Below are 57,671 nucleotides of genomic sequence, written 5' to 3'. Positions count from 1 at the left end.
AGCTGTTGTCATGTGCAATCTTAGCTACAGCTTCAATATCTAAAACCTTTAAGCTTGGATTACCGTAAACTTCTGCGAAGACAGCTTTTGTTTTATCAGTAATGGCAGCCTTAAAATTCTCTGGGTTTGTTTCATCTACAAAAATCGTTTTAATACCATAGTTTGGTAATGTATTAGCGAATAAATTATACGTACCACCATATAAAGAACTGGCTGCTACAATTTCATCTCCTGCTCCAGCTAGATTTAATATAGAAAATGCAATAGCTGCTGCACCAGATGAAAGTGCTACTGCTGCCGTCCCACCTTCTAATAAAGCCACACGCTTTTCAAAAACATCCACTGTCGGATTCGTAATTCGCGTGTAAATGTTTCCCGCTTCCTCTAAGGCAAAAAGACGTTGCGCATGAGCAGTGTCTTTAAAAACGAAAGCAGTTGAACGGTAAACAGGAACTGTTCTAGAACCCGTCACTGGGTCTGGTTCTTGACCGCCATGTAACAGCAGTGTTTCTGGTTTAAAATTTGTCATTGTGTACCTCCATTTGGTTATTTTTTTACGATGGTACCGGAGATGAGGAGGATTTTTCTGTAGAAAACAAAAACCCTCTTCAGCTAAGAAGAGGGTTGCGGTTGCAAGTTTTCCTCCCCTTATCTGCCAGATCCAAGTAAGAATCTGTAGGAATTAGCACCTTAGTAAGTTCATCACCTACTGGTTGCCGGGCATCATAGGGCCTATCCCTCCGCCGCTCTTGATAAGAGTATGAGATTCAATTTCCATCGTTGTTACAAAGTATAAGCATAGAGTTTTTTTCTGTCAACATCTAAATTTTATTTTTTCCGAAACTTCTGTCTGCTCTTTTACGTAGTAAGAACGCATACACTATTTTAAAAAAAATTTGAAAGGAGTATTTTTATGGTAAAAGCCGTGATCTGTTTTCTAGTTGTTGGCTATTTGATTGGCTGTATTCACGGCTCTAAAGTGGCACAATTTTTATCCGGGGTTGATTTAAAAAAAGCTGGCCATGGCAATGCTGGTGCCTCTAATGCTACGCTTTCACTCGGCTGGAAATATGGCGTTTTAGTAGCTCTTATCGATATTGGCAAAGGCGTCGTAGCCATCGTCGGTGCACATTTTTATTTAACAGATGCAACACATTTAACAGCAGAACAAACATGGCTCCTCACCTATTTGATAGCTGCAGGGGTTATTTTGGGGCATAATTTCCCTTTTTATATGGGCTTCAATGGTGGAAAAGGGACTGCCTCTATCATTGGAATTTTACTTGCGGTTGATTGGAAGATTGGTTTATTTGCACTTATTCTATTTATTATTTTATCTTTTGCAACGAACTATTTAATTGTTGGGGTATTAGAGTTTTACCTCGTTTTTTGTACCGCTACTTATTTATGGATTCCTGGGCTTGGCCCGACCATTATTACCATTCTACTTTTTGCTATTGCTATTATTTTGCACATTGAAAATATTCAACGTTTAATCAATGGAACCGAGCCTAAAGTTACTTCTGCCTTCAAGAAAAAGAAATAATATTTTTTAGGAGATATTTGTATTTTTTACGACCATAAATTATCTCTTTAATTACTATTAAAGCTGTAAAACAGACATATTTTGCTTCTTTTCATTCTATACAACAAATGGACGAATTCTTATCTTAAAAAAACATTATACTGGCCGATGTTATGGATAATAACCGTCATTTTTACGTAGACGTAGAAGGGATGAGAAAATATGTCTTCACCTAAACAAACAACAACGAAGCGTAATTTAAAGCCTTTATGGATTGGGTTGGCTTTTGCTTTATTAATTATCATTATTTTTTTACCTAATAACGGTGAGCTACCTGTAGCTGGACAGCGCGCTTTAGCCATTTTAGCTTTCGCGGTTATCCTGTGGGTAACAGAGGCCGTTTCATATCCTGTTAGCTCTGCAATGATTATCGCACTCGTCACTGTTTTACTAGGACTTGCACCATCCATGGATGATCCAACAACACAACTAGGTACTGCTAGCGCCTTAAAACTATCATTAAGTGGTTTTAGTAACTCTGCCGTGGCCCTAGTAGCAGCGGCTCTTTTTCTAGCAGCAGCCATGCAAATTACCAATTTGCATAAACGACTTGCTCTTTGGATTCTTTCACTTGTAGGAACAAAAACAAAAGCCATTGTTTTCGGTGCAATATTAGTTTCAATTGCCCTTGCATTTTTTGTTCCTTCAGCTACTGCACGTGCTGGCGCAGTAGTCCCTATTCTTCTTGGAATGGTCGCAGCATTCGGTTTACCACGTGATAGTCGACTTGCTGCTTTACTCGTTATTACTTCTGTACAAGCCGTCTCCATTTGGAATATCGGTATTAAAACTGCGGCAGCGCAAAATATGGTTGCTTTGAATTTCATCCAAGAGCAATTTAATGTGAATATTTCATGGGGTGCTTGGTTACTTTATGCTGCCCCATTCTCGATTATTATGTCAGTAGCCTTATTTTTCATTATGATTACGCTTATTAAGCCTGAGACGAGCAATATTGATGGTGGTAAAGAAGTCATCAAGAAACAATTGGCAGAGCTTGGGCCGTTAAAAGCACCTGAGATTCGGTTGATCGTTACATCATTAGTTTTACTATTTTTCTGGGCAACGGAAGGCAAGCTCCATCCATTTGATACAACAACGGTTACAATTATCGCCATTGCTGTACTACTAATGCCTAAAATCGGCGTTTATTCATGGAAGGAAGTTGAACCTCATATCCCTTGGGGAACAATCATTGTCTTTGCAGTAGGTATTATGCTCGGAACTATTTTGCTGAATACAAAAGGTGCATCATGGTTATCAGATAAAGTTTTTGGTTCACTCGGTCTAGATACTATGCCAATTCTTGCTACGATTGCTATCGTAACATTATTTAATATTCTTATTCATTTAGGTTTTGCTAGTGCAACAAGCTTAGCCTCTGCACTTATACCAGTGTTTATCGTGTTAGCTTCCACATTAACAGCTAATGTTGATCAGGTTGGTTTTGTTATTGTACAACAATTTGTTATTAGCTTTGGTTTCCTATTACCAATTAGTGCACCACAAAATATGCTTGCCTATGGTACAGGAGCGTTTACAACAAAGGATTTCCTGAAATCAGGTATCCCACTAACGATTCTCGGCTTCCTCCTAATTTTGCTGTTCTCTGCAACTTATTGGAAATGGATTGGCCTACTTTAAACTCTAATCGTCTTAGATAAACTTATACAACAAAAGGCCTTGAGGGAGCAGCTGTCCTTCAAGGCCTTTTTATTAGAATTCTATTTTGATAAAGCTGGGTCTTTCATTGTCCCACTTTTTGCGTAATTGACATGCCATGACAGCGCTTTTTCAAGATCATGTGGCGTATGATGTCCACCAGTTGCCTCATTAGCGTCGTTAAAATATTGCCATAGCTGCTCACGATAGTCAGGGTGAGCACAATGATCAATAATTAGACCTACACGTTCTCTCGGAGCAAGCCCGCGTAAATCAGCCACTCCCTGCTCTGTTACGATAACATCAACATCATGCTCTGTATGATCCACATGCGATACCATTGGGACAATGCTCGAAATATTCCCACCCTTAGCATAGGATTTAGTCACAAAAATACCTAAACGCGCATTGCGGGCGAAGTCACCCGATCCCCCGATACCATTCATCATTTTAGTGCCAGAAACATGTGTAGAATTAACATTTCCGTAAATATCAACTTCTAATGCCGTATTTACTGAAATCAAACCGAGTCGACGAATAATTTCTGGTTGGTTAGAAATTTCTTGTGGACGCAGTACTAATTTATCCGCATACTTGTCAAAATTCCCATAAACACGGTTTCCTACTTGTTCAGAGAGGGTAATGGAAGTAGCAGAAGCAAAATTCACTTTTCCTGCATCGATTAATTCAAATACTGCATCTTGAAGTACTTCTGAGAATACTTCTAGGTTCTCAAACTCAGAATCTTTAAAACCAAGTAACACTGCGTTCGCCACTGATCCAACCCCAGATTGAATTGGACGCAAGCTTGTTGTTAAACGTCCAACTTTAATCTCTTCTCGTAGGAAGTTTAACAGATGATTAGCCATAATATCCGTTTCCTCATCAGCAGGAACGATCGTTGATGGCGCATCTAAAATATCAGAAACTACGATACCTTTTACTTTATCTAAATCTAACGGAATACCAATTGTACCGAGACGATCAGACACATTTTGCAAAGGGATTGGGTCCCGTTTCCCCTGTTGTGCAGGAACGAAAATATCATGAACACCTTCTAATGCATCAAGTTGTGCTATGTTTAATTCAATGATGATTTGATCTGCCTCTTGCACAAAAATCGGAGAGTTACCAACTGAAGTTGTAGGAATTAATAAGCCATCTTCTGTAATAGCAGCCGCTTCAATAATTGCAAAATCAATAGGTCCTATAATGCCTTGGCGAACCAACTCCGCATTATGAGATAAATGTGCATCTACAAATGTGATATCACCACTATTAATTTTATTGCGAATACCAGCATCTGCCTGGAAAGGTCCTCGCTTGCGAATAACGCCAGCCTCCGCTAGGTATTGGTCTACCTCAGGGCCTAGAGATGCTCCTGTATATATATCTACCTGGAAGCTCTCTTTTTTAGCTTTCTCTACAAGAGCAAGAGGTACAACTTTTACATCTCCAGCACGAGTGAAACCACTCATCCCTAATACCATGCGATCCTTAATCCAAGATGCTGCTTCTTCTGCTGTTACAACCTTGCCTCGTAATTGCTCATGACGAAGCTTTTTCGCTAACTTTTCTTCCATTCCTTATTCCTCCATCCCACTTTATTTTTGTTCAACTAGTATTTGGTTCCATTATCTCTGTCATCAAAATTACCTCTGCTTCAAACAAATAGGCAGGAGGCTTTATCCTTAATTAAAAGAGCTAACCCCACTCCTCTTCTGCATAAGAATAATCTAATTTTTGGTAGCACAACCAAATAAAAAGCCGATTATATAATTTTATACTATTTAGAATATTTAATCTATATCAAATGAAATATTTAACTTTCCGAGATAATTTCTACATTTCCAAACTATTTAAATATAATTATCTACCCCTCTTTAATCGATTTTGATTGGAAAGCGTGCTATGCTCTTGATATATAAGTGACAAAGGAGAGTAGACAAATGGTTAAAGAATTATTACGAAACCATTCTTCAGTAAGAATCTATGATGGAAACCCGATTTCAAAAGAAATTATTGAAGAATTAATCGCAACAGCCCAAATGGCTGCCACGTCACATTTTGTGCAAGCCTATAGTGTTATATGGGTAACAGATGCAGACAAAAAAGAGAAATTAGGATTACTCTCTGGGAATCCCCGTCAGTATGAAACTTCTGGTGGAGCCTTTGTTTTTTGCGTTGATTTCAAACGCCTACAAATGGCAGGTAAGTTAGAGGGAGTAGATATCGTGGCAGATTCAGCCGAAAATGTCCTTGTTGGAGTTGCTGATGTATCATTGTTTGCACAAAACTTTGTTATTGCAGCAGAATCAATGGGATATGGCATTTGCTATATTGGAGGAGTGCGCAATAACCCTTCAGAAATAAGCGATTTATTTAATTTACCTGATCACGTTTTCCCGTTGTTCGGTCTAACAATTGGTGTACCTGTTCGTCGTAATGAGGTAAAACCACGTTTGCCTGTGTCTGCCGTATTACATGAAAATGAATACAATGCCGAGAAGTATGATGAACTTTTACCAGCATATAATGAGACAATGGAAGCCTATTATAATAGTCGATCATCTAACAGAAAAATCGATAATTGGACAAAGCAAATGGCTGATTTTTTAATTGAGCAACGTCGTCCTCATATAAAAGATTTTTTAGCTACGAAAGGATTTAACTGGAAATAAACAACTTTTTTCTAAAATGGGGTTACTATCGAATGATAATAACCCCATTTTTTTCATAATATCGATACTAATTTGTATAAACTCTAGTCATTATGTCTCGATATATCTATTAAGTACAATAATAAATTAAACGAAAAGACTCTTCCATTTTCAAACAATTCCATTCATATTAATAAATGATTACTTATTTACGAAGGGAGTTATACAAGCAATGTCCTATATCAATAAACATCTTGCTCGTACCTTAGAACAACAACATAAGAGAAGTGTAAGAGGTTTATTTTTAAAAATTGAAGAACTAAATGCTGCTTGCACTCAACTAAGAAAACGACTTGAGCCTGAAACAGATATAGCCGTTTATAAATATGCGATAGATTATGTCAATCAATTTGTTGCCCATACCTCTATCCTCAATTTAAAATTTATTACTAATACTCAAAATTTAGAAGTGTTAGTATTACACGCTCTTCTACTATCCTTTATTTTAGAAAATGAGGACAACCAGTCTTTTGCCTACGAGGAAAAATTGCTAAAAGGATACTTACAAGACACTTTCACATTAAATGATCATGCAAAAACACTCTTTATAAACCATAGAGAAAAAATGCTCAGCTTTATTGAAAACGAAGGAACATAAAAAAGACGCTCTTGATATAACGAACAAGATCGTCTTTTACTTTTTTATTGTAAGCCTTTAATAATTAAAGAACGGACTGGCAGGAATTGCTCCCCTGTGTCACCATATTTGATAATAACCTCGTCACCTTCTTGTAAATAAATAGCTAAAGGTTCTGTTTCGGCACTTACTAAGTAATTTTCACCATTGCTTAATAAGAAAGAAATCGTCGTAAAATCACCAAGTCGTTCCTTGTAAACTCGGACAACTTTTCCGCTAGCCTGTTTCTCTTCTGCATTTGAACTACCATCTACCGTATTTCCTCCACGACTTAAAGCAGTTTTATACAGCTTCAGTGCTTCTCTTGGAGTGGTAGCGTAAACAGAAATTTCAGGATTGGCTGCTGAAACAATGAAATAGTTTTGTAAAAATCCATTTGAATCAAGCACCGCTGTCAGCCAGCTAGCTTCTCCATAAAAATTATATAATACAGGCATTTCACCAGCCCATTTTTTCTCAATAAATTTCTTTTCGATAATTTGCAAATTCCCCTGTGAGTCCATATAGCTTGAATCTAGATTACCTGTGTAATAGGTTGCTTCGCCTGTTCTTGCATTCGTTAAGGAATAACCTAACATGGAATCTACGCCTTCTTTAGGACTTGTAAAATCGGTAAAGTAATACATATCGCCTTTTTCATCAAAAATAGGACTGACATTCGATTCTGTACCTTCGTCCGAAGGAATTTTCACATCTTTCTTACCAAACATACTGTTCCAAAAACCATGAACATAATTACCGAAATAACTGTTCTGTAAGCTTACAGTCTCAGGTGAAACTGCACCATCAATAAATTCAGGTATAGCATCAAGCTTAACTACTTCTGACTTCCCTGTAAGTGCATCGACCAAGACAATACCTTTTACATCAAAGCCATTACGCCCAGAAATAAATTCACCATATGAGCGAATGTAATAAGGCTTCCCTTCATCATCTACTTCAAGTTGTACATCTCCGTAGAATATAAGGAATGGATGTTGTAAACGAATATGACGTTCTAAATTGGTATTTAAATAGGCTGAAGGAACATATTTCATTTCCTCTTTTACAAATTTAGGATTATCTGCTGAATCTGTAGCACTCATAATAAAGTAACCAGGTGTCGTATCACCATTCATCCATTTAAAGAATCCCGAAAATTCAACTGGTGCGATATAAACATATTCACCTTTTACTTTTTGAATTTGTAAACGACCTAATTCATAATAGCTTGTATTCGGTACTTGCCCGAATGCCTTTTTCATTTTATTACGAGCAAATTTTGGTGGAACACTTGCAGGTGTCTGTGTCTCATCAAACGGCTTTAGCTCCACTTCTTCCTTCATTTCTGAAGACTTAAATTTCTCATTCGCATTCCATAATGGTGCTGATAGAACATAGACTGCAACACCTAGGCTCGCTAAAAATAAAACACCTTTTATTTTTCGTTCAATGCCACTTGCAAGCATTGCACCAATTAACGTTAATAAAATAATAGCTGGCCAGAAAACAAGCCAATTGACGTCAATTTTTGTTACATACAAAGTGATTCCTGTTGCTAAAAACCCTAGCACAAAGACACCAATAAAAAAGTATCCAATCACCTTTCTAGATTTTCCATCTTCTCGCTTCTTAGTAATAAGCGGTGTTACTAACACACTCGCGATTAATGCAATGACTGCAGAAGCTATTAGTAGCTTAGTCATTTGGTTCATCCTCTCTTAAAGCTTTCTGTCTTCTTATTTACGGTTACATACTAAAAAAGTTTCATACATAAGGTATATTAAATTACATGTAGGCGTCTTTATGTCCAGGTATTTTTAAAGTCTATAACATCTGATGGTGATTTTCGCCATCAAAATGTTGGACCACCGGAATATCCAAAGGACGTATTGTTTTGCATATCCTTTATTTCAATATCGTTTAGATTCACTCTCCCTGTCGACTCGTTACTTAAAGAGGTGAGTACCCGCTCTTCACTATCAGATAAAAAATGTTGGCTGCATAGATAAATAAAGGAATTCTATCATAAAGAAAGAATTTCATAATAGAAAAGGAGCTGAAAATAGTGTTTAAAAAAATATTAATTGCTTTCATTATTTTATTTGGGTTGTATTACATTTTTCTTTTTTCTCATATTCCAGAAAGCTTACAACTAATCTTTAAGGTCATCCCGATGTTGTTGATGATTATTTTAGCGGCCATTCAGAAACCCGTACATAAAAAAAAATATCAACTATTGATTATTATAGGTCTAGTATTTTGTATGATTGGCGACTATACATTGCAATGGTTTTTAATTGGGCTAACTAGTTTTCTAATCGGCCATATCTTTTATATTTTTGCCTTCTCATCTGCAAACGAGGAACCAGTACCAATATGGGCAAAAATAATCTTATTACTGTACGGAGCAGGAATGGCCATTTGGATTGCAGGATCCGTTTTCAAAACTGGTGAAACGATTTTAGCTATTGCAGTGATCGCCTATATTGCAGTCATTTTAACGATGGGATGGACAGCAATTAAAACTGGCTCTAAATTCGCAACAATAGGTGCTTTGTTATTTATCGCCTCAGATTCCTATTTATCTATTAATAAATTTGTAATGCCATTAGCTTTTTCACATGAAGTCATTATGCTGACTTATTATAGTGCCCAATTACTCATAGCTTTAAGTATTCTTCAATATTCCGAAATCCGAAGTAAAGTGTTACAATAATTACACATACACATTAGGGGGCCATACTTATGAAAGAACAAGTAATTGAGCGATTAATACGTTATGCAAAAATTGATACACAATCAGATTTCACAAGCGAAACTACTCCTTCTACACCAAAACAATTTGATCTGTTACATGTTTTGAAAGATGAACTTGCTACTGTAGGCTTAACAGACATTACATTAGATGAAAATGGCTATTTATTTGCGACACTAGAAGCAAATACAGACAAAGATATTCCAACTATCGGCTTTTTAGCACATGTGGACACAACTACGGATTTTACGGGAACAAATGTTAACCCGCAGCGCTTAGATAATTATGAAGGTGGAGATATTCAGCTAAACAAAAACTTAGTGATGTCACCAACTGATTTCCCTGAGCTTCAAAATTACATTGGTCAAACACTTATTACGACAGATGGTACGACATTGTTAGGAGCAGATGATAAGGCTGGTATTGCTGAAATTATAACAGCTATGGAATACCTTATCCAAAACCCAAGTATTAAGCATGGTAAATTACGCGTGGCGTTTACACCTGATGAGGAAATCGGCCGTGGCCCACATAAATTTGATGTGGCTGCATTTGGAGCAGACTATGCCTATACAATGGATGGTGGACCATTAGGTGAGCTACAATACGAAAGCTTCAATGCTGCTGGCGTAAAGGTAGTCACAAAAGGAACAAGCGTCCATCCTGGATCTGCAAAAAATAAAATGGTCAATGCCATTACAATGGCTATTGCCTTCCAAAATGAAATGCCTACAGAAGCGGTTCCTGAAAAGACTGAAGGTTATGAAGGTTTCATTCATTTAATGGGCTTTAAAGGGGCTATCGAGCATGCAGAGCTATCGTATATCGTTCGTGACCATGATCGTCAAAAATTCGAAGAGAAAAAACAGTTAATGCAAGATGCTGCAGCCAAAATTCAAGCGCAATTTGGTGAGAATGCTTTAAGCATTACTATCGAGGATCAATACTATAATATGGGCGAAAAAATCGAACCTGTAAAAGAAATTGTGGACATCGCTCGTGAGGCTATGGAAAAATTAGATATTACACCAATTACCCTACCTATACGCGGTGGTACTGACGGCTCACAATTATCTTATATGGGCTTACCAACACCAAATATTTTTGCTGGCGGCGAAAATATGCATGGTAAATTTGAATATGTATCTGCTGAAACAATGGAAAAGGCAACACAAGTCATCATTGAAATCGTTCAGCTATTTGAACAACGTGCAGAATAGTTTATCTTGTGCCAAAGTAGTTCTTTAAGGGACTTGAAATATAACGGAGAAAGGTTAGTTCCTTTCTTCGTCATTTTTTCTATGATAATTACTGAATATTCTAATTACATAAAGAATTTGAGTGATGAACTCAAATCGAGGTGATCATAATGAAAGAAATTGCTATAGGCATAGTAGCTTCCCTTTTTTTTGCTGTAACATTTATTTTAAATCATGCCATGGAAATGCAAGGTGGTAGCTGGCTATGGAGCGCGTCATTACGCTATTTCTTCATGCTACCTTTTTTACTTATCATTGTGTTTTATCGCAGAGGCTTTTCACAATTATCTAATGAGATAAAAGTACAGCCTACAGCTTGGCTTCTTTGGAGCTTTGTAGGATTTGTCTTATTCTATGCACCGTTAACCTATGCCGCTGCATTTGGCCCAGGCTGGTTAGTTTCTGGCACTTGGCAATTTACCATTGTTGCTGGCGTATTATTAGCTCCACTCTTTATGACAGTTATTGCTGGCAAAAAAGTGCGTCAAAAAATACCATTCATTTCCCTTCTAATCTCATGTGTCATTTTAGTAGGTATTTTACTAATCCAAATACCTCAGGCACAATCGGTTTCATTTAAAAGTTTAATGCTAGGGATTTTGCCTGTCATCGTCGCTGCATTTGCTTACCCTCTCGGCAATCGTAAAATGATGGACGTCTGTGGAGGGCGTATCGATACCTTCCAACGTGTTCTTGGTATGACAATCGCTTCGATGCCAGCATGGATTATCATGGCTATTTATGCCCTGTTCACAGTTGGCCTACCTTCAACAGGCCAGTTATTCCAATCATTACTTGTGGGTATTAGCTCAGGCGTCATAGCAACTATTTTATTTTTCATTGCAACAGATCGTGTAAAAGATCATCAGGGCAAACTAGCAGCGGTTGAAGCGACACAGTCAACAGAAATTCTTTTTGTCATTATTGGTGAGGTAATATTATTAGGTATTCCATTCCCTAACTCGATTGCCCTGGCAGGTCTAGGTGTCATTATTGTCGGAATGCTACTGCACAGTTACTACACAATGATTCTTGGGAGAAAAAGTACTGCCCAACAAACGCCGTCTTCCTAACAGCTCATTTGGAGGGCTGTTTTTTTCTTGGCAGTATGAAAATTAAAACGTCTGCCCCACAGATAAATTCAAAAAAAGACGACTCCATTCTATAATAGAAAGAGTCGTCTGAGATTTTCACGTTCCCAAAAAATGAGGGGGGTTTTAGGAGCGTAATCATGAACTAGCAAACTTCTGGAGAAAAGTAGCTAAAGTTCATCCTCTCTACACTGTATTGTAGTGGAGGAATAATCTTTATACGATAATGATAATCATTATCAATTAAATTGTCAACAATAATCTAATAATTTTTTAAAAAGATTTTTTTAACGAACGGCGGTACTGCCATTGCTTCAATTGAAAATGTAAAAAGCAACCTATACAAAAACCTGCTATAGCAATGGAAGAAGCTATTGCTACCATTGCCGTAAAGATATGACCTACTACCTGCCAATTTAATAGATAACCTAACAAGCCACCCGTTAAACAAAAGCTAGCTATACTCGCATTAAATTTTTGTTGCTGTGCATCCTCTGGTATATAGGTAGATGGAGCTTTTTTGAGAAACAACCTCCCAAACCGAATAATGGGGTTATAGTTAAAGAAGACACCCAATAAATTCGCAACCAATGGAATGGCTAAAATCCATATAATTCCTGTAATCCATGTGGCGATCACACTTAATAGTATCGTCCATTGATTAAGTCGTACCAGTGGTCTAGGAATTGCATGAGGCAATGACACTTTAAAACCCACCTTTCATATATGTTTAATGTATTTTACTATATGGCATTCCATTTGTGAAGCAAAAATGATTACTTTATAATTGAATTACGAAAGCTCTTAAGAAAAGGGGATCATCATGCCAGCTTTAACGATGGATCAAGTTCAACAATTAAACTCCTATAGTATTTATACAACGGAACCAAAGCGAACGTTATTTACTTTAGCTGATATACATAAAGACTTTTACCATCCTGATTTTTTAAATCTCATGATGGGTATCACGGACGCCGCTACGGAAACTGCCGCGATTTCTCACTTCGCACGCCGCTATGGGATGTTTTTTGCTATGCAGCTTTATATGCTCGCCGCTTATGACGAGGTGTGGGATGGAAAGCCAATTGAATTACGCTTCGATGCTGCCAAGGAATTCAACAGCTTTACAGTCGCTATGTTTGTTAATCCTAATGATTGGCGCTATGTTGAGGAGAATGAACGTCAGGTGGTCATTGAAAAAATTCTATACGATGGTCATGTGATTGTTCAACAACTTCGAAAAGTAACTTCAATCTCCCCTCTTACTATATGGGAAAATTTCTTTGGCTATTTACTATGGCATTATCATATTTTACTATCGAACCCTGGCTTAGCCGATCAAGCTATGGACGATATAGAAATATTGGAGGACCCTAAAACATGGGCACGCTTCTCTAATAAATCTTGGTGGGCACAATATACAGGGGGTCTAAGTCCAACAAATTTAGTCAATGTCCCTGTCCGTAAATCGTGTTGTTTTTCGAAAGATATACCGGGATTAATGGCATGCGGATTTTGTCCAATGAAGAAATAATAGCAAGACAAAAAAAGCCTTAACTTCCACAAATACATGTGAAAGCTAAGGCTTTGTATGTTATTTTTCGTATACTACAAACCAATCATTATTTTCCGCATACATAGACGTACCAAGAAAGCCTTGCTTCAAAAGCTGCTGTTGTGCCGCTGTATCTTTCATGTTGATTACTTGTTTTTCTGTCAATAAAGGGAGCTCTTGACGTAAATCCTTAAAGAATATATAACGTAGTTTGTCTACATATTTAATTTTTAATCCTTTAATAACAAGGTCTTGAGCGAACTTATCCTTTAAGCTCGGAATATTTAATGGCTTGACTGTTGAACATACATAATCGTATTTTTCCACATCGATGTTACTCATCACTATTGTCGCTAATGTTTTTTGTAAGCCGTAGCCACGGTACTTTGGTGAAACATTAGAAATCTCCTGATATAAAACTCGATTAAATTCGCTCTCAGGAATTCCACAATCATACCCAAGATGTTCCTCATCAATAGGAGGATTTAATAGGGCACGGAAGGCAATCAATTTCTCACCTGCATAGGCGCCTATCATCATACCTTGTCCATTTAGAATAAATTCGAATTCCTCGGTGCTCAATGGCTGTAAGATGCTTTTATCAGCTAAAGCTTCATAAACCTCCACCTGCAAGTCTTCGATTTGTTGTAAATGTTGAATTGTTAACTCTGTGACAAAGTATGGAGTCTCTCCTAGCATACCTTCATATATTTTTTCCATGTTTCGCCTCCTTAGGCTGTGACAACAGTTGAAAACTTACACAATTCCTTCATAACAACTTCGTCTACATCAATACCGAGACCCGGTTGTTCATTTAAACAGATAAAAGGAACATCATAATGAAGATTACCCACATCTTTTGAGAACTTCAATGGCCCTGTCAATTCAACACTTGTCATAATTTTTTTAGAAAATGCTACATGGAAACCTGCCGCAGAGCCAACAGAGGACTCTACCATGGAACCAACTTGACATTCAATACCAGCCATTTCTGCCATAACTGCTAGCTTCATTGCAGGATAGATGCCTCCACATTTCATTAATTTTATATTTACTTTATCTGCAGCACGCTTGGCGATGATTTCACGCATTTCACGTACTCCTCGAATCCCTTCATCAATCATTAGAGGTACATCAGATTTTGACTTAATCTCAACCATTCCATCGATATCTTCACTATCAACGGGTTGCTCTAACCAATCAATATTTAAATCCTTCATTGCACGTAAGCCCTGTAATGTAGTTGCAGCATTCTCCCACCCTTGGTTGACATCTACTCGGATGGCGATATCTTCACCTACTTGCTGTCTTACTGCTTTAATACGAGCAACATCACGGGTTACCTCTGTACCTACCTTCATTTTAAATGAACGATACCCCATCTCTACACGCTTCGCAGCCTCTTCAGCCATTGCCTCGGGCGTTCCAATACTTAACACATGTGTAATAGGGAATTTTTCATGATAACGCCCACCTAAAAGCTGATATACTGGAACTCCCAATGCTTTCCCAGCAATATCAAAGCAAGCAATATCAATAGCTGCCTTTGCTGCCGGAACATCTTTTACAATCTTATTCATTTTATCGTGCAATTTTTCAAAGGCCATGGGATCTTCACCAATAACAGCAGGTGCAAGATGATGTTGAAGCACAGCATATGTACTTTCCCATGTTTCACCCGTTACATGTTCATCAGGAACCGCTTCACCATAACCTACAATACCAGTATCAGTTGTTACTTTTAAAATAATAGAAGGCATTGTATCATATGTAGCATAACTAATGATAAATGGATCAATTAGCGGTAAATGTATAGCATAAATTTCTACTTGTTGGATTTTCATAATAATCAGTCTCCTTCGTCGTTATATACGTCGCTAATACGTCGCTAAATATTTAAAAAAATAGAAAAGGAACGATGCCCATGTCTACGAAAATAGCGATTATTTGTTCTAAAGCATTTATGAAGCGTATTATTAGTATCGCACAAAATATAGACAATATTCAATTAGAATTTTATCTATACAACCACCCCTCTGAGGCGCCAATTTTAATGAAGCAAATTAAACCATGTGATGCTCTTTTATTCGGAGGTACATTACCCTTTTTACATGCTCAATCTCTCCTACCGAAAATACCAATACCTTGGAATTATATAAAACAAGATGAAACAACTATCTCTACAACTCTGTTATCACTAGTAGCTAAACATGCTATACCAATCAATAGAATTTCAATTGATGTAATGAATCCAGCATTTGTTGATAATGTTTTAACAGAAATTGACTATAAGGGTCCGAAGCCACATATTCAACATATTTCTATTACAGAACCCACAGAACATATTCTAAAGCGTCACATTGCGCTGTGGAATACCAAAAGCATAGATTTCGTGATTACAAGTATCCACAGTGTTTTTGATACATTACAAGCACATCAAATACCTGCCATGCGCATGATAGATGCCACGAATTCTATTATTCAATGTCTCGAAGAAACCAAATCAAAATCACTTTTAACAAAATCCGAATCATTTAAGGCCGTAGTTGGATTTTTAGAATTCCCTACTGATTCTTCCATTGATTCAGCTATTTTAAATCAAATTGCGAAGGCTACCTTTTCAACATATAAACAAATTTCATCACAAACCTTTGAGCTTTATACAACTGCTGGCCATTTACAAAATGCACTTGTAAAGGAAACTTTAAAAGAGCTTATTAAACAAATTGAAATACCAATTAAACTAGCCTTCGGGTATGGTCACTCCATGTTAGAAGCCACCCGAAATGCTCAGCATGCTTTAACATTTTCGAAACCATTTGAAATTTATATTCTGGATGAACATAAAAACCTTTTAGGTCCCTTTCCCAAATCAGAAGGTAAATTATCTTTAAAAACAGATGATCCTTATGTATTACAAATGGCCAAACTCACAAGCTTAAGTCCATTAAATATTTCTAAAATCATCAATTTTAGTCATGAAAGGCAATCCGCACAATTTACATCGCAGAATCTTTCAGAATACCTACAGGTTACTAGACGTACAACTGAGCGTATTATAAAAAAATTAGTAGATCAAGGTTACGCTAAGGTCGTTGGCGAAGAAATGACACATCAACAGGGTCGACCTCGCACCATTTATGAATTAAATTTCGCCACCTATTAACCAATTATATAAAAGGAATTCTCGTAAATGCTAAGCATCTACGAGAATTCATATGATTAATCAACCATTACCATATTATCAGTGTTTTCCATTTCTTGTTCCTTTTTACGTTTCTCTGCTTCCGCCATTTCTTCTGGCGTTAATTTAACAATAGCAAAACCAATATATCCATAGATGATGGAAATAATAGGTACCATGAAATTAAGAATGGCATATGGTGCATACTCCATAGCGCCTACACCCAATGTCGCTAAAATAAACACACCACAAGTATTCCATGGGAAGAAAACAGATGTTAATGTTCCCCCATCTTCTAAAGCACGAGATAGATTTTTAGAATGTAGGCCTCGTTGCTGATAGACACCTGCAAACATCCGTGAAGGGACTACAATTGAAATGTATTGCTCTGAACACGTTGCATTCGTTGTGACACACGCTGCAATTGTTGAAGCAATAAGGCTCCCCGTAGATTTAGCAAACTTCATGATTACATTCATAAGGGCTTTCAACATCCCTGAATATTCTAGAATACCACCAAATGTCATCGCCACAATGGTCATTGAAACCGTATTCATCATAGAATCTAAACCACCACGGTTAAATAAATCATCTACCATGTGATTGCCTGTCGAGATTTCAAATCCGGCTTGTAATGCTTGTACAGCACTTGCAGCCGAACCGCCTTGTACAAAAATTTGTAGTAAGAAACCTGATACAATCCCAATAATTAAAGCTGGAATTGCTGGTACTTTCTTAGCTACTAAAACAATAACACCCACTGGTACAAGTAATAGTAAAGGAGAAATAACAAAGCTTTCTTCCATCACTTTTAACGTTGTTAAAATTTCTTCTGATTTCATCGAAACATCTGCAAATTTTCTACCCAAAAATCCGAAAACAACAAGTGAAATAATTAACGCTGGAATCGTTGTATAAAGCATATGCTTAATATGTTCAAATAAATTTGTACCTGTTAAACCAGCTGCCAGATTCGTTGTATCTGATAATGGTGACATTTTATCTCCAAAGTAAGAACCTGAAATAACCGCACCGGCAATCATAGCTGCTGGAATACCCATACTTAAACCAATACCCATGCCTGCCACACCGATTGTCGCCATCGTCGACCACGAACTACCAATAGCTAATGACACGATGGAACATAAGAGCATAATTGTTACTAAAAACCACGCTGGAGATATTAGCTTTAAGCCATAGAAAATCATCGTTGCTACGACCCCGCCGCCAATCCATGCTCCAATTGTCAAACCTACTAAAATAATAATGACAATGGCAGGTAATGCCAAACGTATCCCCTTATACATCATTTCTTCAATTTCAGACCATTTGTATCCATGCATTTTGGCAACAATTGCTGCTACAGTTGTGCCGACAAGAAGAGGTACGTGAGGACTTTGCTCTAAAACAACTACTGTAATCAACATTGTAATAATCATAATTGCAAAAGTTAGTAGTGCCCAGCCCGCATTTATATCCTTTTTCATTTTTCCATCCCCTTTTTTTGCACCAAATTCCTTTTCGGTTTTTCAAAGACGCAAATAATTTTTTACGTTTTTTAGCTTAATATTCAAAAAATTAAAAGTCAACGCAAAAAAATTATGCTTCTCTAGCAAATCCCTTTGTTTTAGGGCAATAAAACGCTTTCAAGTAGCAATAAAAAGCTCCGCAAACCCTTGAATATCCATGCATTTAAAGAAATGTTCATGCAAAAAAAGCTATATGAAAAAATTATTGCATTTTTCATATAGCTAAAAAAATATTTTTTTATTCAGGTTTTTTTTCTAATACGCAGGCAAGTACTTTGGCAGCATCCATTAATGCGCTACGATCAAATGTCATTTTAGGATGGTGTAATCCTGGTGTTAAGTTTGCCCCAATTCCAATCATTGCCGCTTTTAATTCTGGCTTCTTCACGGTATAAAAATGGAAATCATCACTGCCTGGAGTCGTTATTTCATCTGCTAAATATTCCTCGCCCAATGCTTGAACAATTGCCTCTTTCGCCATTTTTGCAGCAATTGTTGACACCTCCGCGCCTGGTGTGAAATCAAGCCACTTCCAATTCATATCAATTTCAAATTGTTGCTGAATTGATTTTAAGCCAGACTCAATTTTGTTACGAAGTAATTCAAGTTGTTGATTATGCTGTGCTCGAATGTCCATCGAGAAACTAGCATTCCCTGGAATAATATTTGTACTACCGCCATCCGCTATAATTTTTGTTAACTTGGCAGAATGGGGCTCAAAAGGCGATAGATGAATACTGTTTAGCATTTGTTGAACAGCCATAATGACATCAATAGCATTTTTCCCTTGGTGCGGTCTCGCCCCATGAGCGTCAATTCCCTGAATAGTCCCATCTAGGAAATAGGCAGCACCATGATGAATAGCTGGTGAAACTTTACCAAGGGGTAGCTCTTCAATAGGTCTTAAATGTACACCAAATAAATGTGATACTCCCTCAACAGCTCCTCGATCAAAAGCAGCGACTGCACCATTCCCTAATTCCTCGGCAGGCTGGAAAATAAAACGGACGCGATGTTGCAATGGTTGATCTTTAAGTAGTAATAATGCGCCAAGCACCATAGTCATATTAGCATCATGTCCACAAGAATGATTTGCCTGCCACTTCCCATCTACTTCTTGCCATAAAGCATCAATATCAGCACGTACCGCAACAACTTCTTCACCTGCTCCAATTTCTGCAATTAATCCAGGTACATCCCCAAGCAAGCGATAAGAAACATTCAATTCGTCTAAGATTGACGCTAATTTTTTTGTCGTCTCGAACTCCTTCCAGCTCACTTCAGGGTATTTGTGAAAATGTTCAAACCATTGATGCATTGTTTCTTCTAATGTTATAGCTTTTGACATAACGACACCTCTATACGCATTTTTGTTTCTCATTATACATGAATCTATTTTATAAAAGTATATACGCAGTAAGACCCATTAATATGAAGTAGCTTAATAAATTTATATGCCACTTAAAATTGCAAGGACACAAAAAAATGGACTATGTTAAAAGTTATTATCTCTTTCAACATAGCCATCAAGTATTTATTATAAACTTGTAAAAAATCCTTCTGGATATTCCTCATATTGCACGATTGCTAATGACTCCTCATTTCTTTCTTCCTCTTCCTTACGGTCAAATTCTTGATCCATTAAATATGTCTCAAATTTAGAATTTAACAATTTACCCATTGTATCACCCCTCTTTTATTTAATTGAATTTTCTGATAAAAGAATTATACAATAGGACTTCGATAAAACGCAATAAATTATACTCATTATGCATTATTAATATAAAATCAATCTCATTTTTAGAACAATCGAGATACAAATTATTCCTTTTAATTCCAAATAATAAAAAAAGTCTGCCTATTAGCACCTGACTGAAACCGTGGGCCAGCTATTATTAGAGCAGACTACTATTGTATTACATCAAAAATTTACGATACAGTCACATCCGTTTTGTCATTTGTATGATCATTGTGACTACCCTTTTTATGGGATAATACTTGAATCACAAACATGACAATAAAGATGCCTAAACCTACCCAATCCGAGAACTTCTCTGGATAAATAAGTAATAAACCAGCAACTAAAACAATTATTCTTTCAAACCAGTACAGTTTACGGTACCAATACCCAATAACACCCGAACCGATGGCAACCATTCCTGTAATAGCAGTAAATACAACCCATATTATTTGTGGTACTGTCGTATCAATCATTAATAAAGACGGTGAAAAGACAATCATATACGGTATAATAAATGCCGCAATAGCAAGCTTTGCTGAATTCACACCTGTTTTAATAGGATCGCCACCTGAAATACCTGATGCTGCAAAGGCGGCTAACGCTACAGGTGGTGTAATGTCTGCAATAATACCAAAATAGAACACAAAGAAGTGAGCCGATAGTAATACAACTAATGGTACTAACTCTTGCGGTGTATTCGGCGATAATAATGCTACAATCGCTGGAGCTGCGATTGTCGATGTAATCACATAATTTGCGGTAGTTGGTGCACCCATACCAAGTATAAGTGAAGCAATCATCACAAATATTAATGTCAAGATAATACTACCACCAGCCAAAGCTACTAAACTATTGGCTAGACTTAAACCAAGTCCTGTTTTTACAACAACCCCTACAATAATCCCTGCACAAGCTGTTGCTGCCACTACACCTAACGCAGTACGAGCACCTTCGACCAATGCCTCTATCACGTCCATCGGTTTAAGCCGTGTATCCTTATTAAACATAGCAACCCCTATGGAAATAATGATTCCATACAATGCAGCATGCATAACAGGTGTCCCCGTTAACATTAGTACGATAATCGCAACAATCGGTAATAAAAGATAGATTTTCTTAAATACTTCCTTTCGATTAGGCATTTGATCGTCTCTAAGACCTTTTAAACCAACTCGTTTTGCTTCAAAGTGCGTCATAATCCAAATACCTGTAAAGTATAGAAGGGCTGGAATAGCTGCCGCCTTTGCTATATCCCAATACGTAATGCCACGACCAATAAACTCTACCATTAGGAAAGCCGCCGCCCCCATAATTGGTGGCATTAGCTGACCACCAGTTGACGCTGCCGCTTCAACTGCACCTGCAAATTCTTTACGATAGCCTAGTTTTTTCATCATCGGAATCGTATAGGAGCCTGATGTTACGACATTGGCTACAGAGCTACCCGAAATGGTACCTTGTAGAGCACTAGAAAAGACTGCTACTTTTGCTGGGCCGCCTATTAATTTACCTGCCAACGAAACGGCTAGATCATTAAAATACTGACCGACCCCTGTTTTCACTAGAAAGGCTCCAAAGAGTAAAAATACGAATATAAAAGTGGCTGACACACTAATTGGGGTACCGAATATCCCGTCTGTTGTAAAATACATAAGGTTTACAAGACTCTCTAAATCCTGTCCTCTATGTGCCATAAATGCCGGAAAATACGGACCATAATAAGCATAGATTAAAAAACATGCTGCAATAATCGTAATTGGAAGCCCGACTGCGCGACGAGCGGCCTCAAGCACTAATAAAACAGCAATAAGACCTACAATAAAATCCATTTGTGTTATAGAGCCATTGCGATTCACAAGCTCAGTATAGTTCATAGACCAGTACGACCCTACCCCTATTGAAAGCAAAGCCAATAAATAATCAAACCATGCAATTTTGTGCTTTGGTGCTTTTTTACGAGCAGGGAATAGTAGAAAAATAAGTGTCAAACCAAAGCCTAAATGGATAGTACGTTGGATTTGTGCTGGGAATTGCCCGAAAATGGCTGTATAAAGTTGAAACAAAGAGAATGCTAAAAGACCATAGAAAATGACATGCCTCATAATACCTGTTACAGTTCTTACGTTGGATTCAATATCATATTTTTCAAGTATAGCTTGTTGCTCTTCAGCAGAAATTTGCTCGAATTCTTCTACTCTTTCTTTCTTTGCTTTTTCCTGTGTTGTCATTTCATCCTTACTCCTTTCCACTGTTCATAAAGAGATAATTGCCTTATTTCAAATAAATAGGATTTTCCCCTTTGTAAATCTTTTTTTAAATCATATTCCACGCCTTCATAGTTGAATACCAAATCTACATCCAAATCGCCAATTAAAATGGTAAAATTGTCAATGACTCGATGATCATCAAATTGAAGAACATATTTGCCGTCCCTTTCTATAAATGTTTGGCCCTCCTCGGCATAGCCTGGCATACCTATTGCTAAATCTTCATATTCCATCTCTAACATCTTAATACGATTTCCCTTTACATGTTGATAGGATTCGAATACATCTGAATTATGTATGGAATGGGTATATCTAATTTGAAATTTTTCATTTTCAGTAATTGGTATGTAGTATACTCTCGGATTTGCCGTGCGCGTTTCTGTAAAGGTGAATACCTTTTGAAATGGAAGAATAACTACACTAATTAAGCAGAAGATTACTAAAATGACTGCAATACTAACTTTCCTCTGTTGCATTTTATCCTTCTCCCTACTTTAAAAGCTACTCGCCTATACTCACACCTTATAGTAGGAAAAAGACTCGAAGCTTTACGCAATTCGAGCCCCTTCATATTTTAGTGATAGTTTAGACTATTTCTTCTCATCAAAGTATTTTTGAGCACCTGGATGAATGTCAATACTTATACCATCTAAGCCTGTTTCAGCTTTTATAAATTTACCTTTATCATGAGAAATCTTATCAGTATTATCATAGATAGCTTTTGTCATAGCATAGACAACATCCTCTGGTAGTTCTTTTTTCACTGCTAGCATAGCAAGAACTGAAACCGTTTCTGTATCTTCTGCAATACCATAAGTCCCTGCTTTTACTGTATCCTTTGCATAATAAGGATATTTAGCAATTAATTCATCCGCTTTACCTGCATCTACACCAACTATATTTACTTTCGTTGTAGCATTTAACGCTTCAACTGCACCTGTTGGTGTACCTGCAGTAATAAATGCCGCATCAATTTGACCTGATTGAAGTCCATCTGTCGACTCCCCAAAATCTAAATTTTGAGCTTTAATATCATCCATTGTTAAGCCATGAATCTCTAGTAATTGCTCGGCATTCGCATAAGTACCAGAACCAGGTGCCCCTACAGACACTTTTTTCCCTTTTAAATCCGCATAAGTCTTAATACCTGTTGCTTCTGTAGTAACTAATTGGACTGTTTCAGGATAAAGGGCACCTAAAGCTGAAATTGTATCAATTTTCTTTCCATCGAACATAAGCTTTCCTTCCGTAGCATAGTAAGCAATATCCGTTTGAACAAATGCAATTTCGCCTTTACCTTCTTGCAAAGCAGTCATATTGGCAGCAGATGCCTGAGACACCTCAGCAGTTGTTTTAATATCTGTTTCTTTCGTAATGAGATCAGCAAATGTACCTCCAAGTGCATAATAAGTACCTTGTGTTCCACCTGTTAATAGACTTAAAAACTTGGGCTTTTCGGATGACTCCGAAGCATTCTCGTCCGTATCCTTAGAGCCACTTCCGCCATCTGTCCCACATGCTGCTAAAATCATAAGTGCAAACGCACTTAATAAAAGCAACCATCTAAATTGTTTCTTCTCCATCGTTCTCCCCCTCATTGAGTATAATAATTACAATCTATATAAAATTAGCAAATTAAGTATTATTGTGTCAATTATTTTATAGTAAATTCTGAATATTATATTTATACAACTGTTGATCATTACTATTAATTTTCAAAAATAGTTTATTATTTAATTAACCTTTTTTTACCTATAAAAAACATATAATTTCTAAATTCAAAACCGTATAAAAAGTGCATATAAATAACGAAAACTAAAAAAACTGCATCCAATGATGATTGGATACAGTTTCTATTCTATTGAATAACGCCACAAGCAATTCTTGCACCAGAGTTACCTGCTGGATCTGTTTTATAGTCATCTGCTGATTCATGAATAACAATTGAACTTCCGTCACTGTCTAACAACGAATTTGGTTGATCTTTTTGTAATGTTAGCCCTTCTGCTAAGAAATTCAAATCGACATTGCCATCGTCACCAACCTCTAGATTGGGTAAATCCCCTAAATGATAACCATTTGGATTTAACTTACCATGCTCTTTTTTGGTCGGATTAAAGTGCGCACCAGCCGATTCAAACTTAGGGGGCTCACATTTCCCTACTTCATGAATGTGAATTCCATGTGTACCTGGTGGTAGGCCTGATAATGCCAGGGTCATCATTACACCATTATCTTCTTCCTGAAAATACGCGTTCCCATAACTTTCGTTATTTGCACCAATGACTTTTGCAGTAGCTGTTAATGGGGATGATGCATTTACTTGTACTTTTTCTTCTTTCTTATCAAAGAAACTACAACCACCAACTAAAACTAATAAAGAAAGGCTAATTAAGCTAATTTTTTTCATAAAAATACCTCCTCTATTTCTGATGGTTTCCAAGTTAATCAATACTTATGCACTTTTTATTAATTTTACCGAGGTCGTTACATGCACAAAAGGGATCTCTCCTATGAGAAATCCCTTCATGTTTTAGTCTAAAATTTTGACGGTTACTGTTTTGACGCCCCATTGAAGAGCTTGTCCCTCGGTAGGAATAAAGACATCAATTTTATTTCCTTTAATAGCTCCGCCCGTGTCAGCTGCAATCGCCTCACCATATCCTTCTACCCATACCTTTGAGCCAAGCGGGATGACACGAGGGTCAACCGCAATTACCTTTAAATTTGGATTAGATCGAATATCCGTTCCATTCGCTGTTATTCCCGAGCATCCTTCACAATAGGCTGTATAGGCTGTAGCACGCATTGTTAACGTTCTACCAGATCCACTTGATGGAGCGCTCGCAGGTTTCGTTTTTGCTGTTGAAGCCACCACCCTTGTCGAAACTGCTTCTGATGTTTTAGGTTTTGGTTTAGCTGCCGAAGCTTTTATAGCTAAAGATTCACCAGCAAAAATCAAATCTGTACCAAGGTTATTCCATGCTTTTAATTCATCAACTGTTATATCGTTTTTACGTGCGATTGAAAATAATGTGTCACCGCCTTTAATGACATATTCATCTTCCAATGTTTTTTCTGTATTTGATGTGTCCTTCACTAAATCTTGCTCTGGATAAAACCAAAACGAATCCATTTCTGCCAATTGTTGAAATTCTCCAACGGTTAAATTATAAATTTGAGGGAGTGCCCATAGAATATTGCCGGAATTGTCTTTCGCAGAGGAAGGACTGGCATATAGGCTCAAACCAACGGTCAATGTTACTGCTAAAGCTAAAGCTTTCTTCTTCATGTTTAGTAATACCTCCAATATTTTATTATTTTTTGCAAGTCTGCTGTTAGCACGCTAGAGTCAAATAATCTAGTATGCAAGCAACAATAAGCTTACAAATTAATAACTCAGGACTGTCTGCCTGATATTAGGAATTATTACTATAAAAACGGAAAATTATACAATTTAGATTATTTTTTTAACAAATCGTCCAATTAGATGGAAAAACCATCGTTTAGACTAGTATTTTTTATATTAGATATTTACTATTTACGGGCAATAAAAGAAGAAATAGATGACATAAAAAATTGAGAATTCATCCAAAACCATTTTCAAATCGTGAGGTAAACATGGCAACATGCATGGAAATTAAATATGTCTGCTGAGGTAAATTACTGAGCATTTACCTCAGCAGCAAATCCTAACACATCCATACAAAGGATAGATATCTCAATCTAATAACCTCTAAACTGAAATGAAAGGTCGTGTTTTTTATTTTGATTCGGACGATATTGTTGGACGACGAGCCTTTAGCACTTATTAGTATGGAGAAACACTTGCAAAAATTTGATAGGTTTGAGGTTATTAAAACTTTTACATCTGTAAAAGATCTACTTATAGAGGGACCGAGCTTGGACTTTCAAGTAGCATTTCTAGATATTGAAATGAAAAGTATGAATGGATTAGACATTGCCGTACTATTAAAATCGTGGAATGAGAGCATCTATATTGTTTTGTTACAGCCTACCGAGACTGTGCTGTTCAAGCCTTTGAACTACATTCAATGATTACCTGTTAAAGCCCGTTTCAACATCTCGCTTAGCGACGACTATTCAAAGGGTTGAGGATCTTCTTGAGCCAAAAATAACGTCATTGCCAACATGATTTCATTCAGAGCCATTGCTAAAAATAAAATGCTTCTGAGAATTTGTTGTTTCCTATGAAGGAAAACCTCTCATTGGCGGACTATTAAAACGAAAGAATTGTTTGCACTACTTTTTTTACATCTCAATACCCCTGTGCCTCGTGACACTATTATTGATAATCTATGGAGTTATTATACTGATTTTAATAAAGCAAGGCTTCAACTGCATACCACCGTCTCATACCTTCGCTCCTCCCTTTCAGCATAGGGCTTTTTAGAGGTAATCGATTATACAAACGGGTGTTATATTTTAACATTAGACCATATTCAATGTGACGCTAATGATTTAGAGATTATTTTGAATAAAAAAGAACAAACCGGAAAATTGGATATCGAAAGGGCTGAAGCACTTCTTCAAGACTATCGTGGAGAATTTATGGCTACGATGGCCTACCCGATTGCTAGTAAAGCAAATTTGATGAATAAATTATTTACTCAATTACTGAAAGAACTAGCCCATTATTATGAACAAGTTCAGGATGTCAAAAACCTAGAACGTTCGTTACTTATAGATTTAAAGTTAAATCCATATTCCGATCAAGCTGTCCAGCAATTAATCAAGCACTATGCTAATATTGGGAACCGAGCAGAGGCTATAAAAATTTACCGTTCTTTTAAACGTACTCTATTGTCTAAGTTAAATGTTTTGCCTATGAAGGAAACAACAACCAAGAGTGACGACAAAAAAGCATGCTGGTGTAGAAAGCCAGCATGCTTTTACTCATGATTTAATAATCATTTGTCTCATATTCCGTACTACACATAAACAATTTCTCCCTGACTGTTTTGCTTTATACAGAGCATGATCTGCAATTTCTATCAATTGATTTGGGCTCTGTACATTTGGTGTAAAAGCAGTAATTCCGGCGGACATTGTAACAGGTCTACCACACGCAGTTTCCTGTAAGGCCTGTTTAACCCGCAAGCTTTCTGCAAGTTCTACCGCTTCATCTATACTCCTTGAAGGCAAAATAATCATAAACTCTTCTCCGCCATACCTGAAGCACATACCTTGCTCCTCCATATTTAGCTGCATATGATGAGCGAAAGCTTTTAATACTTCATCCCCCACGGTATGACCATACGTATCGTTTATACTTTTAAAATCATCTAGATCAATTAAGATAACTGAATGCGGAACTTTATTAATAATTAATTCATGGAGAGTTTGATCCATTATTCTGCGATTCGGAATACCTGTTAATGAGTCTAAATTTAATTGATCCGTTAAATCAGTAATTTTACTTTCTGCGCAAATCATCATATTTTGTACGTTTTTTTTCAGCAACTTTGCTTCATCATACCAATCAGCAATATGTTCTTTCCCCTGCCCGTTTTCGCCAGCTTCTATCATGGTCGAAAGCTCATTTAGGGGGCGTACTATTTTTAATGCTAGCCATATAGCGAGCACCACTACTATAGCAATGACTAAAACGATAGGGACAAAAACCTTTTTAAGAAACAGGCTAAAAGGAATAATCTTTTCATTTGAAGCTACCTGTTCCAAAAATGGTTCTAATGTAATATCTTCCTTCATCGAGTCCTCTAGATAGCCGTCTTTAATTGCAGAAGATCCCTTTACGTATGTATCTTGCATAAAATGTTCCATCAAAATTTCGTTAAAACTTTGATAGCTACTCCAAATACTAACACCAGATGTCGCCAGTACAACCATTATTGTCATACAAACAATAAGAAATGATAACTTTAACTTGAATTTACCCACAATAGATCATTTCTCCCATTGAGATGATTTTTTCGTTAAATCTTATCTATGTTTTAACTTAAAATTTAATATATCTATTCAATCATCATACGTCATACTTCTTAAAGAAAACTTAACAGCTGGGTATTTTTTACTTTATTGAGTAAAGCGCTTGAATTCAAAGAAAGCATACATCTCGATTAGTTCTTTCTGTTCACACTTAAAGTATTCTTTATAATTCTAAAGGTCTAACAGGAAATTTATTTAAAAATAGCTTCAAGTAAGTTTGTGGTAGCTCTTTTTTGATGTTCCAAGGTACAATTCTTCTATAGATTTATGGTAAAAGGGTACATTATAAAGTAAAGAGCGAAGGAAGGGTCGATAGATATGTACAAAATATACATAATAGAGGACGATAGCAATATAGCTTCACTGATTGTCGAACATTTATCGAAATATCAGTTTGAATGCCATACAGTGCAACAGTTTCAGCACATCATAGAAGAGTTCAATGACATCCAACCACATTTAGTCATTATGGATATCAATCTCCCAACCTTTGATGGATATTTTTGGTCACGTAAAATTCGTCAGCTTTCCACTTGTCCAATCATCATTGTCTCAGCTAGAGTCAATGATATCGATCAAGTATATGGTATTGAAAATGGTGCTGATGACTTTATTACTAAACCATTTTCACTAGATGTCTTTATGGCAAAAGTGAATGGTTTACTTCGGCGTACATATGGTGAGTATGCTTCCTTTGATACATCCACCATTACAATAGCCAATACCACATTAAACCCAGACACAGTCCGTCTCCAAACAGATAGCAATGAGAGCCTGCTAACTTTAAAAGAAATGCAGCTCAGTAAACTACTGTTCGAAGCCTATCCAAATGTTGTAGCTCGCCAAAAACTATTAAGTGCTATTTGGGATGATGAAACCTTTGTGGAGGAAAACACATTATCTGTGAACATTGGTCGTCTACGAAGAAAATTCGAAGCTATCCACTCTCAGCTTGAAATTAAAACCATTCGCGGCCTAGGTTATCAACTTGTGGAGGAAGAAAAATGAAGCTGTTTTTTAAAGATCATATGAGTATTATTATTCTTTATGGTATCAGCTTCCTACTCTTACCTTGGATGATTCAAGCATTAGATGATTTAACAGCGCATTATTTTTATTTTATTTTTCTCGTTAGCTTTCTATTTATCCTTTGGCTTGTTGGCCGTTATTACCGAAGGAGACGACTATATACACACTTAGAAAAAGAAGATCTATCGAGGGACGACCTTCATCTGTATGAGCCCCAAGCTTCAATCGAACAAACCTATAGTGAAAAACTAAGACAAATGCAATATTTACATTTAACGCAACAGCAACAATTAGAGGAGCAAGCGGAGGAAAAGCATCTCGTATTATCACATTTTGCACATCAAATGAAAACACCGCTATCTGTTATTCAATTACTTACACAATCAGCGTCCACCATGACTTCTAACGAATTACAGCAATGGCAAACCATTAGTAAAGAATGTGATAAGCTGACATTTACACTCAATCAACTATTAACGTATGAGCGTAGTTCAAACTTAGTAGCTGATTTAAAAATTGAGCCTATTCTTTTAAAAGAGCTTGTAAAAGAAGTCGTGAATGATTTGAAAGATTATTTTATTACAAAAGAGGTTTTCCCAAAATTAACGCTGGCAGAAGATCAAATGATATACTCCGATCGTAAATGGTTAAAGGTTGTTCTGTATCAAGTATTAAATAATGCTGTCAAATACAGTGAAGTTGCAAGCACTGTCCATATTGATTATGACAACGACTTTTTGCATATCGATAACCGTGGTGAGACAATCCCTACTAACGAAATTTCTCGTGTCTTTGATTTGTTTTATACGGGCAAAAAAGGACGAACAAATGGAGAAGCAACAGGCATAGGATTATTTTTAGTGAAAAAGGTTTTAACGATACTAGACCATCCATTCACCTTGCAATCCTCACATGATCACACTAAGTTTTCCATCAATTTCTCAAGCAGTCTTATAAAATGAATATGACAACTTTGTCATATTCCCGTCATCAAGTGAAATGGGTTATTGATCGCTCCTTTTTTATACTATAGCTATCAAATTAATTTAAAGGAGTTGTTCCAAGTTGGGAAACATCATTCTTCAAGTGACCAATTTGCAAAAAGAATATATCGGGGAGATTACCTACAAGGCATTAAAAGGCATTGATTTCCAGTTACAGCAACAGGAGTTTGTAGCAGTCATGGGGCCCTCCGGAAGTGGGAAAACAACATTTTTAAATAGTGTATCCACCATTGATCGCCCCACTGCTGGAGATATTGTTATTAATAATAGAAATCCCTATGTTTTAAATGATGAGGACCTTGCAAAATTTAGACGTTCTGAATTAGGCTTTGTTTTTCAGGATTTTAACCTTGTTCATACGTTAACGGTAAAGGAAAATATTTTATTGCCGCTAACATTAGATAGCATACCTAGCGCCAAAATGCGTCAACGTTTAAAGCATGTAGCGCAATTTCTTGGAATTGAGGAGCTATTACCGAAACGGATTTATGAAATTTCAGGTGGGCAAAAGCAACGAGTAGCTATTGCTCGTGCTGTTATCCATGAACCTAGCTTATTGTTAGCAGATGAGCCTACAGGGAATCTGGACTCAAAAGCCGTCAATGATGTGATGGACTTATTTACCTCCATCAATCAAGAACTACAAACTGCCATTCTCATGGTGACACATGATCCTTACGTAGCAAGCTTTGCCAATCGTATTATATTTATCAAGGATGGAAAATTATATAATGAAATACATCGGGGCAACAATCGCAAGCAATTTTATCAAGAAATTATGGACACTCTTGCTTTTCTAGGTGGTGGGCAACATGACCTTTAACCACATTGTTATCCAAAATATTTTACGAGATAAATGGACTTATGTGTCTTATTTTCTAAGCAGTATGTTTTCCATCATTATATTCTTTTTATTTTCTGTAATCGTCTTTCATCCCAGCTTAAAAAGCCTAGATCCTGACTCAACACTTGGCATTTCATTAATGCTTGCTAGTATGCTTGTTTATTTATTTTCATTTATTTATATCATCTATTCGATCATGGCATTTTTACGCAAAAAGTCTAAAACTCTTGGCATTTTTATGATTACAGGGGCTTCCATGAAACAAGTACGAAAGTTAATATTCCGCGAAAACCTATTCATTGGAATTATGGCGATTATTGCAGCAATCGTTCTCGGTCTTGTCATGACTCCCCTGTTCTTGATGGCCGCTAAAGTAGTGTTAAAAGCAGAAACATTTAGTATGTATATACCTCTGCAGGCAATTGGTTTAACAATAGGTTTATTTTTAATCTTATTTATGGTAATTTCCAAAATCGTCACTAAATTGATTAATAAGGAAGCCTCCATACAGCTTTTAACAAGTGATACTGTTATCGAAAAATCAATTCAACCACATTATATTTTATTAGCTGCTAGCATAGTAATGACCGCCCTTTTAGCTTATTTACTAAATATTGAGCATGCCATTGTAGAGTCTTTAAGTGTTTTCTTTTATTTATTATTTTTCGCTAGCATTATTAGCACGATTTATTTAGTCATTGCTCAAGGCTTACGTCTATTTCTGGAAATATTTGAGAAGTCTCCCGCTTACCTTCGCAAAACAAATATGCTTTTAGCGTCAAATTTAAATGCAAAAATGAAATCCCATGCAAATATGCTATTTCTAATTACCATATTGTTAAGTGGCGTATTCCTATGTACAAGCATTTTGTTTAGCTCTTATTACAATGTTCAGAAAGATAGTGAAGGAAATTATCCGTATAGCTTGCAATATATCGCGGACCCAAAAGCTGAAGACAGTTTAATAAAGGAGGATTTAGACAAACTTGAAACGAAGCTAGCAACAGTAAAAGCAAACAAGTATTTTATTGAATTTAAATCAGATGAAAATCAACGCCTTGGCTATATGTCATTATCTGATTACAATCTGCTACAGCAAAAGGAAATCCACCTTAATAAAAACGAATTTATTGCGGTTGCTGGGAATCATGGTATAGCACCGATAACCAACAATGCTAGTGACCGTTATATAAAATCATTCAAACTCGCTGAAATTAACGAAAAGAACCTACTATCTACAGGGTTTCAGGAAACTTACTTCATTGTGCCAGATTCTATTTATCAGTCGATTGATTACCCTGTTTATAAAACCTATATTTATGAATTAGAAAATTGGACAGCTCATACAGAATTAGCAAAGACCATTACCGAAGATATACCATCCTTACCTGGTGAACGTTACGTTACATCCAAAATCAACTTATATGATTCGGAAATGTTTGTTAAAAGCGTTATGTTCTTCATTGGCTCTATGTTAAGTTTAATTTTCTTAAGTGCAGCCATGAGTATACTTTACTTCTATTTACAAACAACATTGTTACAGGAAAAAGAAAAATATATGGGCATTCGTAAGCTAGGACTGTCTAAAAAAGAATTAGCCTCTGTTATTGCAAAGGAATTGGCCATTCTTATATTTGTACCGTTCACAATAGCAATTTTGCTATTACTTACTATTTTATTAGCTATGCGTACAATGGTCTCTACAGCATTTTTACAAGTTTCCATTGCCAGTTCTTGTTGTTTCTTTGTGCTGTTCCTCATCAGTTATTTATGGATAAGAAAAAGCTATTTCAAACGTTTAGTAAACTAAAAAAATCGCACTCCTCGGGGTGCGATTTTTCAATAATAAAGGACTCGTTACCAAACAATTGGCTTTGCCACCATTAGCCATAACATAATGAGCAATAGCAAAATGTACATCCACGTCTTACGCTGCAATAGAGCAACAAATCGTTGGTGATTATATGCTGGTGTATTAAAAGTCCGTAATGTTGGTTTAAACGCTCTGGCTAAAAATACTATGGATGCAAGCATCACGAGGAAAGTGAGAACAATCCACGAAGTACTCCAATGGTAACCGGCATGCCACATTAGTAAAATACCTGATACTACAAGTACATGTCCTGAATGTTTGACAATGGCAATAGCCCCTTTAAAAGTTTCTATATATGGTGGCATTTCACCATTTGAAGCTGTACGCATTTTTTTTACAATCGTTAACACAACGAACAATGGCCCAATCGAAAGAACCGCACTTAAAATATGTATATAAAGAAGAAGCGTATAAATGGAAAACATGATGTGTACTCCCCTTTTCATCAGTCCCCTACATTATAGCATTCAACCTTCGTCTGCTTATTCGATAATTGTGAATCCTTTGTAAACACAAATTGAATCATTGTTAAATTGTTTGAAAATCTTACAAAGAGGGTATTGTTTATAGTAACATGCACTTATAGAACAAAAGGAGTGATTTTTATAGGAATTCATCAATTTTTTACAAGCCTCAATGATTTAGAACGAATTATTCGTTGCCCTGGGCGATTCAAATTTGAAGAACATAATGTGGCAGCCCATTCTTGGAAAGTGTCACAATATGCGATGTTTTTCGCGACATTAGAAGAAATGAATGGCGTACAGATTGATTGGAAATCTTTATATGAAAAAACAATTAATCATGACTTTGCTGAAGTTTTTATTGGTGACATTAAAACCCCAGTAAAACATGCTAGCCCCGAGCTCAAGCAAATGCTAGCACATGTGGAAGAAAAGATGATGGAAAAGTTTATTAGCAATGAAATCCCAGAGGAATTTCAAGCCATTTTCTTTGAGCGCATGAAAGAAGGCAAGGATAGTACGATAGAAGGGCGTCTACTTGAATTTGCGGATAAGCTGGACCAATTTTATGAAGCTTTTGCAGAATTAAAGCGAGGTAATACTGACAAAGAATTCGTCTATATGTATCAAAATGCCTTATCGAAGCTTTTAGCCATTCCACTTGAAGCAACTGTCCAATATTTCCGCACTGAAATATTAAAAGACGCCGTACAGGAAAAAACCCATATTGATATTCAAGCATTAACAAATGAAGTACTAACAGCCAAATAGTCAGGTGCATGTACAAGTTTTCCGAATGAAAAGTTCAGGAAGGCTTTTTTTATTTCCTCTAAAAAATCGTATAATGAAAGGTAATTGAATGGAGGGAGAGTTTTGTCAGAAGATTGCCCAATTGTAGAAGATTTATTACCGTTATATAAGAAACAAATGCTCCAAGCACCAACATTAATATATGTAGAGCAGCATTTAGCAAGTTGTTCGCACTGTCAGCAGCTCTTTAGCTCAAAACCAATTCAAAAAGAATACATACCGATGAAAAAAACGTTATCTTTTTTTCATCTTATATTTATTGTACTTTCTTTCATGTTTGCCATTAATTCATCGTTACTTGGCAATCAAATGGGCTTTGTCATTTCGTATGCCATTTTCGGTTGTCTGTCTTACCTTTTCTATAAAAACATTTGGATTGTTTTTATCATTAGCTCTGTGCCTGTATTTGTTTGGGCGATTATCGACAACCTTACGAATGAGCTCTATATTACCACCTACTCCTTAACAGAATTTGGGACACTTTTGATGGGAGCAGGCTATATCGCTCTCTTACATACGATTTTTGCCTTAGTAGGTGCGGCCTTTGCCATTTTATTACGCAAAATTTTTAAAATAAATACTAATAAAAAAAGCGTCTAAACATTCGTGTGAGTTTAGACGCTTTTTCAATTCACTATGCTTTTTTCACAAATTCTGACTTTAATTTCATAGCGCCAAAGCCATCAATTTTACAGTCAATATTATGATCCCCTTCTACAAGGCGAATGCTTTTTACCTTCGTTCCTATTTTTAAAGTGGAAGAACTCCCCTTTACCTTTAGGTCCTTAATAACCGTAACTGAATCACCATCAGCTAACAGATTACCATTTGCATCTTTGACAACAAGTGCATCTGTTTCTGATTCCGTTGCGTCCATGCTCCACTCATGCGCACATTCAGGACATACATAATTCGTTCCATCCTCATATGTGTATTCAGAATTACATTTTGGACAATTTGGATAAGCTGCCATTTCTGCTTCCTCCTTTTACTTTTTGCTAGATAAATCCTCTATATGCTCCTATCTTTACATAGTCGTCCATAATAAGCAAAGGTTGTTCGTATTTTTTGTTCGTATTTGTGAAAATAATATGAAGCTCCAGTTCCTTTCTAAAGGTATTTGTCGTTACGTATTGCATAATTTGGGACACCTGCCCATTGACTTATTTCAAGCAATCATCTTACTTGCATGTTTGTCGATCATGCTTTAATATATCCATAAAGGCTGCATTGTTCGTATAATATTAAGTTTTAACCTTTAAGCTGTAAAAGGGAGTTTTATTATTGGAGTTGGAATGACGGGCCTCACACTACGGTGCATGAGGATAAGCAGGAAAACTTCTGCGAACACCCACTTTGAGGAGTGGTGGTTTAAAACTTTCTATAATAACTACGGCATACGCGGCTTTTTATATTACATTTACTTTTACAGCACCTTAGCCAATGTGGTTAAGGTGCTTTTTTATGTTTGAAAAATGTATCTAAATCCCACATACGCATTTGCCCTAAAGCACCTGCTATATCTTCAATTTTAATTATCCTATTTCTAAACCCCTCAAAAAGGACATGTTCATCTACCGTTTTAAATCCTAGTTTTAAAAAGTGCATACAACCTTCTCATATTTTGTATAATTCCCTTCCAATTTGCGCATATATGGAGTAACAAGGGAGGTAATGATATTGAAAAAGTTAATGTATGTAATGGTATTTGCTTCACTGCTTCTAACAGCTTGCGGAAAGAGTGACGATCCAAAAGAGGTCGCAGTAGATCAAAATACTTCCGTTGAAGATATTGTCGGAGCAATTGTTAAAAATGAGTTCACGGTTGAAGAATCCAAAGGTGTTGTCACAATATCAATACAAGATACGGATGTGACAGAAGGTTCGAAAAGTCAGATGCTGAAGGACTCCACTAAAATTTTTGCTGATTTGTCCAAGCTGAAAGATGTGAAGACACCTGCTGTTACTTGGTATGCTCCACTTACTGAACCAAATGGAGATAAAACCATGACAGAAGTATTGAATATTTATTTTAGTGAAGAGGATTATCATAAAGTAGATTGGGCCAATTATTTACAGGTTGATATCGAGTCAACTGCAACGAATTATCATGAAAGTGAAGCTTTAGAGGATTAATTTTATTGAAACAAAAGATACCCCTCCATGTATGAAGGGGTATCTTTTGTTTATTTCACATATAGGCTAAGTCCCTCCGCTAAAAGAGACTGTTTTATTTTGTAGTGGGTTGCTTGCCAAATTCCTTTACCACCCTGCAAAATTATAAACTGCGGTGATTCGTGCTTTACCTGTAGATCACGTTCTATGGCGTTGGAAACATCACGTTCCTTTTGGACAATGACTACATATTTAGGTAATTCTGTCGCTAATGCTTTGAACTCCTTTAAAGCTGAAATGCTACTTATACATGTCAGACTAAATTTTAAGACAAGACATGGCATTTCGTGAGATTGTTCTAACACTTCTTTCCAACTATCCAAAGTTTTAATTCGTTGCATATATAAATACCCCCCTTATAAATTATATACTATATAGGGTATTTATTTTGACAAAAAAAACACGAGACTACGATTATAGCTCGTGCATTCCTTCTTCTGTTTAAATGCCCTCTGTATTCATTAATACAAGGCGCCAGCCATCAGGGTCCTCAATAGTAATACCCTTCTGCATCCAATATGGATTTTCAGGCTCTACTTCAGGGTACCCCATTCGTGATAAGCGTTTAGTAATGCTATCAATGGTTTCTTTGTTTGGAATATAGAGCACTAACAGATTATCCTTACTTGGAGCAGGACAAGGGCTCCCTTCAACATGTTCTGTAAATTCCAAATGATAGTGTGCATTTGGAAGACCAATCATTATTCCTGTATAGCCACGATGCCCAGAAAAAGACCCAATTTTCTTTAAACCTATACCCTCACAATAAAATCGTTCAATTACTTTTAATTGATCTGTTGGCCTTGCTACTCTGACCTGTGCAACTGCTAGTTCATTTGTCCATTGTTGGTCCATCCGAAACTCTCCCTTTTTAAACGAGTATAGGATGATACAACCACGTTGAAAACAGTCCTAAGTCTGAAATTATTGTGCTAAAGCTACATGAAACGAAGCCGCAGTCTTTGCTTTTACTTCCTCTACAGTAACGCCTTCTGCTAATTCAATAAGCTGCATCCCATCTTTAGTAAAATCAAATACAGCTAAGTCTGTAATTAACCGGTGGACAACACCTTTACCTGTTAATGGGAGTTCACATTGTTTTTTTATTTTGGATTCACCGTTTTTATTAACATGTTCCATAACGACGATGACTCTTTTTGCTCCTACTACAAGGTCCATGGCGCCTCCCATTCCTTTGACCATTTTCCCTGGAATCATCCAATTTGCCAGATCCCCGTTCTCTGAAACTTCCATACCGCCTAAAATAGCAAGGTCAATATGGCCACCGCGAATCATAGCAAATGATTCTGCACTATCAAAAAATGAGGCACCTGGCATAGCTGTCACCGTTTCTTTCCCAGCATTAATTAAATCGGGATCTACGTCATCTTCAACTGGATAAGGACCGATGCCAAGTAATCCGTTCTCTGATTGTAAAAGTACTTCATAATCGGCTGGAATAGCATTGGCAACTAAAGTTGGAATACCAATACCTAAATTTACATTCATGCCATTTTGAATTTCTTTTACTGCTCTATTTACGATTCTTTGTCTTGTATCAGCCATCACGCTTCCCCCTTTTTCACTGTTAAACGCTCAATACGTTTCTCATAATTTTCACCCAATAAAACACGTTGAACGAAAACTCCTGGTGTATGGATATGATCTGGGTCTAACTCGCCAACTTCTACAATTTCTTCAACCTCAGCAATGGTAATTTTACCTGCCATTGCAGCTAGTGGATTAAAGTTACGTGATGTTTTTCTATACACTAAATTACCTAACTTATCTGCTTTCCATGCTTTAACTAGAGCAAAATCAGCAGTAATTCCTTTTTCTAATATATAGTCTTTCCCATCAAAAACCTTTACTTCTTTGCCTTCAGCAATGGGCGTACCAACTCCAGTAGCTGTATAAAACCCTGGAATCCCTGCTCCTCCTGCACGTAGGCGCTCAGCAAGTGTTCCTTGAGGCGTTAACTCTACCTCTAACTCACCACTTAAAAATTGTTGCTCAAAAATTTTATTCTCACCTACATAAGAGGCAACCATTTTTTTTATTTGCTTATTCGCTAATAGTAAGCCTAAGCCCCAATCATCTACACCGCAGTTATTACTGACTACTGTTAAATCCTTGGTGCCCTTTTGCACTAAAGCTGCAATAGCCTTTTCTGGTATACCACATAGACCAAATCCTCCTACTGCTAACATATCTCCATCCTTAATATCAGCAACCGCTTCTTCAAATGAACCCCACACTTTCCCATCCTCCATCTCGAAACCCCCTAAAATTGCTCGTTTATTAAGAAAAATTCTACCTTATTAACATTTTACAAGTAAAGGAATTAATTAGAATACCACTTATTCCAAAATAGAATAAATCGCTATATTTCTTACTTACGTATCGTATTAAGTAACTGTTTTAAGGCATACGATTGATATGTATTTTTTTTGGTGATAATCCCCAAACGCCAAGGCATGTCAAAATTAGCTAAGGGAATCATTTTGACATTATTATTTGTTTGCTTAGTAGCAATAGAATATGGCAGTAATGTTATTCCTAAATTTGATGAGACCAGTTCAACTATCAAATCCCACTGCGAACTTTTATAGCCTATATTTGGTGAAAATCCAACACTTTCACATGATTTAATCACATAATCATGTAAAGCGAACTCCTCAGCAAAAATAATAAAGGTTTCATTTTTTAAATCCTGCAATTGTATTTCGTTAAACTGAGCTAATGGGTGTAGTTCATTTATAAATACATAAAATTGATCTTCTACAAATGGCTGAACGGAAAACTTCCTTTCATCCGTCGGTAGAACGACAATCCCCATATCAACATCACCGTTTTCTACTAACGTACCCACCGTTTTTGCACCTCGTTCAACAAGCTCCAAATGCACGTCAGGATATTGTTGATGAAATTCTCTAGCCATTTTCGGAAAAAATAATGTCCCAATTAAAGGTGGAATCCCTAGCTTGATGGAGCCTGTCTTTATATTTAATAAATCATCTAGTAAAATGTGCAGGTCTTGAACGGAACGCATGATTTTTTGCCCCTGTTTAAAAACAATACTACCTGCATCTGTTAGCTCGACATTGCGTGTAGATCTATTCAATAGTTCTACATGCAATGTATCTTCTAATTTTTTTATGCTTTTACTTAATGAAGGCTGAGATACAAATGTTTCATTCGCAGCCTTCGTAAAGCTACCATGCTCGACAACAGACATAAATGCTTTTAAATCTCGTAATTCCATAAATATCTTCCCCATTTATTCTTTTTGATGAAAGTCTCAGCAAAATTCTCTTATAGTAATTAATTCTTCTTCATCTATGGTAATCCTTCTTGAAAAAATAAGTGCACGGAAACTACAACTATCATCCAGAAGATATTCCTTTATTTTCCACACACCTCTTCAACAAAAAAATACACCACCTATCATTAGATTTTTACATCTAAATATAGTGGTGTATTGACTATTAGTGGGCCTTTTCCAATGCTAATTTAATGCCGAATCCTATTAACACAGCACCCGTCAATCCTTCGATTACTGCCTTAGTAGTTGGCCTTTTCATAAATGCACTAATGCGATCTAATAGATAGACATAAAATACAAACCATAACATCGTTAAAGCTGTATATATTAATCCCATCATTAAAAACGGTAGGAATGTTCCACTCGTTCCATCCACAAATTGAGGAAGAAATGTTAGGAAAAATACAGCCACCTTCGGATTCGTCACATTAGTGAGGAACCCTTGCTTAAAGCATGATTGATGTGAGTACTTATGATCCATATTAGCTTCATCCTGCACTTCGGGTGATTGTGCACGAATTGTCCGTAAGGTCCACAATGTTTTAATACCTAAATAACATAAGTAAAATGCACCAATATACTTTAATGCAGCAAACACATAAGCTGACTTCACAATAATAGCGGAAAGCCCAATGACAGCTGCGCACGTATGAATCAATAAACCACCGCAAGACCCTAAAATAGTCTGCAAGCCACCTTTTCTACTTACAATCAAGGTATTCTTTGTCGCAATAGCTGTATCTGGACCAGGTAAAATTATGAGTAAAATGCACATAACTAAGAAAACAGAGATGTTCACCATTTTGCTCTCCTACTTTCTGTCAGAAAATTATAAAAATAATTGTAGCATATGTACTTCCTTACAGAAAGATACTAAATTTTTTCTTTTAACATTGACATACAACCATTAGGTGTTATATATTCATAACACCTAATGGTTACATTTTATCTATAAAGGAGATTGACACATGAGCGGAAAATTACCCGATATTGTTAAAACAATTACACTTAATGCACCTATAGAAAAGGTGTGGGATACTGTAGCAACTGCAGAAAAAATTGCTGCTTGGTTTATGCCCAATGATTTTCAACCTATTGAGGGACATGAATTTACGATTCAATCGCCGTTTGGTCCTTCACCCTGTAAAGTTGAACGTGTAGATGCGCCACATTTTCTAAGATTTGCTTGGGATGAGGATGGTTGGTTCGTTACTTTTGAGCTAAAAGAAGTTGGAGAACAAACAGAATTTACCTTAACACATGGTGGCTGGAAGGAAGCTTCACATATTATTCCTAAAGCTAACGCTGCTACTGAAGCTATTCGCACAAAAATGGATGGCGGCTGGACAATGATCATCCACCATAAATTAAAAGAAATTGCAGAAGCCTAATGATCCAAGAAGCAATTAAATATGACGTTTTTCAGGCAATTGCAGATCCGACAAGAAGAAATGTTTTAAAGCTACTTGCATCTAGTGATAGACCTATCTCTAATATTTCAGAGCATTTTGCGATTAGTCGAACAGCTGTTGTGAAGCACTTAAAAATTTTAGAACAGGCAGAGCTTGTGTCTGCTCAAAAAAAAGGTCGCGAAAAGATCTACACTTTGCATAGTGAGCGTTTAAAGGAAATTGAGGATTGGCTCCAATACTTTCATTTATTCTGGGACAATAAATTGGCGCAGCTACAAAGCCTGGTGGAAGACAATTAAAATATGGAGCTGTCTTATTAGGGACAGCTCCTCATTTAAAAGAGATAAAATAATCCTCCATTAATAATGTCAATTTTAATTTTAGATTCGTATTGCTCCTCTAATGCTTTTCTTTCAATTTCATAGCATTCCGGTTTATCCTCTACATCCTCATAAAAATAATCCAATACTCGTTGATCACGTTGCCATCTCTTTTGCGCTTCAATGGCCCACGAATGATCATCCTTTTCAATAATGGATTCCACTGCTGCATTTAATCTTTCAAGAGCACGTACTGGTTTTATTATATATTGCACATGAAAAACATTCTCTGCTGGTTCGGAGTCATAATCTGAGGCATAAATCGATTCATGAAAATTCTCTTTGATAACACCCGTTAATAAATTAATACCAAATGAATACATCATTTCTTTTGTCCGATCACAGCAATAGGAAACTTTAAAATTAACGCCTAGCCATGGAGTAAGGATAACCTGCCCCATTGCATGATCAACTTTTTCAAATAATTGGACATAGGCACCTAGTTCTCCTGTCGCATGAAAAAGCTGATTTAACCGTGGTGAGCCATAATGAATAACTTCACCAAACAAGTTACCGGCCATAGCTGTCTGATCTGTAATAAAGGTCACTTGAGCTGGGTTTGGTTCACTATTAGTTGCCTCTATATATTGCCAATAAAATGGTCTATTCATAATCCTTTTATCAATATCTACCGTCAACTGCACGGTCAAAGAATGATTCTCTTCCCCTAAAATAGGGCATTCATTTTCGGCGAAAAATCCCTTTAAATACTCATGAACTTGCTGCGGATACATAGTTTCCCTCCTTACCTCATACTGATTTTTTTAAGTTTGTTAAAATGGCATCTAAATCACCAACCACTTTTTCAAACACATCGATTTTGGTATGAAGTAATTCTAAGATTTTTTCTTCAATGGTATTTTCAATAGCAAGATTATATATGTGAACATCATGCTCCTGCCCCAAACGATGGACACGACCAATTCGTTGCTCTAGCTTCATAGGATTCCATGGTAAATCATAATTGATGACATGATGACAAAATTGAAGATTTATTCCCTCTCCACCAGCCTCTGTGGCAATGAGTACTTGTGCTCTTTCTTTGAATAAATGCTTCATATAATCTCGTTTACTTTTATTAAATTTACCGTTAAACAATACACTTGTAATACCTTTGGAATGTAAATACCATTGTAAGTAGATTTGAGTTGCACGGTATTCTGTAAAAATAATAACCTTATCCTTCGCCTGTTCAATAATCTCAATCGTCTTTTCTGCTTTAGAATTCACTTCTAACGCCATTAGTTTGGCTAAAATGGCTTCCATTTCTTGTGATTGTCCATGCTCCTTCAGCATATTTGTTAATGTTAATGCTGTTGCTTCCTTGCTACTGCACATTTCCTTCTGCAAAGTAATTAATGCAAAAGATCCTTTGTTTTCAAGTGAGCCAAGGAGATCGTAAACTTCTCTTTCTTCTTCCGTAAAGGTAATCGGCACAATTTGAACGCAACGATTGGTCCATTCAATACCTGTATCTTCTCTTCGATTTCTCACCATCACCTGATTGACCAATTCTTTCAAATAATCATCATGTTCTAGATGATGCTTACTGGCTGAAAAGGCCGATTGGAAGGTATCATAGTTCCCCAGATGTCCTGGTTTTAATAAGGAAATTAAATAATATAATTCGAAAACATCATTTTGTATAGGAGTGGCAGTTAATAATAAGCAAAACTTTTTCTTTAATCCTTGGACGAACTCATAAATTTGTGTTTTATTATTTTTTAATTTATGGGCCTCGTCAATAATAATCATATCGTAATCCTGTTCATAAATACGCTCCCTATGAGGGCTCTTTTTCGCCGTATCCATACTCATGATAATGACGTCATAGCGCTCTATTGGACAATTTTTTTTATAAGCAATAGCAGGTATATGAAATTTTAAATTTAACTCTTCAATCCATTGATTAATAAGGGAAGCTGGCGCTAATATTAATGCCTTCTTCACAAGGCCCCTTAACAGATATTCCTTTAAAATCAAACCCGCTTCAATTGTTTTACCAAGACCTACTTCATCTGCTAAAATGGCTTTTCCATTCATGCGTTCAATGACTGTTTCAGCTGCTTCTAGCTGATGTGCAAGAGGTTTTAAATTTGGTAAATACTTTGTAGCTTGTAGACCTTTGAAATCAGGGATTAATTTCATTTTGACAATATCATAGTTCATCTTATATAATGTCCAGCTATGCCATTGTTCAAGATCATTGACGCGATTGATAAAGCCTTCTTCCCATTCTGACGACCTCTCTATTTTCATGATCATCACCCCACCATGTCAGTATTTCTCCTTAGGTTGTCCAAAAAAGAGAAAGCTATGTTCGATCTATACAAAAAACACCCAATGAATGTAATTTTTTCATCGAGTGTTTGTTAATTCATCTGTTTGCGGAAAATACTAGGTGATAAACCTGTCACCTTTTTAAAAACACGACTAAAATAAAAATAATCCGTATAACCTACTCGATCAACTATTTCCTTTATAGAAAAATCAGATGACCTTAATAGCATTTTGGATTTTTGAATACGTAAATCAGTTAAATAAACATGGGGACTGACACCCATTCTTTTTTCAAATACATAGCTCAATTTTCTACGGTCCCAATTACATTCATTAGCTATATCGCTCACAGTAATATTCTTTGTAAAATTTTCTTGTATATACGTCAAAATGGATGCTATGTTTTGATAATCTTTCACCTTCATCAATAAAATTATTTCCTCTAAAATATTTAAAAAGAGTACTTTGGATTGAAGAAATGATAAATGACTACCCTTTTGATTTGTTGCGATTAATTGCTGCACTATGTTCATTAATTTCATGTGCTCTACAACCTGTAAAGGAAAATGACTATTATAAAGAGGAAGTTTCGCCTGTTCTTCATCAGATAGGTGAAAGTAAATGACTACATATTCTAATTTGGCCTCATTAACAGCTAAGAATCGACTGGGGAAATTGGGACCAACATGGAGGATTCGTCCTTTTTTTATGTGATAATTAGTGCCTTCTATTTTAACGTCACCTATCCCATTGATTGGGAAGATAAGTCTAGCTACATTTTCCTTTGTCTCGCTAGTCTCAGCAACCGTTTCAGAAGAAATCTGATCAGTAGTGACAGACGTAAATGTTAAAGGTGCCATTGTATAGAATTCTATAATTTCTTGCGTATTTATACTGAATAGCTCCCTTCCTATAGCATGTTTTAAAACAACAAGAAAGGAACACCTAAAATGCATGAGTGCTCCTAAGATTGATTATTTTAAGCTTTCCTGTAATAGCTTGCGATTACGTTGTTTGAAAATATCATTATGTGAGGATACAATACCGCCATCAGAAGCATCTGGCTGAATATACTTCTTCGCACTATTCACTGCGTGCAATGCATCATGAAAAGCTGCTGCAATTAAATGGATTTTGCCATCATGGTGCAAAATATCTCCTGCCGCATAAAGACCCGGAATAGATGATTCACTATTTATAGTACCAGCTATGAAATAGTCGTTTTTACGTTCAATTGCTAATGGACTATTATCTAAAAGTTCCTTATCACGTACATAGCCATGACTGATGACAACTTCATCGATAGGAATTTCCGTCACAGTACCTGTTTCATGGTTTGTTAAAGCAATTGCTTTAATCATTCCTTCTTGATCATCTGCAATTAATTTTGTAATTTCAGAATTATAATGGCATTCAATCGCACTATTCGTAAGCTCCGTAATTTGAGCCTCATGTGCAGACAATTGATCTTTTCGATACGTTAAATAGACCTTTGACGCCACTTCCATTAACTCTAGTGCCCAATCTACAGCTGTATTACCGCCACCAGAAATAATGACCGCTTTATTTTTAAATTTTTCATAGGATTTGATAGTATAGTTTAAATTAGATACCTCAAATCGTTCAGCTCCCTCAATCTCTATTTTTTGAGGATTAAGGATGCCACCACCAATAGCAACTATGACCGTTCTTGAATAGTGAATATTCCCAGACTCGGCTGTAATAACGAAAATACCCTCTTCGTTTTTAGCAATTGATAATACCTTTTCATCTGTATAAATAGAAGGATTAAATGTTAAGGCTTGCTCTACTAACTGCTTAATGAGTTGGCCACCTGAAATTGGCGTAACGCCCCCAATGTCCCAAATCATTTTCTCTGGGTAAACGTGGATTTTTCCCCCAAGCTGCGACTGAGATTCAATTAGCTTCGTCTTCATTTCACGTAAGCCACAATAAAAGCTAGAATATAACCCTGCTGGTCCTCCACCAATGATCGTTACATCATACAATTCTTGTTCAAACAATACTTAACACACCTTTCGTTTATGTTTATTTCCTATCTCAACAATTGGGCTGCGGCATCAGCTGAACTACAACCCCTACTGTATACTTTTCATCTTATAAAAATGCTTATTATTTCCTTCCTCCCCTATTATACGATAATGATAATCATTATCAAGTAAAACTTCCCCTTTTCAAAGCTATTTTGTCAATTCTTACTATTATTTAAATCATTTTTATATCGTAATTCCATCGACCATGCACTCTCAAACTAACATTAATTGCTAGTTTTAATATGTATGAAGTATAAAGTAATAGCTGTCCTAGCAGCAGGCTCCTCCTTAGCTATACGAGCTTTGCTCCAATAAGAGATAGAGCCCTTTTTCTGTTGAGACTAACGGTGCAGGTTAGTTTAAGAGTGTTGTTTAACTTGTGTTCAACAATCGGGCCATATTATTGAATAACATTTTTATATGACACGTACCAAACGACGCTTTGGGAAGGTTACTGTTTGAAAGCCCTTGATACTGAAGAGGATCAGCGGACAAAACGCGGATATTATACGCTAAGGGATAACCAAAATTCATACCAAAATCAAGATACTAAAATATACAGTAGATATCCTTTTTTGTTAAATGCAATCAAATACATGATATATCTAGTGTTTCAGTCTTTACGTATAAAATATGTGTTTTGACGGTGCTATCCCGTATATAACTTTTAGGGGGACGAAATGGGAACAACGCAAATAAAAGAAGTAGCGAGAATGAAAGATGAATTTTCCTCTTAAACAAAATTAAACAGCCAATTCCGGTAAAATACCGTGAACTGGCTGTACAAATAAAGCTATTTGTTAGATTGTTTTCGAGAAAATTTAAACTTAAAATGATTTTTTCATTTTAATAAAGTGAATACTCATACGATAAATTTATGTTTTTACGAGCATAGTATTTGCTGCCGAAGCCCCCTGATATACTGAAACCAGCCTTCTCGAACCCTGCTGTCATATCTTGAGTAGTTTCAGCAGCAAGAGTTGTAGCTCCGCTTATGTTTACTTGAGTTGTTGGGAATTTGCCTGTTGTAGAAATGCCATTTGAATTTTGTTGTTCGATATTTGAAAATGAACTACCTATTTCCCACCAAGTTCCTTGAATTCCTTTGATTTCACGGAAAGATTGCGATGAATAAATTTCTAATCGAGCCTTTAAGTATGCTTTACCATAACCTGTACCAGTCGATTGTGAAACTTCTCTTTGAACATAATTTCTAGCCGAAGAAAGTTTTCCTTGAGCAGAAATTTCAGTAATCGATTCATTAGTTTCTACTTCTTGAACAGAAATTTCAGTAATCAATTCATTAGTATCTTTGTCATAGACATTTATTTGTTCAATACTCGGGTCATTAGTTTCTACTTCTTGAACATAAACTTCACTTTTTGCATAAGGGATTTTAACGAAAAGGTCACCCACCTCTTCTTTAAAAGAATCTGTTTCAGATGCACTTGCTGTTTCTGTAAAACTGAACAATCCACCAATTAATAGTACTGCTGCTAATGAGAAAAGAGATTTTGACTTTTTCATTTTTTCCTCCTAAATTATGATTTACTACAGTTGTGAACCGCAATTTCCCTTGCTTAGTGCTTACCTTATAATAGTTTAATTTTTTACCTATTATGGATTTTATTATACATAAAATCCATAATAAGTCAATTTTAATAATATTAAAAACTACCAGTAGCGTCGATTTTTGATAACGGGATTAGTCTGCAATCTGCTGGGATAGATACTCATTTAAAGCATGGAATATAGTTTGCTGTGGTAGAATATTTTCAAAGGAAGTGTTTATATGAAGGGATTTCTAAAGTATTTAAGTGTCCTATTCTGTTTAGTTTTATTAGGGGGGTGTAGCGAGCAGGTCAAGGAGGTGGACGGTGAATTTTTATTAGGGCAATTCGGTACTGATTGGAAAAAAGAAACCTTTTATTTGGTAGCACCAATTCGATGGACAGGTGATTCACCGATAACGCTAAAATCGATTGAATTCGTTAAAGATTATCCAGACCCGCTTACTACATACGAAGAAGATGGTATAAAATGCGAGAATGAAAGATGAATTTTCCTCTTAAACAAAATTAAACAGCCAATTCCGGTAAAATACCGTGAACTGGCTGTACAAATAAAGCTATTTGCTAAATTGTTTTCGAGAAAATTTAAACTTAAAATGATTTTTTCATTTTAATAAAGTGAATACTCATACGATAAATTTATGTTTTTACGAGCATACCATTTGCCGTCGATGCCCCCTGATACACTGAAACCAGCCTTCTCGAACCCTACTTTCATACCTTGAGTAGTTTCAGCAGCAAGAGTTGTAGCTCCGCTTATGTTTACTTGAGTTGTTGGGAATTTGCCTGTTGTAGATATGCCATTTGAATTCTGTTGTTCGATATATGAATTTGAACTACCTATTTCCCACCAAGTTCCTTGAATTCCTTTGATTTCACGGAAAGATTGCGATGAATAAATTTCTAATCGAGCCTTTAAGTATGCTTTACCATAACCTGTACCAGTCGATTGTGAAACTTCTCTTTGAACATAATTTCTAGCCGAAGAAAGTTTTCCTTGAGCAGAAATTTCAGTAATCGATTCATTAGTTTCTACTTCTTGAACAGAAATTTCAGTAATCAATTCATTAGTATCTTTGTCATAGACATTTATTTGTTCAATACTCGGGTCATTAGTTTCTACTTCTTGAACATAAACTTCACTTTTTGCATAAGGGATTTTAACGAAAAGGTCACCCACCTCTTCTTTAAAAGAATCTGTTTCAGATGCACTTGCTATTTCTGTAAAACTGAACAATCCACCAATTAATAATACTGCTGCTAATGAGAAAAGAGATTTTGACTTTTTCATTTTTTCCTCCTAAATTATGATTTACTACTGTTGTGAACCGCAATTTCCCTTGCTTAGTGCTTACCTTATAATAGTTTAATTTTTACCTATTATGGATTTTATGATACAATAAATACATAATAAGTCAATTTTAATAATATTAAAAACTACCAGTAGCGTCGACTTTTGATAACGGTTTTAGTCTGCAATCTGCTGGGATAGATACTCATTTAAAGCATGGAATATAGTTTGCTGTGGTAGAATATTTTCAAAGGAAGTGTTTATATGAAGGGATTTCTAAAGTATTTAAGTGTCCTATTCTGTTTAGTTTTATTAGGCGGGTGTAGCGAGCAGGTCAAGGAGGTGGACGGTGAATTTTTATTAGGGCAATTCGGTACTGATTGGAAAAAAGAAACTTATCATGTGGTAGTACCAATTCAATGGACGGGTGATTCACCGATAACGTTAAAATCGATTGAATTCGTTAAAGATTATCCAGACCCGCTTACTACATACGAAGAAGATGGTATAAAGTATGAGATTTTTGGAGCAGACCCATTAAGGAGAACTGGTATACACGGCGAAACATATGATAGGGAGTTAAAAAATATAAACGGTTTAGAAATTAATGGTGAAGGAAAAATTGTGATAAAACTTTCGCTGGGTGATGTAAAAGCAGATAAAGCACGGAGGTTGAAAATTAAATTTGATAGTGACGGAGAAGAAGTTGAAAAAATTGTTGTATGGAAAACACTTGAACAAATAACAACGGAAAATCGTTAAAAATTTATATGTTTTGTTATCAGAAATCATTAAGTTTCAGAGATTATAATATATACAAACTAAATCTTAATAACGTTCCCAAATCAAAGTTGGGCAGACGCAAAGGGCTAAGAAACGCTGAAAAACAAACGTTTCTTGGCTTTTTCTTTGGATATTGGTTATACAGCTTTTTATACAAAGGTATATAAAGATAGCCACAATAAGACTTTTCGATACTTTGCAGAAAACGTTGTAGGGGGTATTATCTGAATAAAAAACTGCATATAGAGATGTTGTAAATCTTTATTTTTCTCAATCCTATACTTTAATTGCTGGGGATTTAGATGAAACAATATTCAACAATCGGGCACATTAGTTGAATAAGAAACTAAATAAAGGACCACACATATTAGATATATCTAAATTGTGTGGCCCTTTATTTTCAACACTTTTCCCCATCTAACCTAAATATAAACTATTCTAGTAAAATAAAAAAACCCAATCCATTAATTACTAAAATATACGTAAACGTTAGTTTTTGTTACACTATTGGAAAAAGCGAAAAGAGGTCGTCATGAAAAGAAAAATATTTATATTACATGAAATATACGGCATCAATCAATTTATCAAAGAACAAGCCCAATCCTACCTTGACGAGTATACCTCCGTTTGCTGTGTTTCACTTTATCCAGAAGGAAAATCCTTTTCATACAAACAGGCACAACAAGCTTATGATTATTTCTTACATACAGTCGGCTTTGACGCACCTCTTGAGATGTTATCCAAAAAACTACTAAAGGCATGTGAAAAATATGATGAAGTAGTGCTAATTGGATATAGTGTAGGTGCCACATTAGCCTGGAGATTATCAACTCTTCCCTTACATCGAGTTATTTGTGTTTATGGCTCACGAATACGACAATTCTTAGATGTCCAACCATCATGTCCAACTTTGGTCATTTTACCTAGCTATGAAAGTAGCTTTGATGTGAATGCATTAAAACAGGAACTCAGACATAAATCCAATGTTCAAATGGAGCAATATCAAGGATATCACGGTTTTATAGATACTTATAATTCCAATTTTTGTCCAACTAGCTACATGCAAGCACACGCAAAAATCTTAAACTTTTTACGAGTAGAACAACATTAGGAGGAACAAACAATGGAACAACATATAGATATTTTGGTTGACCCTTATATTGAGGGAGGTAATGTGATATATCCGAGCTTTCCTATATCCTTACAACCCGGCATGATTATCGGCATCTACACGGATGTTTCTAAAATACATACTTTAATGCAATGGTTTATGAAACGAGATCATACATTTACATATTTCCGCGAAAGTGCACTCTATGAACGCCTTACTGTTCGTGAGCATATACGTTTTTATTTAAAATTATTCAAACGTCCAACTAATGAGGTTGAGGATTTATTAAAGATATTTAGCTTAACTGATCAAAGAAACATTCGAATTAGTAAGCTTTCTACTAGTGAAAAACAGCGATTAAAGCTATTGGGTACATATCTTCAGGAAGTGTCTCTTCTTGTATTAGAAGAACCCTTTCAAAATATCGATGAGTTTTCCAAGCAAAATGTCCAACAAATACTAAAAACACTCACAAAAAGGCAAAAAAGCATCATTTTACTTTCTAATAATCTAGAAGACTTAATGATTGCAAGTACTGCTATACATAGATTAGATGGGGCCGGCTTACATACCTTGGATGTTAAAGCGGAAGAATTAGAGCAAACACCACCTCCCCAACTTGAAAATTCACCGATTCGCATTGATAAAATTCCAACAAAGAAAAATGACAAGATCATTTTATTCAATCCACCAGAGATTGATTATATTGAAAGTGTGGAAGGTATCGTTTCTGTTAATGTTGCAGGTGAAGCCTACCCATGTACACTATCACTGAATGAGCTAGAGCAAAAACTGACACCATTCGGCTTTTTCAGAAGCCACCGTTCATACATTGTTAACCTACAAAAGGTTCGAGAGATCATTACATGGACACGCAATAGCTATAGCCTTGCACTCAACAGTACTGATAAAACCATTGTGCCTTTGTCGAAAAATAAACTAGCAGATTTAAAGGAAATACTCGGAATTTAGTAGATTTCCCAGGAAATAAACGACTCCTGTCACCTTCCATATTGTTTCGTTGATGGTCTTTTTTCCGCCTCTCATCTAATTTTTGCTGTGAACCTTTCACTTGTTGTTTATAGTTTAGACATCAACAACAAACAGGAGGCTTACACATGAACGCAGTAATTGATGTACAGCATTTGAAAAAAATCTTTAATAAAGAAACCGCCCTACAAGATGTTTCCTTTACTATACAAAAAGGAGAAATATTTGGTTTCCTTGGTCCGAGTGGCTCTGGAAAAACAACTACTATTAAAATATTGACTGCGCAAACTGAAAAAACGGCTGGAAATGTTCTATTATTTGGACAGCCAGCAGCTGACATGAAACAAAGTCAAAATCGTAAACGTTTTGGCATATTAACAGATAATAGTGGTTTGTATACTAGGTTATCTATTGAGGAGAATTTATTACTCTATAGTAAGTTATATGAGCTGTCAGTCACTGCCGTTAAAGAAGCTCTTGATTTTGTGAACTTATATGCTGATCGTAAAAAGAAGATTAGTCAGCTATCAAAGGGAATGATACAGCGGGTTACACTGGCTAGAGCTATTATGCATAAGCCCGAATTATTATTTTTAGATGAGCCTACTTCTGCCCTTGATCCTGTAAATACAGAACATATCTATAATGGTTTACGAAAACTGAATGCCATGGGGACAACGATATTTTTAACAACACATGACATGAGCGAAGCCGAAATACTTTGTGACCGAGTTGCTTTTCTGCATAAAGGGAAAATTCGAGCAATTGGTGCTCCAAGCGACTTGAAGCAGGAATTTGGCACCGATTCTCTGACTGTTGAGCTTACAGATGGTACACAAGAAGTTATTCAAAACGGCGCTCAAGATGCTGAGAAGCTGTATCAATGGATGAAAGCCAATGTCGTTACTCGAATCCATACAAATGAACCAACATTAGGCGATATTTTTATGCAAATAACAGGGAGTGATTTAGTATGAATATTTCAATGACAAGAATTCAAGCTATATTAATGAAAGATTATAAGGAATTTTCACGTAACTATGCTGTATCTTCGATGGTACTCTTACCGATAATTTTGGCATTTTTATATAACCAATCCGGTGCATCCTCTATCAACGCTTATCTCTTACCTATTAATATGACATTTTCAATGGTAACGGCTTATATACAATGCTGTTTAATTGCGGAGGAGAAGGAGAAAAATACATTACGCAGCCTGATGCTCTCCCCTGCCTCACTAGGAGATATATTAATTGGTAAAAGCTTATTTGTTCTTATCGTAACGATGATCGTGGTAGCTATGTCTATTTTTATTGTCGGATATAAACCATCTAACCTACTCATTTTAGCGATTTCATTAGTACTTTCTACTGTATTTTATATTGCACTTGGAACGATTTGTGGACTATTTTCTAAGTCTATTATGGAAGGTTCCATCATTGTTTTACCGGTTATCATAATTTTCTCTTTTGGCCCAATCGCCCTAAATTTTGCTTCTACTTATCCAATCCTAAAGATTGCAGAATGGTTACCAAGCTCACAATTATTACTGTTAGCAGAAGCATTAGAAGGTAAATATTCAATGTCAGATGTATTCATTCCTATGATTACGATAGTTGTATGGTCTCTACTTTCTTGGTTTCTCGCTGCATTTATTTATAAAAAAAGAATGGTCGATTAATGACCATTCTTTTTTTACTATAATAGTTCCTGCTCAAGTTTTTCAATCTCGCTAAGTTGATCGGCATACCATATTCCAACGAATCTAGAGGGAACAGGTTCATCGAAATAATCCCCGTCATAAAATGATAACGGAAATAATATTTTCTGTTCAACAAACTTCTTAATGGTTTGAAAGAAAACTTCATTTTCCTGTGGACTTTGTGCAACATAGGAGGCAAATTTATTGATAGGCTTACCTAAAGTATCATGAAACATTAGCATAGAGGTGGAGCCATTTTGGCGGAAATTCAAATCAATAGCCTGAACATCACCAGCCTCTGTGACAATTAAATCAAACCCTGCCACACCAACGAATCCTTCTGCAACGCCTTGCTCCATAATATGTCTTCCTACTTCGATGACCTTTTCAGGAACTTCATCTACTATTATATTACCGTGATAAATACCGTTTTCATCGGTAATTTGTTGAGAGGCTCCTAAATATTGAATACCTAGCTCCTCGGAGTAGACAAATTGACAGCTATAATTGTCCTTTGTCTGTAATAACTCCTCAATAATTATGCTCTCCGTTCCAGTCATTCGGAATTGCCGCAGACCTTCCGTCAGTTCCTCTTTATTATGGCAAATGATGACTCCATATCCTCCAGAGGTTGGGGAATCATCGCCCGGCTTAAGGACCACAGGCGGTTGCCAATTTTTGATGGCATCTGAGAGCCTATAGGTTTCAACATTTAAACGACTCGGAACAAATTTGCTATCGATTAAATGATCAATATATGCTTTTGAATTCAATTCATTAAATTTCTCGGCATCCATCCAATAGCATTGACGGTCCATATGATCCAAGTCATGTATATATTGACAAACAATCGTTTTGTCGTCTTCACACCAAGAACGAATATGAGCTAAATACTCCTCCTGTGTGTCATAACTAAAAGGCTGTTCGACCCATGGTAAACCTGTTAATCGATGTAGTTCCTGAGCTTTTTCAGTTTGGGTAGCTCGGTGCACTAATACAGGAATATCAGCAATTGCTACTTCTCTAGAGGTTAGGGCATCCAGTTTATGAGGATCGTCCATCATCCATGGATTATCACTAAACGGCGTTCTTGGTGTATAAACTGCATTCTCACCATAGATTTGTCTTAGCGTGTATTTTGGTTTCAAGTAGATTACCCTCTTTCAATTTTTAAGTACTCTACCCTTCCCCTTATTTTTTGACACTTTTTAATAGAAAAAAAAGTCTTAGCGGCCAATAAAAATCCATTAAAACCCAAATATTAATTAGATTCGCCTAATAATTGATTTAAGTGAATTTTCACCTGCGGCCACTCCTCTAACGTCATACTATACATGACTGTATGGCGAGTGGTTCCATCTTTACGAATCATATGATTCCGTAATACACCTTCCTTTGTCGCTCCTATACGCTCAATAGCTTTCTGAGATTGAATATTTTCATGATCAGTTTTGATTTGAACTCGCTGTAAAAGAAGGATTTCAAAACAGTATTGTAATAATAGGTATTTACAATTTGTATTAATAGCGGTACGCCAGTAGGCTGGTGTCAGCCATGTTGTTCCTATTTCAACCCGCTGATGTGTATCATCTATATCCATAAAACGTGTAGACCCTATGATCTCTCCCGTCTTTTTATCCACAATAACAAAAGGAAATTCTGTTTTATTACGCCTCATTAATAAAGCATTTTCCACAAAGTTATTCACATCCACGATTTTTTCAATCGTTGTGGACATATGTGGCCATATTTCTGGATAACTCGCCGCCTCTAGTATCCCCGATAAATCATTTAACTCTAAAGGCTTTAGTTTAACTATTTCATTTTCTAATGCAATAAATTCCATGATGTATCACTCCTTTTTTAATTATTTAACGGTAAAATTGATATGATGGAAAGTACCAATTATTAAAAACCAGACCATATCAGAGGAGGTTATCTTGTGGAGCTATCCATTTCATTGACAGGAGATTCAGCCAAATACATTCAGATTTACGAAGAAATTAGACAGTCTATTTTATCTAAAAGGCTATTAGGTCATGAGCAATTACCCTCTAAGCGAGCCCTTGCACGAACTCTCGATGTAAGTGTACATACTGTGAAGGAGGCTTATGAACAATTACTGGCAGAAGGTTATGTTTATAGTAAAGAACGGTCGGGTTATTTTATTGCTCCCTTTGAATTTGATTGGGTACAAGATGAACAGCAGCATGAGGTTCCTCTAAGGACAATCATATCCAATGACATTCAGTATGATTTTCATAACGGGCATGTGGATAACGAGGCTTTTCCCTATTCACTTTGGCATAAGCTCCTGAAAAAACATGTAAACAGGAATAATTTATCCACAAGTCCTTGGGCAGGAGAAGACGTTTTACGATCTGAAATTGCGCGCTATGTACAACGTTCACGTGGCGTTGTTTGTGATGCCTCACAAGTGTTTGTTTATGGTGGAACACAAAGTCAACTTCAAGCCCTTAGTCTCTTTTTAGGTCCCCAGAGTAAGGTCGGAGTAGAAGAACCGGGTTTTAAACGGGCACATACTACTTTACGACAATGCGGTTTGTCTACAAAGGCCATCCCTGTGGATAAAGCCGGTATAACTCTTCCTTCAAAAACAATTCACATGTTATACACAACACCAGCTCATCAATTTCCTTTGGGCATGATTATGACCGTAGAGAGAAGAGCCGCCTTGTTGCAATGGGCAAATTTGAATGAGGCATACATTATTGAAGATGACTATGACTCAGAATTTCGTTATAAAGGGCTGCCAATCCCCTCTTTAGCAAAAATGGATCAGCTTCGGCGAGTTATTTATTTTGGAACATTTTCTAAAACGTTGCTGCCTTCTTTGCGAATCAGTTATATGATTTTACCAAAGTCATTAATTGCATCGTTTAATGCCTTTAACCATGATCAAAAATCAGTTGTCTCCAGAGTAGAGCAACTTGTTTTAGCTGATTTCATTGGACAAGGTCAATTTGATAAACATTTAGCGAAAATGCGGACAGTTTATCGTAAAAAACAACAAGCTCTACTAACTGCTATCTCCACTCATTTTTCGGAGGAATTTCAAATCATCGGTGAAAAATCTGGGCTACATATCGTGATGAAGTTACCTAATAGACTCTCTGAGAAAAATGCGATTCAACTTGCTCAAAACATTGGAATTCTTGTCTATCCATGTTCTACTTCCTATCAGCATGGTACAGAGGATACTTTAATCATTTTAGGCTATGGGGGACTGACACTTCAGCAAATAGATGAAGGTATTGCACTCCTTGCTTCCATCTGGCAATAACATATCATTTTATTAGATGGTCGGAGTCCATTTGTACTTGAACCTTTATTTTCGACACAAAAAATATACAGATGAATCAAGACAAGGCGAAACCTTATACTATTTTTTTCGTATGTAAAGTAAAAGAACACATAAGGGGATAGACAATAATGGAGAACCGTCAGCTATTAGAGCAGCACTTGCAGGAAATTCAGGTTTGGGAAAAGGATCAAAAGGATTTATGGTTTTGGGAGAAACTAGGTAGAATACCGTTTAAGTTGTTAGATAAAATGACGCCTACTTTTATTCAAAATAAAATTGCATTATTAGTCGATGAATTAGGGAACTACATACAATCCGGTGGAAAATATTTAATCAATGAACAAGCCATGATTCAAAAAATCCGTAACCATTCTTCCACAGAGCATATTTTGGGCATTTCAGATATTGGTCAAATCCCATTAGAGGATATGATTACTCTTAGTGATAAATTGCAAAATGAGCGTGTAAAGTTTGCGACTGTTCAAGGGGCTTCTACTGGATTTGGCGGAATATTTACCTTGGCTATTGATATACCTGTTATTTTAGGAACCGCACTGAAGACATTGCAAGAAATTGCTATTATACATGGCTATGACCCTAACGATAAAATGGAGCGAATTTTTATTGTGAAATGCCTGCAATTCACATCAGCAGATATCGTCGGTAAGGAAGCCATCCTACAGGAGCTTTCCACTATGAATAGTACTAATAAAGCTACTGATAATATGATTTCCCAGCTACAAGGCTGGCAGGAGGTATTTTATACGTATCGGGACCAGATGGGCTGGAAAAAACTGTTTCAAATGATACCTATTGCTGGTATGATCTTCGGCGCATACGCAAATAAAGGCATGATTCAAGATGTTGCTGAAACGGGTATTATGCTATATCGAAAAAGACGTATATATGAAAAACTAAATGAATTAGACCGTTGATAAAGAGAGATGGCGCTCTTCCTATGAGCGTCACTCTCCCCTTGTTTCTATATTTTTATTACTATTTTTCCCTGATGCTGACGACTTTCCATCAGTTCATGAGCCTTCGGCATATCCTCTAATGAAAATTCTTTAGCAATAGGCACTTGAAAACTATCCTCTTTTAATAAAGTAAAAATATGTTGAGCAACCTGTTGTAACATTTCCGGTCTTAAGTCCCTAGTCGTACCAAGACTAAATCCTTTTACATTACGACAGCTACTATGTAAATTCGATGTTTTAATAATTCCTGCCTTGCCTCCACTATTGCCGAATTGTACAAGTGTGCCATATGGTGCTAGGCAAGTTAAGCTTTCCTCTGTTATAGCTCCCGCAA

The 57,671-nt window shown here is 36.2% G+C and carries 61 protein-coding genes, 1 other RNA gene and 1 riboswitch (2 of these 63 cut by a window edge); of the genes, 29 read left to right on the top strand and 33 right to left on the bottom strand.

The genetic code is table 11. From position 1 onward, the window contains the following. A protein-coding gene (locus tag AC1Q6O_RS00580) for an O-acetylhomoserine aminocarboxypropyltransferase/cysteine synthase family protein (RefSeq protein WP_089985945.1) crosses the window boundary here: on the bottom strand, positions 1-529 show its start. It extends 776 nt beyond the left edge of the window; the window shows 529 of its 1,305 coding nt (coding positions 1-529); the start codon lies at positions 527-529; its stop codon lies off the left edge, out of view. A 116-nt stretch (positions 530-645) separates the two neighbouring features. Beyond that, positions 646-759, bottom strand: a riboswitch (SAM riboswitch). Positions 760-913: 154 nt separating this feature from the next. On the opposite strand from AC1Q6O_RS00580, the gene AC1Q6O_RS00575 reads away from it, so the two are divergent. Beyond that, a complete protein-coding gene (locus AC1Q6O_RS00575) occupies positions 914-1,546 on the top strand; it encodes a glycerol-3-phosphate acyltransferase (protein ID WP_089985944.1) in 633 nt (210 codons plus the stop codon). A gap of 201 nt (positions 1,547-1,747) precedes the next feature. Then, a complete protein-coding gene (locus tag AC1Q6O_RS00570; RefSeq protein ID WP_008176219.1) occupies positions 1,748-3,229 on the top strand; it encodes a DASS family sodium-coupled anion symporter in 1,482 nt (493 codons plus the stop codon). Positions 3,230-3,309: 80 nt separating this feature from the next. Here AC1Q6O_RS00570 and scpC read toward each other — a convergent pair whose 3' ends face one another. Beyond that, positions 3,310-4,830: a succinyl-CoA:acetate CoA-transferase ScpC gene (gene scpC / locus AC1Q6O_RS00565; protein WP_492400868.1), complete on the bottom strand. Its 1,521-nt coding sequence runs from the start codon at positions 4,828-4,830 to the stop codon at positions 3,310-3,312. 366 nt (positions 4,831-5,196) lie between these two features. On the opposite strand from scpC, the gene chrR reads away from it, so the two are divergent. Together chrR and AC1Q6O_RS00555 are read left to right on the top strand one after the other, a co-directional pair. Then, on the top strand, positions 5,197-5,928 hold the full coding sequence (chrR, locus tag AC1Q6O_RS00560; RefSeq protein WP_008176223.1) for a class II chromate reductase ChrR: 732 nt from the start codon (positions 5,197-5,199) through the stop codon (positions 5,926-5,928). A gap of 211 nt (positions 5,929-6,139) precedes the next feature. Then, positions 6,140-6,565: a hypothetical protein gene (locus AC1Q6O_RS00555; protein ID WP_008176226.1), complete on the top strand. Its 426-nt coding sequence runs from the start codon at positions 6,140-6,142 to the stop codon at positions 6,563-6,565. Between the two features lie 44 nt (positions 6,566-6,609). Here the strand turns inward: AC1Q6O_RS00555 and AC1Q6O_RS00550 are convergent, their stop codons facing one another. After that, positions 6,610-8,289, bottom strand: coding sequence for a tripartite tricarboxylate transporter TctB family protein (locus AC1Q6O_RS00550; protein WP_043990097.1), 1,680 nt, complete (start codon positions 8,287-8,289; stop codon positions 6,610-6,612). A gap of 362 nt (positions 8,290-8,651) precedes the next feature. On the opposite strand from AC1Q6O_RS00550, the gene AC1Q6O_RS00545 reads away from it, so the two are divergent. The 3 genes from AC1Q6O_RS00545 (at position 8,652) to AC1Q6O_RS00535 (ending at position 11,673) form a co-directional block, all read left to right on the top strand. Continuing rightward, entirely contained in the window at positions 8,652-9,302 is a 651-nt protein-coding gene (locus AC1Q6O_RS00545; protein ID WP_089985943.1) for a lysoplasmalogenase, read from the top strand. Between the two features lie 29 nt (positions 9,303-9,331). Beyond that, entirely contained in the window at positions 9,332-10,561 is a 1,230-nt protein-coding gene (gene pepT, locus AC1Q6O_RS00540) for a peptidase T (RefSeq protein ID WP_008176232.1), read from the top strand. Positions 10,562-10,710: 149 nt separating this feature from the next. Next, a complete protein-coding gene (locus tag AC1Q6O_RS00535; RefSeq protein ID WP_008176235.1) occupies positions 10,711-11,673 on the top strand; it encodes a DMT family transporter in 963 nt (320 codons plus the stop codon). 291 nt (positions 11,674-11,964) lie between these two features. Here the strand turns inward: AC1Q6O_RS00535 and AC1Q6O_RS00530 are convergent, their stop codons facing one another. Further along, on the bottom strand, positions 11,965-12,396 hold the full coding sequence (locus AC1Q6O_RS00530) for a DUF4395 domain-containing protein (RefSeq protein ID WP_089985941.1): 432 nt from the start codon (positions 12,394-12,396) through the stop codon (positions 11,965-11,967). Positions 12,397-12,514: 118 nt separating this feature from the next. Here AC1Q6O_RS00530 and AC1Q6O_RS00525 point away from each other — a divergent pair, with 118 nt between their 5' ends. Further along, on the top strand, positions 12,515-13,225 hold the full coding sequence (locus tag AC1Q6O_RS00525; RefSeq protein WP_008176238.1) for a hypothetical protein: 711 nt from the start codon (positions 12,515-12,517) through the stop codon (positions 13,223-13,225). 60 nt (positions 13,226-13,285) lie between these two features. Here AC1Q6O_RS00525 and AC1Q6O_RS00520 read toward each other — a convergent pair whose 3' ends face one another. Further along, positions 13,286-13,966, bottom strand: a complete 681-nt coding sequence (locus AC1Q6O_RS00520; protein WP_090002422.1) for an N-acetyltransferase — start codon at positions 13,964-13,966, stop codon at positions 13,286-13,288. 11 nt (positions 13,967-13,977) lie between these two features. Further along, positions 13,978-15,090: a mandelate racemase/muconate lactonizing enzyme family protein gene (locus AC1Q6O_RS00515; protein WP_492400867.1), complete on the bottom strand. Its 1,113-nt coding sequence runs from the start codon at positions 15,088-15,090 to the stop codon at positions 13,978-13,980. 80 nt (positions 15,091-15,170) lie between these two features. On the opposite strand from AC1Q6O_RS00515, the gene AC1Q6O_RS00510 reads away from it, so the two are divergent. Next, positions 15,171-16,412, top strand: a complete 1,242-nt coding sequence (locus tag AC1Q6O_RS00510) for a hypothetical protein (RefSeq protein WP_342531694.1) — start codon at positions 15,171-15,173, stop codon at positions 16,410-16,412. Positions 16,413-16,468: 56 nt separating this feature from the next. Here AC1Q6O_RS00510 and nhaC read toward each other — a convergent pair whose 3' ends face one another. From nhaC to AC1Q6O_RS00470, 8 genes are all read right to left on the bottom strand, one after another. Continuing rightward, the gene (nhaC, locus tag AC1Q6O_RS00505; protein WP_008176244.1) at positions 16,469-17,917 is read right to left on the bottom strand and encodes a Na+/H+ antiporter NhaC; all 1,449 of its coding nucleotides are present in this window, start codon (positions 17,915-17,917) and stop codon (positions 16,469-16,471) included. Between the two features lie 280 nt (positions 17,918-18,197). Continuing rightward, complete coding sequence (locus AC1Q6O_RS00500) at positions 18,198-19,307, bottom strand: amidohydrolase (protein ID WP_342531691.1); 1,110 nt, start codon at positions 19,305-19,307, stop codon at positions 18,198-18,200. 189 nt (positions 19,308-19,496) lie between these two features. Further along, positions 19,497-19,640 (bottom strand): hypothetical protein, encoded by a 144-nt coding sequence (locus AC1Q6O_RS00495; protein ID WP_008176247.1) that lies wholly within the window; start codon positions 19,638-19,640, stop codon positions 19,497-19,499. A 248-nt stretch (positions 19,641-19,888) separates the two neighbouring features. Further along, entirely contained in the window at positions 19,889-21,928 is a 2,040-nt protein-coding gene (locus tag AC1Q6O_RS00490) for a TRAP transporter permease (RefSeq protein WP_492400866.1), read from the bottom strand. Further along, entirely contained in the window at positions 21,925-22,443 is a 519-nt protein-coding gene (locus AC1Q6O_RS00485) for a DUF1850 domain-containing protein (RefSeq protein WP_089985936.1), read from the bottom strand. Before AC1Q6O_RS00485 ends, AC1Q6O_RS00490 begins: the two co-directional genes overlap by 4 nt. Before the next feature lie 114 nt (positions 22,444-22,557). Next, a complete protein-coding gene (locus AC1Q6O_RS00480) occupies positions 22,558-23,550 on the bottom strand; it encodes a TAXI family TRAP transporter solute-binding subunit (RefSeq protein WP_089985935.1) in 993 nt (330 codons plus the stop codon). A 275-nt stretch (positions 23,551-23,825) separates the two neighbouring features. Further along, complete coding sequence (locus AC1Q6O_RS00475) at positions 23,826-24,377, bottom strand: superoxide dismutase family protein (RefSeq protein ID WP_008176255.1); 552 nt, start codon at positions 24,375-24,377, stop codon at positions 23,826-23,828. Between the two features lie 123 nt (positions 24,378-24,500). Beyond that, positions 24,501-25,259, bottom strand: a complete 759-nt coding sequence (locus AC1Q6O_RS00470; RefSeq protein WP_008176257.1) for a 3D domain-containing protein — start codon at positions 25,257-25,259, stop codon at positions 24,501-24,503. Between the two features lie 464 nt (positions 25,260-25,723). On the opposite strand from AC1Q6O_RS00470, the gene AC1Q6O_RS00465 reads away from it, so the two are divergent. Both AC1Q6O_RS00465 and AC1Q6O_RS00460 read left to right on the top strand, forming a co-directional pair. Next, a complete protein-coding gene (locus AC1Q6O_RS00465) occupies positions 25,724-26,026 on the top strand; it encodes a response regulator (protein ID WP_255250259.1) in 303 nt (100 codons plus the stop codon). A 435-nt stretch (positions 26,027-26,461) separates the two neighbouring features. Continuing rightward, a complete protein-coding gene (locus AC1Q6O_RS00460; RefSeq protein ID WP_253734871.1) occupies positions 26,462-26,890 on the top strand; it encodes a bacterial transcriptional activator domain-containing protein in 429 nt (142 codons plus the stop codon). On the opposite strand, the gene AC1Q6O_RS00455 is transcribed toward AC1Q6O_RS00460, so the two are convergent. Then, positions 26,885-27,889 carry a GGDEF domain-containing protein gene (locus tag AC1Q6O_RS00455; protein WP_089985933.1) on the bottom strand — a complete coding sequence of 335 codons (1,005 nt, stop codon included), beginning with the start codon at positions 27,887-27,889 and terminating at the stop codon, positions 26,885-26,887. The two genes, AC1Q6O_RS00460 and AC1Q6O_RS00455, sit on opposite strands and share 6 nt — an antisense overlap. Before the next feature lie 366 nt (positions 27,890-28,255). On the opposite strand from AC1Q6O_RS00455, the gene AC1Q6O_RS00450 reads away from it, so the two are divergent. The 4 genes from AC1Q6O_RS00450 (at position 28,256) to AC1Q6O_RS00435 (ending at position 32,624) form a co-directional block, all read left to right on the top strand. Beyond that, positions 28,256-28,945 (top strand): response regulator transcription factor, encoded by a 690-nt coding sequence (locus tag AC1Q6O_RS00450; protein ID WP_090002413.1) that lies wholly within the window; start codon positions 28,256-28,258, stop codon positions 28,943-28,945. Further along, positions 28,942-29,928, top strand: coding sequence for a sensor histidine kinase (locus AC1Q6O_RS00445; RefSeq protein ID WP_492400865.1), 987 nt, complete (start codon positions 28,942-28,944; stop codon positions 29,926-29,928). The genes AC1Q6O_RS00450 and AC1Q6O_RS00445 overlap by 4 nt, the downstream gene beginning before the upstream one ends. 103 nt (positions 29,929-30,031) lie before the next feature. Continuing rightward, positions 30,032-30,793 carry an ABC transporter ATP-binding protein gene (locus AC1Q6O_RS00440; protein WP_008176267.1) on the top strand — a complete coding sequence of 254 codons (762 nt, stop codon included), beginning with the start codon at positions 30,032-30,034 and terminating at the stop codon, positions 30,791-30,793. Beyond that, positions 30,783-32,624: an ABC transporter permease gene (locus AC1Q6O_RS00435; protein ID WP_492400864.1), complete on the top strand. Its 1,842-nt coding sequence runs from the start codon at positions 30,783-30,785 to the stop codon at positions 32,622-32,624. Before AC1Q6O_RS00440 ends, AC1Q6O_RS00435 begins: the two co-directional genes overlap by 11 nt. Before the next feature lie 47 nt (positions 32,625-32,671). Here AC1Q6O_RS00435 and AC1Q6O_RS00430 read toward each other — a convergent pair whose 3' ends face one another. Then, positions 32,672-33,112, bottom strand: a complete 441-nt coding sequence (locus tag AC1Q6O_RS00430) for a DUF2269 family protein (protein ID WP_008176271.1) — start codon at positions 33,110-33,112, stop codon at positions 32,672-32,674. A gap of 171 nt (positions 33,113-33,283) precedes the next feature. Here AC1Q6O_RS00430 and AC1Q6O_RS00425 point away from each other — a divergent pair, with 171 nt between their 5' ends. Continuing rightward, the gene (locus AC1Q6O_RS00425; RefSeq protein WP_008176273.1) at positions 33,284-33,922 is read left to right on the top strand and encodes a YfbR-like 5'-deoxynucleotidase; all 639 of its coding nucleotides are present in this window, start codon (positions 33,284-33,286) and stop codon (positions 33,920-33,922) included. 102 nt (positions 33,923-34,024) lie between these two features. Further along, positions 34,025-34,561: a zf-HC2 domain-containing protein gene (locus AC1Q6O_RS00420; protein ID WP_492400863.1), complete on the top strand. Its 537-nt coding sequence runs from the start codon at positions 34,025-34,027 to the stop codon at positions 34,559-34,561. Positions 34,562-34,595: 34 nt separating this feature from the next. Here the strand turns inward: AC1Q6O_RS00420 and AC1Q6O_RS00415 are convergent, their stop codons facing one another. Then, complete coding sequence (locus tag AC1Q6O_RS00415; protein WP_008176276.1) at positions 34,596-34,934, bottom strand: zinc ribbon domain-containing protein YjdM; 339 nt, start codon at positions 34,932-34,934, stop codon at positions 34,596-34,598. A 246-nt stretch (positions 34,935-35,180) separates the two neighbouring features. On the opposite strand from AC1Q6O_RS00415, the gene ssrS reads away from it, so the two are divergent. Continuing rightward, positions 35,181-35,373: non-coding RNA, 6S RNA (gene ssrS, locus AC1Q6O_RS00410), on the top strand. A gap of 37 nt (positions 35,374-35,410) precedes the next feature. Here ssrS and AC1Q6O_RS00405 read toward each other — a convergent pair. Beyond that, a complete protein-coding gene (locus AC1Q6O_RS00405; RefSeq protein WP_492400862.1) occupies positions 35,411-35,569 on the bottom strand; it encodes a hypothetical protein in 159 nt (52 codons plus the stop codon). A 66-nt stretch (positions 35,570-35,635) separates the two neighbouring features. Between AC1Q6O_RS00405 and AC1Q6O_RS00400 the strand changes: the two genes are divergently transcribed. After that, positions 35,636-36,097: a hypothetical protein gene (locus AC1Q6O_RS00400; RefSeq protein ID WP_237068742.1), complete on the top strand. Its 462-nt coding sequence runs from the start codon at positions 35,636-35,638 to the stop codon at positions 36,095-36,097. A gap of 50 nt (positions 36,098-36,147) precedes the next feature. On the opposite strand, the gene ytxJ is transcribed toward AC1Q6O_RS00400, so the two are convergent. The 6 genes from ytxJ to AC1Q6O_RS00370 form a co-directional block, all read right to left on the bottom strand. After that, positions 36,148-36,477 (bottom strand): bacillithiol system redox-active protein YtxJ, encoded by a 330-nt coding sequence (gene ytxJ / locus AC1Q6O_RS00395; RefSeq protein WP_008176284.1) that lies wholly within the window; start codon positions 36,475-36,477, stop codon positions 36,148-36,150. Positions 36,478-36,577: 100 nt separating this feature from the next. Beyond that, entirely contained in the window at positions 36,578-36,991 is a 414-nt protein-coding gene (locus AC1Q6O_RS00390) for a VOC family protein (RefSeq protein WP_492400861.1), read from the bottom strand. A gap of 69 nt (positions 36,992-37,060) precedes the next feature. Then, positions 37,061-37,702, bottom strand: coding sequence for a 3-oxoacid CoA-transferase subunit B (locus AC1Q6O_RS00385; protein WP_402797033.1), 642 nt, complete (start codon positions 37,700-37,702; stop codon positions 37,061-37,063). Beyond that, positions 37,702-38,409, bottom strand: coding sequence for a CoA transferase subunit A (locus AC1Q6O_RS00380; RefSeq protein WP_492400860.1), 708 nt, complete (start codon positions 38,407-38,409; stop codon positions 37,702-37,704). Before AC1Q6O_RS00380 ends, AC1Q6O_RS00385 begins: the two co-directional genes overlap by 1 nt. A 119-nt stretch (positions 38,410-38,528) precedes the next feature. After that, positions 38,529-39,401 carry a LysR family transcriptional regulator gene (locus AC1Q6O_RS00375; RefSeq protein WP_427422316.1) on the bottom strand — a complete coding sequence of 291 codons (873 nt, stop codon included), beginning with the start codon at positions 39,399-39,401 and terminating at the stop codon, positions 38,529-38,531. 223 nt (positions 39,402-39,624) lie between these two features. Next, the gene (locus AC1Q6O_RS00370) at positions 39,625-40,263 is read right to left on the bottom strand and encodes a LysE family translocator (RefSeq protein ID WP_492400859.1); all 639 of its coding nucleotides are present in this window, start codon (positions 40,261-40,263) and stop codon (positions 39,625-39,627) included. Positions 40,264-40,429: 166 nt separating this feature from the next. On the opposite strand from AC1Q6O_RS00370, the gene AC1Q6O_RS00365 reads away from it, so the two are divergent. After that, positions 40,430-40,852, top strand: a complete 423-nt coding sequence (locus tag AC1Q6O_RS00365) for an SRPBCC family protein (protein ID WP_008176296.1) — start codon at positions 40,430-40,432, stop codon at positions 40,850-40,852. Then, positions 40,852-41,172 carry an ArsR/SmtB family transcription factor gene (locus AC1Q6O_RS00360; protein WP_036222843.1) on the top strand — a complete coding sequence of 107 codons (321 nt, stop codon included), beginning with the start codon at positions 40,852-40,854 and terminating at the stop codon, positions 41,170-41,172. The genes AC1Q6O_RS00365 and AC1Q6O_RS00360 overlap by 1 nt, the downstream gene beginning before the upstream one ends. A 35-nt stretch (positions 41,173-41,207) precedes the next feature. Here the strand turns inward: AC1Q6O_RS00360 and AC1Q6O_RS00355 are convergent, their stop codons facing one another. The 5 genes from AC1Q6O_RS00355 to AC1Q6O_RS00335 form a co-directional block, all read right to left on the bottom strand. Further along, a complete protein-coding gene (locus AC1Q6O_RS00355) occupies positions 41,208-41,987 on the bottom strand; it encodes a YqhG family protein (protein ID WP_008176300.1) in 780 nt (259 codons plus the stop codon). Positions 41,988-42,003: 16 nt separating this feature from the next. Further along, entirely contained in the window at positions 42,004-43,518 is a 1,515-nt protein-coding gene (locus AC1Q6O_RS00350) for a DEAD/DEAH box helicase (RefSeq protein ID WP_008176302.1), read from the bottom strand. A gap of 107 nt (positions 43,519-43,625) precedes the next feature. Next, positions 43,626-44,393: a helix-turn-helix domain-containing protein gene (locus AC1Q6O_RS00345; RefSeq protein ID WP_427071433.1), complete on the bottom strand. Its 768-nt coding sequence runs from the start codon at positions 44,391-44,393 to the stop codon at positions 43,626-43,628. 114 nt (positions 44,394-44,507) lie between these two features. Further along, the gene (locus AC1Q6O_RS00340; RefSeq protein ID WP_008176306.1) at positions 44,508-45,557 is read right to left on the bottom strand and encodes an NAD(P)/FAD-dependent oxidoreductase; all 1,050 of its coding nucleotides are present in this window, start codon (positions 45,555-45,557) and stop codon (positions 44,508-44,510) included. 876 nt (positions 45,558-46,433) lie between these two features. After that, the gene (locus AC1Q6O_RS00335) at positions 46,434-47,114 is read right to left on the bottom strand and encodes a hypothetical protein (protein WP_342531652.1); all 681 of its coding nucleotides are present in this window, start codon (positions 47,112-47,114) and stop codon (positions 46,434-46,436) included. 265 nt (positions 47,115-47,379) lie between these two features. Between AC1Q6O_RS00335 and AC1Q6O_RS00330 the strand changes: the two genes are divergently transcribed. Then, the gene (locus AC1Q6O_RS00330; RefSeq protein ID WP_492400858.1) at positions 47,380-47,646 is read left to right on the top strand and encodes a hypothetical protein; all 267 of its coding nucleotides are present in this window, start codon (positions 47,380-47,382) and stop codon (positions 47,644-47,646) included. A gap of 122 nt (positions 47,647-47,768) precedes the next feature. Here the strand turns inward: AC1Q6O_RS00330 and AC1Q6O_RS00325 are convergent, their stop codons facing one another. Continuing rightward, entirely contained in the window at positions 47,769-48,449 is a 681-nt protein-coding gene (locus AC1Q6O_RS00325) for a hypothetical protein (RefSeq protein ID WP_342531648.1), read from the bottom strand. Between the two features lie 264 nt (positions 48,450-48,713). Here AC1Q6O_RS00325 and AC1Q6O_RS00320 point away from each other — a divergent pair, with 264 nt between their 5' ends. From AC1Q6O_RS00320 to AC1Q6O_RS00300, 5 genes are all read left to right on the top strand, one after another. Then, positions 48,714-49,211 carry a hypothetical protein gene (locus AC1Q6O_RS00320; protein ID WP_036227100.1) on the top strand — a complete coding sequence of 166 codons (498 nt, stop codon included), beginning with the start codon at positions 48,714-48,716 and terminating at the stop codon, positions 49,209-49,211. A 553-nt stretch (positions 49,212-49,764) separates the two neighbouring features. After that, positions 49,765-50,343, top strand: a complete 579-nt coding sequence (locus AC1Q6O_RS00315; protein WP_342550700.1) for a dienelactone hydrolase family protein — start codon at positions 49,765-49,767, stop codon at positions 50,341-50,343. Positions 50,344-50,355: 12 nt separating this feature from the next. After that, positions 50,356-51,315, top strand: a complete 960-nt coding sequence (locus tag AC1Q6O_RS00310; protein ID WP_427071431.1) for a LytTR family transcriptional regulator DNA-binding domain-containing protein — start codon at positions 50,356-50,358, stop codon at positions 51,313-51,315. Between the two features lie 146 nt (positions 51,316-51,461). After that, positions 51,462-52,310 (top strand): ABC transporter ATP-binding protein, encoded by an 849-nt coding sequence (locus AC1Q6O_RS00305; RefSeq protein ID WP_008176316.1) that lies wholly within the window; start codon positions 51,462-51,464, stop codon positions 52,308-52,310. Next, complete coding sequence (locus AC1Q6O_RS00300; protein WP_008176318.1) at positions 52,307-53,014, top strand: ABC transporter permease; 708 nt, start codon at positions 52,307-52,309, stop codon at positions 53,012-53,014. The genes AC1Q6O_RS00305 and AC1Q6O_RS00300 overlap by 4 nt, the downstream gene beginning before the upstream one ends. 17 nt (positions 53,015-53,031) lie before the next feature. Here AC1Q6O_RS00300 and ldmS read toward each other — a convergent pair whose 3' ends face one another. Both ldmS and AC1Q6O_RS00290 read right to left on the bottom strand, forming a co-directional pair. Beyond that, positions 53,032-54,183, bottom strand: a complete 1,152-nt coding sequence (ldmS, locus tag AC1Q6O_RS00295) for an L-aspartate--L-methionine ligase LdmS (RefSeq protein ID WP_342550698.1) — start codon at positions 54,181-54,183, stop codon at positions 53,032-53,034. A gap of 113 nt (positions 54,184-54,296) precedes the next feature. After that, positions 54,297-54,881 carry a GNAT family N-acetyltransferase gene (locus AC1Q6O_RS00290; protein ID WP_342550697.1) on the bottom strand — a complete coding sequence of 195 codons (585 nt, stop codon included), beginning with the start codon at positions 54,879-54,881 and terminating at the stop codon, positions 54,297-54,299. A 96-nt stretch (positions 54,882-54,977) separates the two neighbouring features. Here AC1Q6O_RS00290 and pdxR point away from each other — a divergent pair, with 96 nt between their 5' ends. Continuing rightward, complete coding sequence (gene pdxR, locus AC1Q6O_RS00285) at positions 54,978-56,339, top strand: MocR-like pyridoxine biosynthesis transcription factor PdxR (protein ID WP_492400857.1); 1,362 nt, start codon at positions 54,978-54,980, stop codon at positions 56,337-56,339. A 149-nt stretch (positions 56,340-56,488) separates the two neighbouring features. Beyond that, a complete protein-coding gene (locus tag AC1Q6O_RS00280; RefSeq protein ID WP_008176324.1) occupies positions 56,489-57,295 on the top strand; it encodes an EcsC family protein in 807 nt (268 codons plus the stop codon). A gap of 47 nt (positions 57,296-57,342) precedes the next feature. On the opposite strand, the gene AC1Q6O_RS00275 is transcribed toward AC1Q6O_RS00280, so the two are convergent. Next, on the bottom strand, positions 57,343-57,671 hold the end of the coding sequence (locus AC1Q6O_RS00275; protein WP_089987084.1) for a quinone oxidoreductase family protein. It continues 640 nt past the right edge of the window; the window shows 329 of its 969 coding nt (coding positions 641-969); the start codon falls outside the window, past its right edge; it ends in the stop codon at positions 57,343-57,345.

The sequence above is a fragment of the Lysinibacillus sp. GW823-FHT06C08 genome (genome assembly GCF_058795135.1).
Note: the sequence above shows the minus strand (reverse complement) of the source record. Positions and strands in the feature narration are given on the sequence as shown.

Coding starts and splice junctions, on each gene's coding strand:
- AC1Q6O_RS00575 (WP_089985944.1), top strand. CDS start 914: ATGGTAAAAGCCGTGATCTGTTTTCTAGTTGTTGGCTATTTGATTGGC.
- AC1Q6O_RS00570 (WP_008176219.1), top strand. CDS start 1,748: ATGTCTTCACCTAAACAAACAACAACGAAGCGTAATTTAAAGCCTTTA.
- scpC (WP_492400868.1), bottom strand. CDS start 4,830: ATGGAAGAAAAGTTAGCGAAAAAGCTTCGTCATGAGCAATTACGAGGC.
- chrR (WP_008176223.1), top strand. CDS start 5,197: ATGGTTAAAGAATTATTACGAAACCATTCTTCAGTAAGAATCTATGAT.
- AC1Q6O_RS00555 (WP_008176226.1), top strand. CDS start 6,140: ATGTCCTATATCAATAAACATCTTGCTCGTACCTTAGAACAACAACAT.
- AC1Q6O_RS00550 (WP_043990097.1), bottom strand. CDS start 8,289: ATGACTAAGCTACTAATAGCTTCTGCAGTCATTGCATTAATCGCGAGT.
- pepT (WP_008176232.1), top strand. CDS start 9,332: ATGAAAGAACAAGTAATTGAGCGATTAATACGTTATGCAAAAATTGAT.
- AC1Q6O_RS00535 (WP_008176235.1), top strand. CDS start 10,711: ATGAAAGAAATTGCTATAGGCATAGTAGCTTCCCTTTTTTTTGCTGTA.
- AC1Q6O_RS00525 (WP_008176238.1), top strand. CDS start 12,515: ATGCCAGCTTTAACGATGGATCAAGTTCAACAATTAAACTCCTATAGT.
- AC1Q6O_RS00520 (WP_090002422.1), bottom strand. CDS start 13,966: ATGGAAAAAATATATGAAGGTATGCTAGGAGAGACTCCATACTTTGTC.
- AC1Q6O_RS00515 (WP_492400867.1), bottom strand. CDS start 15,090: ATGAAAATCCAACAAGTAGAAATTTATGCTATACATTTACCGCTAATT.
- AC1Q6O_RS00510 (WP_342531694.1), top strand. CDS start 15,171: ATGTCTACGAAAATAGCGATTATTTGTTCTAAAGCATTTATGAAGCGT.
- nhaC (WP_008176244.1), bottom strand. CDS start 17,917: ATGAAAAAGGATATAAATGCGGGCTGGGCACTACTAACTTTTGCAATT.
- AC1Q6O_RS00500 (WP_342531691.1), bottom strand. CDS start 19,307: ATGTCAAAAGCTATAACATTAGAAGAAACAATGCATCAATGGTTTGAA.
- AC1Q6O_RS00495 (WP_008176247.1), bottom strand. CDS start 19,640: ATGGGTAAATTGTTAAATTCTAAATTTGAGACATATTTAATGGATCAA.
- AC1Q6O_RS00490 (WP_492400866.1), bottom strand. CDS start 21,928: ATGACAACACAGGAAAAAGCAAAGAAAGAAAGAGTAGAAGAATTCGAG.
- AC1Q6O_RS00485 (WP_089985936.1), bottom strand. CDS start 22,443: ATGCAACAGAGGAAAGTTAGTATTGCAGTCATTTTAGTAATCTTCTGC.
- AC1Q6O_RS00480 (WP_089985935.1), bottom strand. CDS start 23,550: ATGGAGAAGAAACAATTTAGATGGTTGCTTTTATTAAGTGCGTTTGCA.
- AC1Q6O_RS00475 (WP_008176255.1), bottom strand. CDS start 24,377: ATGAAAAAAATTAGCTTAATTAGCCTTTCTTTATTAGTTTTAGTTGGT.
- AC1Q6O_RS00470 (WP_008176257.1), bottom strand. CDS start 25,259: ATGAAGAAGAAAGCTTTAGCTTTAGCAGTAACATTGACCGTTGGTTTG.
- AC1Q6O_RS00450 (WP_090002413.1), top strand. CDS start 28,256: ATGTACAAAATATACATAATAGAGGACGATAGCAATATAGCTTCACTG.
- AC1Q6O_RS00445 (WP_492400865.1), top strand. CDS start 28,942: ATGAAGCTGTTTTTTAAAGATCATATGAGTATTATTATTCTTTATGGT.
- AC1Q6O_RS00435 (WP_492400864.1), top strand. CDS start 30,783: ATGACCTTTAACCACATTGTTATCCAAAATATTTTACGAGATAAATGG.
- AC1Q6O_RS00430 (WP_008176271.1), bottom strand. CDS start 33,112: ATGTTTTCCATTTATACGCTTCTTCTTTATATACATATTTTAAGTGCG.
- AC1Q6O_RS00415 (WP_008176276.1), bottom strand. CDS start 34,934: ATGGCAGCTTATCCAAATTGTCCAAAATGTAATTCTGAATACACATAT.
- AC1Q6O_RS00405 (WP_492400862.1), bottom strand. CDS start 35,569: ATGCACTTTTTAAAACTAGGATTTAAAACGGTAGATGAACATGTCCTT.
- AC1Q6O_RS00400 (WP_237068742.1), top strand. CDS start 35,636: ATGATATTGAAAAAGTTAATGTATGTAATGGTATTTGCTTCACTGCTT.
- ytxJ (WP_008176284.1), bottom strand. CDS start 36,477: ATGCAACGAATTAAAACTTTGGATAGTTGGAAAGAAGTGTTAGAACAA.
- AC1Q6O_RS00390 (WP_492400861.1), bottom strand. CDS start 36,991: ATGGACCAACAATGGACAAATGAACTAGCAGTTGCACAGGTCAGAGTA.
- AC1Q6O_RS00385 (WP_402797033.1), bottom strand. CDS start 37,702: ATGGCTGATACAAGACAAAGAATCGTAAATAGAGCAGTAAAAGAAATT.
- AC1Q6O_RS00380 (WP_492400860.1), bottom strand. CDS start 38,409: ATGGAGGATGGGAAAGTGTGGGGTTCATTTGAAGAAGCGGTTGCTGAT.
- AC1Q6O_RS00375 (WP_427422316.1), bottom strand. CDS start 39,401: ATGGAATTACGAGATTTAAAAGCATTTATGTCTGTTGTCGAGCATGGT.
- AC1Q6O_RS00370 (WP_492400859.1), bottom strand. CDS start 40,263: ATGGTGAACATCTCTGTTTTCTTAGTTATGTGCATTTTACTCATAATT.
- AC1Q6O_RS00365 (WP_008176296.1), top strand. CDS start 40,430: ATGAGCGGAAAATTACCCGATATTGTTAAAACAATTACACTTAATGCA.
- AC1Q6O_RS00360 (WP_036222843.1), top strand. CDS start 40,852: ATGATCCAAGAAGCAATTAAATATGACGTTTTTCAGGCAATTGCAGAT.
- AC1Q6O_RS00355 (WP_008176300.1), bottom strand. CDS start 41,987: ATGTATCCGCAGCAAGTTCATGAGTATTTAAAGGGATTTTTCGCCGAA.
- AC1Q6O_RS00350 (WP_008176302.1), bottom strand. CDS start 43,518: ATGATCATGAAAATAGAGAGGTCGTCAGAATGGGAAGAAGGCTTTATC.
- AC1Q6O_RS00345 (WP_427071433.1), bottom strand. CDS start 44,393: ATGGCACCTTTAACATTTACGTCTGTCACTACTGATCAGATTTCTTCT.
- AC1Q6O_RS00335 (WP_342531652.1), bottom strand. CDS start 47,114: ATGAAAAAGTCAAAATCTCTTTTCTCATTAGCAGCAGTACTATTAATT.
- AC1Q6O_RS00330 (WP_492400858.1), top strand. CDS start 47,380: ATGAAGGGATTTCTAAAGTATTTAAGTGTCCTATTCTGTTTAGTTTTA.
- AC1Q6O_RS00325 (WP_342531648.1), bottom strand. CDS start 48,449: ATGAAAAAGTCAAAATCTCTTTTCTCATTAGCAGCAGTATTATTAATT.
- AC1Q6O_RS00320 (WP_036227100.1), top strand. CDS start 48,714: ATGAAGGGATTTCTAAAGTATTTAAGTGTCCTATTCTGTTTAGTTTTA.
- AC1Q6O_RS00315 (WP_342550700.1), top strand. CDS start 49,765: ATGAAAAGAAAAATATTTATATTACATGAAATATACGGCATCAATCAA.
- AC1Q6O_RS00310 (WP_427071431.1), top strand. CDS start 50,356: ATGGAACAACATATAGATATTTTGGTTGACCCTTATATTGAGGGAGGT.
- AC1Q6O_RS00305 (WP_008176316.1), top strand. CDS start 51,462: ATGAACGCAGTAATTGATGTACAGCATTTGAAAAAAATCTTTAATAAA.
- AC1Q6O_RS00300 (WP_008176318.1), top strand. CDS start 52,307: ATGAATATTTCAATGACAAGAATTCAAGCTATATTAATGAAAGATTAT.
- AC1Q6O_RS00290 (WP_342550697.1), bottom strand. CDS start 54,881: ATGGAATTTATTGCATTAGAAAATGAAATAGTTAAACTAAAGCCTTTA.
- AC1Q6O_RS00280 (WP_008176324.1), top strand. CDS start 56,489: ATGGAGAACCGTCAGCTATTAGAGCAGCACTTGCAGGAAATTCAGGTT.